Genomic DNA, 55,570 nt, shown 5'->3' with positions numbered 1-55,570 from the left:
TCATGAAGGAGTCCGTCAGTGCGGCACAAACCGTTGTGCGTGCCAGAGCCCAGGCATACGGTATCGACGCCGAGCGGTTCGAGAAAGAGGACCTGCATATTCACGTCCCAGAGGGTGCCACGCCCAAGGATGGGCCGAGTGCCGGGGTGGCCATGGTAACGGCGATTGTCTCTGCCTATACCCAGCGCCCGGTGAAGAGCCATGTGGCGATGACCGGTGAAGTCAACCTGCGTGGTGAAGTCATGCCGATTGGTGGGCTAAAGGAGAAATTGCTGGCAGCCCGTCGTGGTGGTATAAAGATAGTCCTGATTCCGGAAGAAAATCGTCGCGATCTCAAGGAGGTACCGGACAATATCAAGGATGCACTGGATATTCGTCCCGTACGCTGGATTGACGATGTACTTGCCGTGGCGTTGGCGGAGGAGCCTTTGGAAGGTGCGCCGCTACCTAAAGCGGATAAAGCGTTGGGTAACACTGCCGTCGCCAATACACATTAGCAACGTCGGCCAACTGCTAGCATTTTGTTTGTAGCATTGCCCGAGGCCTTTATGGCGGGCACATCCAGGCAAGGTCGCTTGACAGGCGTTTCAGGGCATTGCTATAAAACGCTGCTATGCCTTGATCGTCGATACCGTCGGTGACCATGTCTTTAGAACCATTTTTTTGAAACAGTCAAGGGGTGAAGTGTGAATAAGTCTGAGCTGATTGAAGCCATTGCCGCGTCTGCAGATATTCCGAAAGCAGCGGCAACCCGCGCATTGGATGCCATGGTGGAGTCTGTCACCGATAGCCTGAAAAATGGTGATAGTGTTTCACTGGTGGGCTTTGGCACCTTCGCGATTAAAGAGCGTGCAGCGCGAACCGGCCGTAACCCACAAACAGGTCAGCCGATCCAGATTAGTGCGGCAAAAGTCCCTAGCTTTAAAGCTGGTAAAGCATTGAAAGACGCCGTTAACTAAGTTGTAAGCGTTTGTAGTCATCTATGGGCGCATCGCAACCGCGATGCGCCCATGTTATTTTCTAGCTCACTTTTTAGGGGCGACCCGTTTAGCTGTGACGACCTGAGGGCAACATGCTGCAAAGTATTCGGAATGGATCCAGAAGCTGGGGAGCCAAGATCATTATCGGGGTCATGGTGGCCGCCATGGCGCTTTTCGGTGTGGAATCTTTATTTGGTCTGTTCGGTGACGACCCCAATCAAGAAATCAGCGTGAATGGCGAGCCCATCATGCGCCAACAGATTGAATTGGAAGTTCAGCGTGCTATGCGTTCAGGCCAGGTGCCGCCTGAGCAAGAGCGTCAACTGCGTAATGACATAAGGGATGAGCTGGTAACCCAAACACTGCTTACCCAATACGCTGAAGAAGGCGGCTTGTACGTATCCGAAGACCAGGTCGACCAGCTCATTGTGGGTATTCCTGAATTTCAGGATGAAGATGGGCGATTCTCGCCCGACATATTTCGCAACCGTTTGTCAGGAGCTGGCTATACGCCTCTTTCGTTCCGCGAGGAGCTTGAAGTGGACGTCAAGCGTCAACAGCTTCAGCAGGGCCTTGCGTTTAGCGATTTCACCCTGGACAACGAGCGCCAGCGCCTGGCAGAACTCCAGCGTCAGCAGCGCAGTTTTCGCTATGTGATGTTGGACGAAGATGATCTCGAAGGGGATATCGAGATCAGCGAAGACGAGCTGCAAAGCTACTATGAGGCCAATGCCGACCGTTTTGAGCGCCCCGAGCAGGTGCGCCTCGAATATGTCTTGATCGACCGGCGCGAAATGGCAAGGAACGCCGACGTGGATGAAGAAGCGCTACGCGAAGCCTGGCTAGAGCGTAACGCAGATGCAGACCGCCGCGTTTCGCACATCATGATTACATTCGGTGATGAGCGGGATCGCGAAGAAGCCCGGCAACGGGCGGAAGAGGCGCTACAAGCCCTTGAGAACGGCGAGTCTTTCGCCGATACAGCGCTTCGCTATTCCGATGATACGGCCAGTGCGGAGGAAGGCGGCGACCTGGGCACAATCAGCCGTGGCTTCTTCGGCGATGCCTTTGATGAGGCAGCATTTTCTCTGGATGAAGGGGAAACGTCATCGATCGTCGAAATGGACAGCGCCCTGCATATCATTCGAGTCACCGACATTGAGCGAGCGTCGTTTGAGGACCAGCGGGATTCACTGCGTGAAGATGTTGCAATGAACGAAGTGAGTGATGCGTTTAACGATAAGGTCCAGCAGCTTATCGACGAGAGCTTTGCAGCAGATGACCTGCAAAGCGTCGCTGAAGATCTGTCGCTACCCCTTCAAGAAAGCGACTGGCTGGCCCGGAATGATCAGGGCAGTGGCGTCCTGTTTGAGCCAGGTGTCCTGGAGCAGGCGTTCAGTAATGACGTCCTGGAGGAAGGCTATAACAGCGAAGTGATCGAGCTCGACGAAGACCGTCGGTTGGTCGTGCGCGTTGCGGATCATCGTGAACAGACCCAGTTACCGTTAGATGAAGTGCGCGATGAGGTGGAGGCAGCGGTACGCGCCCAACGGCAACAGGAGCGGCTTCAGGCGCAAGCCAAAGACATGGTGGCACGTCTGAAAGAAGGTGAGTCGATTGATAAGCAATGGCTGGAAGCCAACAATGTCCGCCGCCAGGATGAAGTCACGGCTTCTCAACTGATCGTGCAAGCTGCTTTCCGGATGCCGCATCCCGATGATGGAGAAAGCACCTATCAAACGACGGTATTGCCCACCGGCGTTGCGCTGCTTGCGCTTGACGAAGTAACGGCGGGAGATGCGGATGAAGAGCGCGAGCGTTTTGTCGCTCAGATGGCGCAGCAGTTGCGTGCACAGGCCATCATTCAGGGGCTCGTTGAAGACCTGCGCAGTGATGCCGAAATTGAGCGATAAGCCTTAGGCGTGATGCCAGTCCCATCGAAAAAGCCGATCCAAGGGATCGGCTTTTTTTATAGTGCTTCTATAGTGCTCGTCTTCAGGGAGACGGTGGATTGGTAAGGGGGAACTGGCGCAATCGTGGGGCCGTATGGTCTGATTTCTCGACCACGATATCCCAGCCGTGCCTGGCATCCCAGTCGCCAAGTACGAAGCGTTTGGCAGGGACATCTTCCACGGTTAAATCGTGCACTTTGGGGCGATGGGTATGACCATGAATCATGGTCGTGACGCCATGCTTTTCCATCAGCGCTACCACCTCATCGTGGGTCACATCCATGATGGCATCCGCCTTCTTGGCATTGGCATCTCCCGACTGCATGCGCAGGCTGCTGGCCAGTTCAAGGCGTTGCTCCAGCGGCATGGCAAGTATCTGGGCTTGCGATTCAGGGTCTCGGGATTGTTGGCGAAATGCCATATACGCTTCATCTTGGGTGCATAGACTATCGCCGTGCAAGATGATGGCAGGCATCCCCTGGAGCTCGATTTGCTCTACCTCGGAAAGCAGTGTTGCCTGGCAGGCATCGATAAAGCGTTGGCCCAGCAGGAAATCACGGTTGCCGTGAATAAAATATATCGCCGTTCCATCGCTGCTGAGGCGGTGCAATTGCTGAGTGACCTCTCGAGCGATAGCGCCCAGCGGGTGAGGCGTATCGAGAAGGTCGTCGCCGATCCAGGCATCAAACAGGTCACCCAGAATATACAGGGCATCCGCTCCTTGGGCGGTATGGGCTAAATAATCATGGAACCCCTGATTAATCTCAGGGGTGTCATGACTCAAGTGCATATCAGCAACTAGCAGGGTACGCATACAGCTCCCGGAGATTATTCGGCTTCCTTGAGATAGGCGCGTTCGATGATAACGTCCTCGGCGGGTACGTCGGCATGCATACCGCGACGGGTGGTGCTGACGTTTTTAATCGCGTTGACCACGTCCATGCCGTCGACCACCTCACCGAAAACGGCATAACCCCAACCCTGCAAATTCTTGCCGCTATGATTTAAAAAGCTGTTGTCGCCGACATTGATGAAAAACTGTGCGGTGGCGGAATGAGGGTCCTGAGTGCGTGCCATGGCCAGGGTGCCCTGGGTGTTTTTCAGCCCGTTATCCGCTTCGTTTTCGATTGGATCACGGGTGGGTTTTTGATTGAAATCCTGATCAAAACCACCGCCCTGGACCATAAAGCCATCAATGACGCGGTGAAAAAGGGTGCCGTCGTAAAACCCATCGCGAACGTATTGCTCGAAGTTGGCGGCGGTAACGGGGGCTTTTTCATGATTAAGCGCAATCGTGATGTCACCGTGGTTCGTCTGTAATACGATCATAGATAAATTCCTGTTCAATAAAGGCGTTCGCCTTGGCGCTGTGCATCGGCGTCACGTTATAATAACGGTTTTGCTTGGCACCGCGAAGCGCTATACCGTTAGAGTAGGCAGACGCAGCCAAGCACGCCATCCACCACGAGGTTATCAACACCACCATGACCAACGAGACCACCCCAGCGCCGAACTTCATTCGCAACCAAGTACGCGACGAAATCGAGGGCGGCCAGGTCACTAAGATTGTGACGCGCTTTCCCCCGGAGCCCAATGGCTTCCTGCACATCGGCCATGCAAAGTCGATCTGCCTGAATTTTGGGTTGGCGGAGCAGATGGGTGGTGAGTGTCATTTACGCTTTGACGACACCAACCCTGCCAAAGAAGAGCAGGCCTATATTGACGCGATTAAAGAGGACGTCAGTTGGCTGGGCTTCCAGTGGGCAGGGCCGGTGCGTTTCGCTTCTGACTACTTCGACCAGCTGTATGCCTGGGCGCAACACCTGATTCGTGAAGATAAAGCCTATGTTGATGACCTGACGCCTGACGAGATTCGCGAATACCGCGGCACGCTGACCGAGCCGGGTCAGCCGAGCCCTTACCGTGAGCGTAGCGCGGAGGAGAACCTTGACCTTCTCGAGCGCATGCGCCTGGGAGAGTTTGCTGAGGGTGAAAAGGTGCTGCGTGCCAAAATTGACATGGCATCGCCCAATATCAACCTGCGTGACCCGATCCTGTATCGCATCCGTCATGCCAGCCACCATCAGACCGGCGATAAGTGGAAAATCTACCCGTCTTACGATTTTACCCATGGTCAGTCTGATGCCATCGAGGGCGTGACGCATTCTATCTGCACGTTGGAGTTCGAAGACCATCGGCCGCTTTACGAGTGGTTCCTGAATCATCTGCCGGTGCCGACCAAGCCCCGTCAGATCGAGTTTGCCCGGTTAAATCTCAACTACACGCTGACCTCGAAGCGTAAGCTAAAGATGCTGGTGGACGAGCAGATCGTCGACGGCTGGGATGATCCGCGCATGCCAACCATTTCGGGCATGCGCCGTCGCGGCTATACGCCGGCCGCCATTCGCAAGTTCTGCGAGATGATTGGCGTCACCCGTGCCGATGGCGGGCTGGTGGATATCGCCATGCTGACTCACGCGATTCGTTCGGACCTGGAAGATAATGCGCCCCGCGCAATGTGTGTCTTGAAGCCGCTGAAAGTGGTGCTGACCAACGTGCCTGACGATCACGAAGAAGTTTATGAAGTGGCCGGTCATCCGGCGCGTGACGACATGCCAATGCGCAAAGTGCCGTTAACCCGCGAGATATACATCGACCAAGATGATTTCATGGAGGATGCACCCAAAAAGTTCTTCCGCCTGGCACCGGGCAAGGAAGTCCGTTTGCGCAATAGCTATGTCATCTGCTGCGATGAGGTCATCAAGGATGACGCCGGGGAGGTGACTGAACTGCGCTGCTCGGTTGATTTTTACACCCTGGGAAAAAATCCCGAGGGCCGCAAAGTGAAAGGGGTCATTCACTGGGTCAGCGTCGACCATGGTATCCCGTTGGAAGTGCGTCTCTATGATAATTTGTTCATGGTCGAACAGCCTGATCGGGATAAGGATGTCGACTTTCTGGATCATCTGAACCCTGAGTCACTGACGGTTTGCAACGCCATTGGCGAGCCCAGCCTGGCGGAGGCGGGCCCTGAAGCACGCTACCAGTTCGAGCGCGTGGGGTATTTCTGTGCTGATCGGCATGTATCGACGCCAGACCATCTGGTGTTCAATCGTACCGTAGGGCTCAAGGACAGCTGGGCGAAAATCAAGCAGAAAGGTTAAGGAATCGGCACATGCATATCTATAATACGCTGACACGTCGCAAAGAGCCTTTTACTCCGCTGGTGGCGGGCAAGGTGAGCATGTACGTCTGCGGCATGACGGTGTATGACTACTGCCACCTTGGCCATGCCCGCGTCATGGTGGCGTTCGATGTCATTACGCGCTACCTGCGGGAGCGTGGTTATGACGTCAATTATGTGCGCAATATCACCGATATTGACGACAAGATCCTCAAGCGTGCCGATGAAAACCAAGAAAGTATCTCGGCGCTGACCGAGCGCATGATTGCGGCGATGCATGAAGACGAGGCGCGCCTCAATGTTTTGCCGCCCAGCCATGAGCCCAGAGCGACCGGGCATGTCGACGATATCATCGCCATGATCGAGACGCTGATTGATAAAGGCTTTGCCTATCCGGCCGAAAACGGCGATGTGTATTACCGCGTTCGCCGATTCGCGGATTACGGCAAGCTGAATAATCGCCAGCTGGACGACATGCGCGCAGGCGCCCGCGTTGACGTAGACGTCCATAAGGAAGATCCACTGGATTTCGTGCTCTGGAAGGCGGCCAAACCCGGCGAGGCGAGCTGGCACTCCCCATGGGGAGACGGACGCCCCGGCTGGCATATTGAGTGCTCGGCAATGTCGACCTGCTGCCTGGGTGACACTTTCGATATTCATGGGGGGGGGCCGGACCTGACCTTCCCTCACCACGAAAATGAAATCGCGCAGTCTGAAGCGGCCACCGGCAAAACCTACGTAAACACCTGGATGCACGCAGGGGCCGTGCGTGTCGACCAGGAAAAGATGTCGAAGTCGCTGGGTAACTTCTTCACGATTCGTGAAGTGCTGGCTGAGCACGACCCGGAAGTGGTGCGTTATCTGCTGGTCGCTAGCCACTATCGCAGTGCGATTAACTACTCGTTGGATTCGCTTTCCGAAGCCAGAAAATCACTGACACGCTTTTATACGGCGCTGGATGGCGTGAATCTTGATGTCAGCACCGAGAGCGATGATCCAGCGGGCACCCATTATCGCGACCGCTTTACTGAAGCGATGGATGATGACTTCAATACCCCCGAAGCGTTGGCGGTTTTGTTTGACCTGGCGCGGGATGTCAATCGCGCCAAATCCGATGCGCCTGAGAAGGCGCGGGTCCTTGCAGCTGAATTGAAACAGCTGGGCGGTGTGCTGGGACTTCTGCAGCAATCGCCAGAGGCGTTTCTGAAAGGTTCGCAGCAGCAAAATCTTCCGCTGAGCGAGTCGGCCATCAACGAAAAGATCGCCCAGCGTCAGGCGGCCAAGGCCAACAAGGATTTTGCGCAAGCCGATGCCATCCGCGACGAGCTGGCGGATCTGGGGATCATTCTTAAAGATTCCCGAGAAGGCACCACCTGGGTCCTTGAGTCTGCTTCATGAGCAGGGCCAAACGATGGTGAGTGCGCGTTAGATAGCGCTTTGGATTCGACGTGAATCTGACTTCAACGCACGACGGGCATATACTCCTACAAAACTCAGCAAAAGGATGATGACAATGCGTTTTGCGACTAAATCGGCCATCGCCATCGGATGTTTTACTCTGCTACCGCTATCATCGGTCAATGCCAATGACCCGGTGGTGGTTTCGTCAAAAATCGACACGGAAGGGTCCGTGCTGGGTGAACTGATCATACAGACGCTGGAGCGCCATGATATTCCCACGGAGGATCGCCTGCAATTGGGGGGCACCAGTGTTGTACGCAGCGCCTTGCAAGCGGGAGAAATTGACCTTTATCCCGAATACACCGGCAACGGCGCCTTCTTCTTTGATATGAGCGACAGCGATGTATGGAACGACCCGGAACAGGCGTATGAAACCGTCCGGGAGCGCGATGCCGAGCAGGGACTGGTGTGGCTAACACCGGCCAGTGCCAACAATACCTGGGCCATGAGCGTGCGCAAGGATGTCGCAGAGGCAAATGGTCTGGAGACGCTCGATGACCTGGCGGCTTATCTGGAAGAAGGGGGCGAGTTCAAGTTTGCGGCAAGCGCCGAGTTTGTCGAATCCGAGCAGGCACTTCCCGCTTTTCAGCAGGCCTATGGGTTTGAACTCAGCGAAGATCAACTACTGGTGCTTTCCGGCGGCAACACAGCGGCCACCATGCGGGCAGCGGCCGAGCAGACCAGTGGCGTCAATGCCGCGATGACATACGGTACCGACGGTGGTTTGAATGCGCTGGGCCTCATGGTGCTTGAAGACTCAAGGGGCGTTCAGCCAATTTACCAGCCAGCTCCGGTAGTACGTGAAAGCGTGTTGGAAGCTTACCCTGATATCGCGCCGCTGCTTGAAGACGTATTCAGCACGCTGGATCTTGAAACGCTGCAGAAACTCAATGCTGACGTGGCGGTGAACGGCATGTCACCCGGTAATGTCGCAGGCGATTACCTCGATAGCCTGGATAACGACTGATAATGGCGTTACTGGATGCATTGCCAAGTCCGCAAATGGCTTGGCGACAATGGCGGCCCAATAGTGTTCTGGTCGTTCTCCTGAGTGTCATGCTGGCGGCTCTTTGGCTCTTCGATGTGGTCAGCGTGTCTCCCAACCGGATTGTCAGCGGCCAGGGGGCTGGTCTGGTTGAAGCCATGGGCTGGTTGGGGGCACTGCTGGTCAGCGGCGTCACTATCACCCTCATGCTGCTGTCCCTCCAGCCTGGCCGACAGAATTATCAGGTTGCCCTGGTAGGCGTCTGTCTATTGCTTCTTCTGATGCCGTTTGGCTTGATGGTGGCCAGCGACCGGCTGGTCAGTAATGATATGCCTCAGGCTCGCCTGAATATGGGCATGGCCTATTGGTTGATGCTGTCTCTATTGCTCTTGTGCTGGATCGAGCTGCGCTTGCGTTTAGCGCTGCCACGGCGTTGGACCGTCCTGATGCTTCTGGGCGTCGCACTCGTCTGGTGGTTGTGCGCCATGTGGGCGCTTGAAGCGCTGGCGTTGGGGCAGGAGTTTCGCGCCCGGAACGACGAATTTTGGCGCGCCCTGCGACAACATATAACGTTGGTCATTGTCTCCGTTGCCATCAGCATCGGACTGGGGCTGTCCCTCGCCATGCTGATGCGCCGCTATGCAAACTTTCAGAAAGTCGCCTTTGGGGTGCTCAATTTCCTGCAGACCATTCCGAGTATCGCCCTGTTCGGTTTGATGCTGGGCCCCTTAGCTTGGCTGGCGGCTCAGTGGCCGCTGCTGTCTCGACTGGGGGTGAGTGGCATTGGCTGGGCACCCGCTTTGCTGGCGCTGGTTGCCTACAGCCTGCTACCGATGGTGCGAAATACCTATATTGCCCTCGAGCAAGTCAGTCCTGAGACCCTTGAAGCGGCACGCGGGATGGGCATGCGCAATAGCCAACGCTTCTGGCAGGTGCGTTTGCCACTGGCCTTGCCGGTGCTGCTCGAGGGTATAAGAATCACGTCGGTTCAAGCCATCGGCCTCACGGCGGTTGCTGCCTTGATCGGTGCGGGTGGCCTGGGGGCTTTTATTTTTCAAGGGTTGGGGCAGGCGGCGATGGACATGGTATTACTGGGCGCGCTGCCCATTCTGATACTGGCGCTTATAGCAGACGCCGGCCTCGGGGCCTTGTCGGATATCCTCCGGCCAAAAAATACCGTGCGGCCTGGAGGCGCCCAATGATCGAACTCGCCCACGTTTCCAAACGTTTTGGCGATGCTGTTGCAGTGGATGACATTTCGTTGCACATCGCAAAAGGTAAGTTTTGTGCGCTGGTGGGTACCTCGGGCTGCGGCAAATCAACCACATTACGGATGATTAACCGCCTGATCGAGCACAGCGAGGGTGACATCCTACTGGATGGCCAGCCGATTGCCGCCTATGACCCGGTCAAGTTGCGGCGTCGCATCGGCTATGTGATTCAGCATACGGGGCTATTCCCGCATTGGACGGTGGCCCGCAATATCGGCCTTGTACCACGGCTGCTGAAATGGTCCGCCGCCGAAGTGCAGGCAAAAGTTGACGAACTGATGGGCCTGCTGGGTTTGCCGAAAGATGAATTCGCCCACAAATACCCTCATCAGCTGTCGGGGGGGCAGGCACAGCGTGTAGGCGTGGCGCGGGCACTGGCCGCTGACCCTGATATCTTGCTGATGGATGAACCCTTTGGTGCCCTGGACCCGATCACTCGCGAAAAGCTCCAGGATGAACTTGCCAGGCTTCAGGCGAAGATGCACAAAACGGTGGTGTTTGTTACCCATGACATGGATGAAGCGCTAAGGTTGGCGGATCACCTGGTGGTGATGCGTGAAGGCCGTATTGTCCAGCAGGGCACGCCACTGGCGTTGCTTCAACATCCTCAGGACTCTTTTGTCGAATCCTTGCTCGGCGGACTCGAGCGCGGTCTGAAGCAAGCTGCTCTGACCCGGGTCAAGGACCACATGGCCCCGATGGGACCCACCTTGCCCGCTCAATCGCGGATTCCCGCGACGTTTTCCCTGCGCCAGGGGCTTTCAATGATGTTGCGTGATCATACGGACCGCCTCACTGTCGTGGATCAACACGATGTCCCGGTAGGCGAGCTGACGCTGCGCAAGATCGTCAAGGAAGCCCAGCCGGAACAAGGAAAAGCGCGTGAGTCATGATGCCTTGAGCCGTTCACTGACGGCGCGCGGCGCTCACCAAGCGAAGTGGCCAGCTATCTGGCTGGTCCTTTTGATGGCGTGTGTTTGGGGATTTCCCTACGCTGACGGCCTGCTGCGTGCGATTGAGCCGGATGCCAATCAGGTTGTCTATCAACGCGCTAGCCTTGCATCACTGCTTGTTCAGCACCTTCTCGTGGTCAGCGCGGCCGCCGTGATTACCGTGGTGGGGGGCGTGTTGGCGGCGATTGTCGTGACACGGGAATGGGGGCGTAATTTTTTACCTCTGGTCGCGCAAGTCGCCTCACTGGGGCAGACCTTTCCACCGGTTGCCGTGCTGGCGCTGGCGGTGCCGGCATTAGGTTTTGGCACGCTGCCGATTATTGTTGCGCTGGTGCTGTATGGCACGCTACCCATCGTGCGAAATACGCTAGGCGGCCTACAGGACGTTGATAAAGAAGTGAAAAGTGCCTCCGTCGCGATGGGGATGACGAGTTGGCAAACCCTTCGCCAGGTGGAGTTGCCTTTGGCGGCCCCGGTCATACTGGCCGGCATTCGGACGTCCATCACCATCAATATTTCGACAGCCGCGATCGGCGCCACCGTCGGCGCGAGCAATCTGGGGGATCCCATCATTGCCGGTATCGTGAACGGGAATATGGCGTATATCGTCCAGGGGGCGCTGACGATTGCGCTGTTGGCACTAACCGTCGATAGCCTGTTCGAGCGACTTCAGGAACGGCTGCGTTCGCGCCTCTATACCGCTTAAGTCGAATCCCTAAAGTGTCTCAGCTGCGTTACTGTCGCAGGTGTTGCGTTGACCAATGTCAGATAAATCCACTGGCATAAAAGGTCATCACCGACAACACTGCCCTCAAAAGGGGTACGACAAGGACAATAATGATGACACAGCATGCACACCAGCCTGTTTTTCTGACAGGCGATGAATTTTCGATTCCCACCTTCAGTTTACTGAGCCCCGAGGGCGAGCTCTACAGCGAGGCTGATGCCCCCAGGCTTGAAAAAGACCATGCCCTGCGCATTTACCACGCGATGCTGGCAACGCGTATCCTCGACGAGCGTATGTTGGCGGCCCAGCGTCAGGGGCGGCTGTCTTTCTACATGCAATGCACGGGCGAAGAAGCCGCCGTGGTAGGCGCCACCGCGGCGCTCGACGATGCCGACATGATCATGGCGCAGTACCGAGAGCAGGGTGCCTTGATGTATCGCGGGTTTTCCATTGATGAATTCATGAATCAGCTGTTCGGCAACGAGCTGGACTACGGCAAAGGCCGCCAGATGCCGATTCACTATGGGTCGCGAAAGCTCCACTACATGACCATTTCCTCGCCGCTTGCCACCCAGATTCCCCAGGCCGCAGGCTATGCCTATGGGCAAAAAATGGCAGGTGATGGGCACTGTACCCTAACGTTCTTTGGGGAAGGCGCCGCGTCTGAAGGCGATTTTCATGCGGCGCTGAACATGGCGTCGGTCCACCAGGTCCCGGTGATCTTTTTCTGCCGCAACAATGGCTACGCGATTTCGACACCGGCAGCCGAGCAGTTTGCAGCCGACGGTATCGCCCCCCGGGCTTTTGGCTATCACATGCATGTGATCCGTGTGGACGGCAACGACATACTGGCAGTCTATGAAGCCACGCGCCAAGCGCGCGAACTCGCCGTTGAACGCAACCAACCGGTATTGATAGAGGCGATGACCTATCGTCTGGCCGCACATTCCTCTTCCGATGACCCGTCGGGCTATCGCTCCAAAAATGAAGAAGAAGCCTGGCGTGCCAAAGATCCGCTGCTGCGCATGCAGAAGTGGCTCTTGGCCAAGGGGTGGTGGAGCGAAGACGAGGAGGCCAGCAAGCAGGAAAGCCTGCGCCGTGAAGTACTGGACACCATGAAGCGTGCCGAAAAGCGCTCACCCCCGCCCCTGGATTCCCTGATCAGCGATGTCTATGCGGATGTCACCCCGGCGTTGCAGCAACAGTTCGACCAGCTCAAGCAGCATATCCGCCGTTACCCGGAAGCTTACCCGCGGGGAGCCAAGTCGTTGGACCTGAGTGTGAGTACGGATGCCGACTCCCAGGGGGGCGAATAACATGCCGACAATGAATATGCTTCAGGCGATCAATAACGCCCTCGACATCGCCATGGCGGAAGACGAAAAAGTCATCTGCTTTGGCGAGGATGTGGGAATTTTTGGCGGTGTTTTTCGTGCCACCAGCCACCTGCAGGAAAAATACGGCAAGGCCCGCTGTTTTAATACCCCCTTGGTCGAGCAGGGTATCATTGGCTTTGCCAACGGCCTGGCCGCTCAGGGATCGGTTCCGGTGGCGGAAATTCAGTTTGCCGATTATATTTTTCCCGCCTTTGATCAGATCGTCAACGAAACCGCCAAATTCCGCTATCGCTCGGGAGATCTGTTCAACGTCGGCGGCCTGACCATTCGCACACCCTACGGTGGCGGGATTTCCGGCGGGCTTTACCACTCGCAATCGCCCGAGGCTTACTTCACCCATACCCCTGGGTTAAAGGTCGTGGTGCCCCGCAACCCCTATCAGGCCAAAGGGCTATTACTGGCGTCCATTCGTGACCCGGACCCGGTGCTGTTTTTAGAACCCAAGCGGCTTTACCGCGCGGCGGTCGGCGAGGTGCCGGAAGATGATTACCAGCTTCCCATTGGTGAGGCCGAGATCACCAAGGAGGGCAGCGATATTACCCTGGTCGGCTGGGGCGCGCAGATGGAAGTGATTGGCAAGGCCGTGGAGTTGGCAGAGGAGCAGGGTATCAACTGCGAAGTCATCGACCTGCGCTCGCTGTTGCCGTGGGATGCAGATACGGTCGCCGAGTCCGTTCTCAAGACCGGTCGGTTGGTGGTCAGCCATGAAGCGCCGTTGACCGGCGGTTTCGCCGGTGAAATTGCCGCGACGATTCAGGCGCGTTGTTTTCTCTACCTGGAATCGCCCATTGCACGGGTGACCGGGCTGGATACGCCTTTCCCGCTGGTGCTGGAAAAAGAGTATCTACCCGACCATCTGAAAATCTTTGAAGCGATTCGTGAAAGCGTTAATTTTTGACGCCAGAGGAGAACAACAATGAGCGATTTTATGCTGCCGGACATCGGCGAGGGTATCGTCGAGTGTGAAGTGGTCGAATGGCGCGTCGCGGAAGGCGACCGGATTGAAGAAGATCAGCCGGTTGTCGAGGTCATGACCGACAAGGCGCTGGTGGAAATTACCGCCCATGAAGCAGGCGTTGTCACGAAGCTGTATGTCGATCAGGGGCAAATTGCCAAGGTTCATGCCCCGCTTTATGCCTACCAGGCTGACGGTGAAGACGCCGGTGAGGCAAAGGCATCGAATGACAGCTCAGAAGCGTCGTCGTCAAGTCAGCCCTCTGCTGCTGAAAAACAGGCGGGAACCCAGCCGTCACCCACAACACCAGCGGTTGTTACTCAGGGGAAAGTGCCTGCCAGCCCCGCCGTCAGGCGGCTGGTCAGAGAGCATCAGTTGCAGCTCACCGATATTGCGGGAAGCGGCAAGGACGGTCGCGTCCTCAAGGAAGACGTCCTGGCGCATCTAGACCAACCTGGCGAGGCCGCTTCGATGTCTTCTCAAGAGACGTCATCACGGGGGAGTGGCGACGTGAGCCGGGTCGAGCCACTGCGTGGCATGCGGGCGATGATGGCCAAGCGCATGGTGGAATCGGCCAGCACGATCCCGCATTTTCATTACGGTGAGGAAATCGACGTGACGCAGCTTCTCGCCATGCGGGAACGCTTGAAACCGTTGGCAGAAGCCCAGGGCGAGCGCTTGACGCTGATGCCGTTCTTCATGAAAGCGATGGCATTGGCGATTGCCGAATCGCCGATTATCAATGCCCAGCTCAATCAAGCAGGCGATGAGCTGCACTACTACGCCCAGTGCAATATCGGCATGGCCGTGGACAGCAAGGCCGGGTTGCTGGTGCCCAATGTCAAAGGTGTCGAGCGATTGACGCTGCTGGAGATTGCCAGGGAAGTCGGGCGTTTAACCCATGCGGCCAGAGAAGGGCGGGTGGATCAGGCGGATCTCAAAGGGGGGACCATCAGCATTTCCAACATCGGGGCGCTGGGCGGTACCTACGCGGCGCCGATCATTAATGCCCCGGAAGCCGCCATCGTGGCGATTGGTAAAACCCAGTGGCTGCCACGTTTTGATGACCACGGCGAGGTCCAGCGGCGTGCGATCATGACGGTTACCTGGGCGGGGGATCACCGCTTTATTGACGGGGGTACGATCGCGCGCTTCTGTAATACCTGGAAGGGCTTTCTGGAAGCCCCGGATAGCATGTTGTTGCATCTGGGATAACGCAGGCGACCATGGCTCAGGCACCCCTTCAGCAGTTTTATATACCCGAGGAACAGTCGGTATACCTGCTGAGTCACCACGATGCCCGCAAGCTCAAGGACTGGGTGGCGCTGTGCCAGGAGCAGCTCTCCCAGTTGGGCTACCGGGACATCGAGCTGATCGGTAAGGGAGCCTACGGTTTCGTTTTTGCCGGTAGTGCGCCGATCCAGGGAGCGACGGCGCACTACGTTTTCAAGTTCTCGCGTATTACCCTGCCCATTCACCTCCAGGAACGCCTTGAAGAAGAGGCGTTCATGCTGGAGCAGGTGTCGCACCCGCTCATTCCCAGGTTGATTACCTACCAGCGCGCGCGGGGGCAATCGATTCTGGTCATGGAGCGCGCGCCCGGCTTGAATCTCGAGCAGGTATCGCTCAGGGAAGGCCGACTGTCGCCCCGCCTTATCGTTCGCATCGCCGCACAGTTAGCCGATATCCTGATGGCGTTGCGTAGAGAGGCAGGCCCCAAGGCGCGGCCTGTCGTCCACGGTGATATCAAGCCTTCCAATCTGGTCTTTGATTCGACTGACGAGTCCATCGCGCTGATCGACTGGGGCTCATCCGTCTTTGCCCAACTCGATGCCCAACTGCAATTCGTCGGCAACAATGTAATGGAGTTGATGTCGGATAACCTGCAACAGACCAATGCCCGACTGGGCGATGTCTACTTCATTGGCGAGGAACAGTTGAACGGGGGCCTTTCGTCGCCACGTTTTGACGAGCAGGGCGTGGCGGGCACTTTGTATGCCCTGGCATCTGCGCAGTCGTGCCGCTTTGGTCATCGCGCGATTCCTGCCAGTTCGCTGGGGCTTCCCATGGAGTTTGCCCGAACGCTGGACGCTATGCTCGACCCCGATCCTCACCTGCGTCGCAAGGCGGGCGACTATTTCCTGCGCGCCATGCCGCGGATGGTCCGCGTGGTGATGCTCGATCTGCCGGGTAGCGTTCAATCACCGCTGGTACCGGTATGGGGGCGTCCGGCTGAACAGGAAATTGACACCGTGGTGTACAGTTCTCGCAAGGCATTTCTGCGTGAAGCCAATGCCCCTGAAACCCTCAACGACGTTAACGATGTACAGCTGGACCGCTATTACAAACAGTTCATGCAGGGGATGGGGGAAACCGAAAAAGCCTTTCTGGCCTCGGTGAGCCGCCTGGGCAAGTACCCTGTTGTAGGCGGCCTGGCGGTGCGCTGGGAGCGCGACGGTGTGTATATTGATTCGTCGTTGAACCTGCACGATCCGGCATTGAAGCCTGCGTTTATCGAAGCGGTCAATAACATGGTGCACCTGGCGCGGGCGATCCATCGCCAAGGGGTGTTCAAGAGCTGTCTGTTTAACGCCCGCCAAACATTGCACCTTGAGCGTGGTTCAGCGTCGGAGCCTTTTAATTGCGAACCCGGCATGGCGATCAGCTATGAAATGAGCGCCGTTCCGGAGCTTGAGGACCGCACGCGTCAGCATAGTTACTTCGAGGATGGTCCCGATCCCGAAGAGCTATTAGCATTGCCAGCGTCGATCATGCAGGTACTCAAACAGCTTAACGAGATTCATCACACCGGTATGATCATTTTTGAGGCGCTGCCCAAGCACCTCAAGATTCATAGCTACTATCGCCTTCTCGATCCTTCCAGGGAAGACGAATTTCGCGCATTGCTGGTGGAAATGCTCGCATCAGTCAGCGAAATTGAAGGCCTGGGAGTCTCTGGGTTCATGAAGATGCCCTACAAAGATACCCGCTACTTCACGCACCTTGAAAGCCAGCCCGAACGATACTACCCGCGTGACCCGCGGGAATATATCAGGAAACATGGCCAATAAAGGCAGACCATTTTTGCGATGTTACCGGGAGAACTCCCGCCATGCAGCGTAAGTACTGAGAAAGACGCGACCGGTGAGAGCCTCAAGAAAGTCACTTTTCTTGAGTTGATCCATCACGGGGCCTTTTACCTCCGCAAGGTGCAGCTTGACGCTTGAATCTTTTAGGCGGGCATTGATGGCGTCGAGGCTTTCCAGTGCCGAGGCATCAATCAGGTTAACGGCTGAGCAGATCAGTACCACGTGTTCCAGTTCGGGGCGGCTGGCCACCAGGTTATAGAGCGTATCTTCCAGATAGCGCGCATTGGCGAAGTACAGGCTTTCATCAATACGCAGGAGCGCCACACGGCTGACGGTTTCGACATCGTGACGGCTAATGTTGCGGAAGTGTTCGGTACCTGGAACGCGCCCGACAAGCGCGCTGTGCGGGCGACTGGTGCGGTATAGATAAAGCGCAATGGAAAGGGTCACGCCCCCCAGAATACCTGCCTCGATACCTTCGACAAGCGTCAGGAGGATGGTAAGCGCCATGGCCGAGAAATCACTGCGCGAATAACGCCACGTCTGGCGCAGCATGGGGATATCCACCAGGGTCAGGATAGACACGGTAATCGTTGCTGCCAGGGTGGCGATCGGCAGGTAGTAAAGCCAGCCCGTAAACGCCATCGTCACCAGGGCAATACCCAGCGCGGCAAAAGCCCCGGCAGCGGGTGTCTGAGCGCCCGCGTCGAAATTAATCACCGTACGCGACAGACCGCCTGTCACCGGCATGCCATGGGTGACGGCCGCCGCCAGGTTGGTTGCGCCCAGGCCAATCAATTCCTGATTGGGGGAAATGCGCTGGCGCCGTTTGGCCGCCAGCATCTGCCCCATCGACACCGACTCGACAAAGCCGACCAGGCTGATGAGCAAGGCCGGGATAAATAGCGCTTTCCATAACGAGGCATCAGCCCACGGCAGGCTGAAAGCGGGAAGCCCACCCGGTACGTCGCCGACGACATTGACGCCCTGATCAGCAAGCCCCCAATACCAGGTGGCAAGCGTGGTGGCAACCACGGCGATAACCGGCCCCGCCTTGGCGACCAGGTCGGCGACGCTATTGGGCAGCCCCAGATGCCTGAGTGCCGACTTCCCATGCCGACGAAGCCAGACTAAAAACACCAGCGTTCCTGTGCCCAAAAGGCAGGTGGGTAGGTTGAGGGCATCCAGGTTGGGGATCAGGGTCATCAAACGCTCCACCAGGGTAAACCCGCTGCTTTCGATCCCCAGCAGGCTGCCAAGCTGGCTGACCGCAATCAGAATCCCTGAGGCCGTTAAAAACCCTGAAATGACCGGGTGGCTCAAGAAATTGCTGAAAAAGCCCATTTTCAGCAGCCCCATGGCGACCAGCATGACCCCTGAGAGCATCGACAGCACCAAGGCGGCTTCCAGGTAGGCATCAGAGCCGGGGGTGGCAACCGACGAAAGGGCAGCCCCGGTCATCAGCGCAATAATCGCCACAGGGCCCACGGCCAGGGTGCGGCTGGTGCCAAACAGGGTATATACCAACTGCGGTAAAATACTGGCGTACAGGCCAACCACGGCCGGCAGCCCTGCCAGCAGGGCATAGGCAAGCGACTGCGGTATGACCATGACGGTGACAATCACGCCGGCCAGTAAATCCGCTCCCAGTAACCGTTTATGGTAGTAAGACAGCCAGGACAGAATGGGCAAGTAGCGCTTTAGCATGGGCTCCCGGGGCGATCCGCCTCAAATCTTCGATGGATAAGCTGCGTAACAGCTTAACGCGAATGTAGGTCATTATATTAACAAGTTATAAGTCAAATTACGGCACCCTGCGGGAATTTCATTCCCAGCGTTGCGTCCTGCCCCCAAAGTGTTACTTATTTAATCCTCGTTAATTAGTAAGCTTACAATAACCCTAATGAAAGACTTGGGGCCTCATAACCACATTAATAACAAGAGAACTGACTATGCGTATCATTCGATGGGCGGTTCCCATGGTGCTGTTGGCACTGGCGGTGTGGCTGGTGTCTTTCAGCACACTGGGGGGATATGTAGCGGTGGGGTTGGCGACCATCGCGGGGGCGCTGAGTGTTTTGATGGCCCTGGGTTCGCTATACCAGGCGGATCAGCAGTCGTTGGAGGGCAGGCGACCTGTCAATCGGTTAATGGCCGATTATGCGTCGCTACGCGCCATGGCGTTTCGCTTGATGAAGCGCGCCAGCAGCACGGCCATCGCCTCGGCAGAAGTTTCACACTACGCAGATTTGATGGATCAGCGTCTCAGTAAACAGGAGAGAATGGCGCGTGAGTCGTCAGCCAGCATGGGCGCGATCAACACGGCTATCATGCAGGTCAGCACCAGTGCTGCCCAGGTAGCCACGCTTGCTGAAAGCGCCCGCGAAGCCAGTCATCACAATCAGGCAGCACTGACCGACATCATCCAGGAAATGAGCAATGTGTCCGAACAGTCCCAGCAGGCGCTGGAGATGCTGACCTCGCTTAATGACAAGATCGAGCGTGTGCGCAACGTCACGTCAATGATTGAAGACATTGCCGAACAAACGCACCTATTATCCCTCAATGCCTCCATTGAGGCTGCACGGGCAGGCGAGCACGGCCGGGGGTTTGCTGTCGTGGCCGGCGAGGTTCGCAACCTGGCGCACAAGACCTCGACGGCCACCCAAAGCGTGGATGAGCTCGTCAAGGATATGCATCAAAGCGGGCAAAACGTGGTGTCATCCATGGGCAGTCTGATGAGCCGAATCAGCCACCGTTCGGCTGACATGCAGCACGTCGGCAGCAGTCTGGGCACCATTACCCATGAATTTGACCAGGTGCAAAGCGAGATCAGCAGCGTCGCACAAGCCATCGATAATACCCGTCAACATAGCCAGGCCGTGGCCGACACATTGTATGAGCTGGAAGCAGACGTCGATGAAGGCAACCGCGATATGCACGACCTGGCGAATCAGGCCCGTGCCTTGATGGAAGCGGCAGAAGGTGTCGATGGCGAGCTGGCTCAACAGCGGCTCAACGGTCGTCATCAGCAGGTTTTCCACGCGGCGCGGCAAGCCGCCGACCGGCTGGGCAAACTGTTTGAGAACGCTCTCAAACGCGGCGAATTAAGCGAGGCGGCGCTGTTCCAGCCCAGCTATCAGCAGATCCCCGATACCCGGCCACCGCTGTATCGTACGTCGTTCGATGACTTTACCGATAAATATCTGCCCGATATCCAGGAGCCGCTGCTGACCCAGCTTGACCTGAGCTACGCGATCACCTGCGATAAGAAGGGCTATGTGCCCACCCACAATCAGGCGGTGAGCCGCGCGCCCACTGGCGACTATGATCACGACTTAAAATTCTGTCGCAGCAAGCGTATTTTCGACGACCCCACCGGACGCCGGTGCGGTGCACACGAAAAGCCACTGCTACTGCAAACCTATAAGCGCGATACGGGCGAGATCATGCATGATCTGTCAGTACCCATCTACATCAATGGACGACACTGGGGCGGCTTCCGTATCGGCTATCAGCCAGAGCGCGAACCTGCTTCCCAGGGTCTGACCCATCAAGACGATGTGCCCGCGCTACCTGGCCGACAGCTGGCCGGGACGTGATTGCCAGGCAGACCAGGAGTAAAGGGCCAGCCCTGTCCAGATCATGATGAAGGTCACCAACTGGATTGAGCTGAGGGGTTCTTCAAAAACCGCCAGGGCGATTAAAAACTGGATACTGGGGTTGATGTACATCAGAAACCCCAGTGTCGCGAGGCGCAAACGCCTCGCAGCGCCCGCAAAGGCCATGAGCGGGAGGGCCGTAATGACGCCGCTGGCGATCAACAGGGCCGTTGTCTGGGTGTCGCCTAAAAAGTGCGATGTCCCTTGCCAGCTAAAGGCCGTCAATGCGATCAGCGCAATGGGGAACAGCAACAGCGTCTCGACAAAAAGCCCCGAAAGGCCATCAAGCGGGACCTGTTTGCGAAACAGACCATAACTTCCAAAACTCAGTGCCAGCAGTAGACTGATCCACGGCAACTCCCCCAGCATGAAAAACTGAATGGCAATCGCCAGGCTGGCCAAGCCCAGCGCCACCAGTTGCAACCGCGCCATCACTTCACGCAGTACCAGCATACCCAGCGCCACATTGACGAGAGGTGTTAAAAAATAACCTAAACTGGCTTGTAACACCTGGTGGGTTTCCACCGCATAAATATACATTCCCCAATTAAACCCAATCAGCAGGGCGCAGGCGAGAACGCGGCCGAGGCGCCTGGGCTCCACCAGGGCGGCAACGACGGGTGGCCAGCGACGCAGCAGGGTAATAAGGCCCACCAGGAAGAGGCATGACCACAGGATGCGATGAACCAGTATTTCGATGGCCGGAACGCCATCAAACAGCGCAAAAAAAAGCGGGAAGCATCCCCACATGGTATAGGCCGTCAAACCAAAGGTGACCCCTTTGACGGCTTCGGGATCGCGTGGTGGAGTGGGAAGCATAGCAGCCTCATTATTTAAAAATGCTAATCTAACACAAACGCGACAACGTGAGCGGCGTAAAGGAGTGATTCGATGAGCCAACTCAGAACCAGCCTGGTGCAGTGCGATCTGCGCTGGGAAAATCCGGAAGCCAACCATGCCCATCTTGAGCAACTCTTGGGTGACCTTGATCACCGGGAAACGGATCTGATCGTACTGCCCGAAATGTTTGCCACCGGGTTTACGATGAACTCCCGTGAGATGGCTCAACCCATGGATGAAAGCCAGAGCGTTGCCTGGATGAAGGATCAGGCACGGTCACGCCAGTGCGTCATGACCGGCAGTGTGGCTATCCAGCATGAGGGCGAGTACTACAACCGGCTAATCTGGGCCATGCCGGATGGTCAACTGACCTATTACGACAAGCGACACCTGTTCCGCATGGCCGGTGAACATGAGCGTTACGGCATGGGGGAGCGGCGTGTCATCGTTGAACTGAACGGTTTCAAGCTACTGCTGACGGTCTGCTACGACTTGAGATTTCCTGTTTGGCTTCGCCAGCAGCCGGCACAAGACGAACATTTCGAGTATGATGCGCTGCTGTGCGTCGCCAACTGGCCCGCACCTCGCCGTCAACCCTGGCGCACCTTGCTTCAGGCCCGGGCGATTGAAAACCTGACCTATGTGATTGGCGTCAATCGCGTGGGCGAAGACGCCAAAGGCCTGGCTTACAGTGGTGACTCAATGCTGGTTGATTTCAAAGGCGAGCCACTTATCGACCATTCAGCGCATACGCCGTTTGTAGAAACGGGATGCCTCAATAAAACGGATCTAGATGCTTTTCGTGAAAAATTTCCTGCCTGGCAAGACGCCGATCGCTTTTCCTTACTCCCAGGAGTCGGCCAATAATGCGTCTTGATCGCTTTTTAAGTGAAACGACCCCGTTAACGCGCAGCCTTGCCAAGCGCGCGCTAAAAAACGGTGAGGTTACCTTGAACGGCGGGCCGATCAAGCAGGCAGCAACGCACATCGATACGCAAGAAGACGTGGTGGTGCTTAACGGCGAGCGTCTGGCGCTGGTAGGGCTACGCTATATCATGCTGAACAAGCCTGCCGATGTGGAGTGTACCGCCAGGCGAGGGCTTTACCCGAGGGTGATTGACCTGATTGACCTTCCCAAGGCAGAGCGTTTACAACCGGTCGGGCGTCTTGATGTTGATACCACTGGCCTATTGCTGCTTACCGACGATGGCCAGTGGTCGCACCGCGTGACGTCACCGCGCCATCGCTGCGCCAAGGTGTATGTCGCCGAGCTTGCCGAACCCATGGAAGGCGATGTGGCCGAGTGGGCCATCAACCAGGTGGCCGAGGGCATTATGCTCGACGGCGAAGAAACGCCAACTCAGCCAGCCACGCTGCGGTTTTTAGCGCCGCATCAAGCGGAGCTGACCATTACGGAAGGGCGTTATCATCAGGTCAAGCGCATGTTTGTAGCGTTAGGCAATCACGTTGAAGCGCTGCATCGACGTTCAATTGGCGATATTGAGCTGACGGATTCCCTGGCCCCTGGCGAATGGCGTGAGCTGACTACGGAAGAAATCGCCAGCTTTTAATCGCCCATGACGCCCTGACCATGCTGACAATAGTTTGGCTCAGGCGTGTCTTAGATTAATTGCGAGTTTATACCGTTATCTTACTTCTATGCCCGAACTCTGAATTAAGCTTGGGAGAAGTATCAAGCAAGCAGAGGGGTCAGCCCGCGAAATCTTTTAGATAAGCCGCCGCTATAAGCGACTGCGTATAAGAATGCTGAGGAGAGGCGAGTACGTCCAGGCAAGGGCCTTGCTCGACGACCTCACCGTCTTTCAGGACCATAATACGGTGGGCCATGGCGCGTACCACGGCTAGATCATGGCTGATAAACAGATAACTTAGCTGGCGCCGTGCCTGAAGGTCCCGTAGCAGTGTCACCAGCTGTTTTTGAACGGTGCGGTCCAGTGCTGACGTCGGCTCGTCCAGCACCAGCAGCTCAGGCTCCAGGATAATGGCCCGGGCGACGGCGATCCGCTGGCGCTGACCGCCGGAAAATTCATGCGGATAGCGCGCCGCACAGCTTTCCGGCAGGTCGACTTCTCTCAACGTTTGATGGACGCGCTCAGTGACTTCCGTGGCAGACAGGTGAGGGTAGTGAAAGCGCAACCCTTCACTGACGATATCGAATACCGGCATACGCGGTGACAATGCCCCATAGGGATCCTGAAATACCATCTGTAACCGGTGCCGCTGACGGCGCAAGTCGTTACCCGTCAGCTTGCTCAAGGGGGCATCGCCAAGGGTGATATCGCCCTGGCTGGTCACCATCCGCATGATGGCCGAGGCGAGGGTGGTTTTGCCCGAACCTGACTCACCCACAATCCCCAGGGTTTCACCCGGCGCGACGGTCAGGTCGGTTGCCTTGACCGCTTCAAAGGCAGGCGGCTGACGCTTGAATAATCCGGGTTTGGGGCGTTTGAAGCTGACGCTCAACTGTTTGACGGTCAGTAACGGTGGACGCTCGCCAACAGGCGATGGTCGACCTTCCGGTTCGGCGGCGAGCAGACGCTGGGTATAATCACTTTGCGGTTGCTCAAACACCTGCTCGACGGGGCCAGACTCCTGAATTTTACCCTGGAACATGACACACACACGGTCTGCATGACGGCGCACCAGGTTAAGGTCGTGGCTGATCAACAGCAGGCCCATGCCGTGCTGGTCGCGCAGTTCTTTAAGCAGCGCCAGGATTTCCTGCTGAACGGTGACATCCAGCGCGGTGGTGGGCTCGTCGGCGATCAACAGCGATGGGTTATTGGCAATGGCCATGGCGATCATTACCCGTTGACGCTGCCCCCCGGATAGCTGGTGGGGCCATGCATCGAGCAGTTCCTCGGCGCGCGGCAGCTTCACTTGTTCGAGCAGATTTTTGGCCCTTGCTCGGGCGGCTTTTCCCCGCAGCCCCTGATGCAGGCGCAGGGATTCGCCAATCTGCTTGCCGACCCGGTGTAGCGGGTTGAGCGATGTCATGGGCTCCTGGAAGACAACCCCTACCGTATTGCCGCGCAGCCCGTTCCATTCGGCGTTGCCAAGTGTGTTGAGCCGCGTACCGTTAAGTCGTCGTTCGCCACTTACCTTGGCATTGCCTGGTAACAGGTTCATCAACCCCAGGGCCGATACCGATTTACCCGAACCAGATTCGCCGACAATGGCCAGCGTCTCGCCTGCGTGTAGCTCCAGACTCAGTGACTCGACGACGGTACTGCCATCAAAGGCGATGGTCAGGTTGTCGACGCAAAGTAGCGGCTCAGGCATGGGGCGTTTCCTTAGCGGGCGTTGTGGGCTGCTGGACATGGCGGGGGTCAAAAGCGTCACGCAGGCCTTCGCCGATAAACACCAGCAGCGAAAGCATAATGGCCAGTGTCATGAAGGCGGTGATGCCCAGCCAGGGCGCGTGCAGGTTGTTTTTGCCCTGGGCGGCAAGCTCACCCAGTGAAGGTGCGCCCGGTGGGAGTCCAAACCCCAGAAAATCCAACGCGGTCAAGGTGCCAATGGCCCCGGTGAAAAGGAAAGGGATGAAGGTCAGGGTGGCCACCATGGCGTTGGGAAGCACGTGGCGCCACATGATCAGTCGCGACGGCAACCCCATGGCCTTGGCCGCGCGAACGTACTCCAGGTTGCGTGCGCGGAGGAATTCGGCGCGCACAATGTCCACCAGTCCAAGCCAGGAAAACAGCAGCATGATACCCAGCAGCCACCAGAAGCCGGGTTGCACGAAACTGGCGAGGATGATCAGCAGAAACAGCACGGGGAGTCCTGACCATATTTCGGTAATGCGCTGACCCACAAGGTCCGTCTTGCCGCCAAAATAGCCCTGAACACCGCCTGCGAGTACGCCTATCACCAGCGACCCTGCCGTTAAGACCAGGGCAAATGCCACCGAAAGCCGAAAACCGTATATCACCCGCGCTAGCACATCCCGTCCCTGGTCATCGGTGCCCAACCAGTGGCGCCCATCGGGCGGGGCCGGGGACGGGCGGGTCATCTGCATATCCAGGGTCTGGTAAGAAAACGGAATCAGGGGCCATAACGCCCAGCCGTTGTTCTCGATCTGCTCCTGAACAAAGGGGTCCAGGTAATCGGTTCTCGTGGGCAAGAAGCCGTCAAATTCCGTTTCGGGGTAGTCGACCAGCAGTGGCACATACCACTGACCGTCGTATTGCATGATGATCGGCTTATCGTTGGCGATCAGTTCGGCAAAAAGGCTCAGCACAAACACGACACTAAACACCCATAGCGATACCCATGCGCGGCGATTCGACCTGAAAGCGGCAAAGCGGCGCCGGGTAATGGGCGAAAATCGAAACGTCGAAGCAGTCATGATCACGACTCCCGGGTGGCAAAGTCGATGCGCGGGTCAACCCACACATAGGTGAGATCCGACACCAGTTTCAGCAGTAACCCGATGACCGTGTAGAGAAACAGCGTGCCGAAAATGACCGGGTAGTCGCGCTGCATGACCGCTTCAAACCCCAGCAGGCCCAGCCCATCAAGGGAGAAGATCACCTCGATCAGTAACGAGCCGGTAAAGAAGATACCAATCAGGGCTGAGGGCAGACCGGCAATAATGATCAGCATGGCATTACGAAACACGTGGCCATAGAGAATGCGCTGTTCATCGGCACCCTTGGCGCGGGCTGTCAGGACATATTGCTTGTGGATCTCATCCAGAAAGCTGTTCTTGGTCAGCATGGTGAGGGTGGCAAAACTGCCAATCGCCGCAGCTATTACGGGAAGGGTGATATGCCAGAAATAATCCTTGACCTTACCCCAGGTGGAAAGCTGGTCGAAATAAGGGGAAGTGAGTCCCCTGAGGGGGAACCAGTCCAGGTAGGTACCCCCGGCAAACAGCACAATCAACAAGATGGCGAATAAAAACCCGGGGATTGCGTAGCCGACGATGACCAGCCCGGAGGTCCAGACGTCAAAGCGCGAGCCATGGCGCAGGGCCTTGCGTATGCCCAGCGGAATCGAGATGAGGTAGACCAGCAAGGTCGTCCAGAGCCCCAAGGAGATAGATACCGGCAAGCGCTCTATCATCAGATCGATTACCGGTCGGTCGCGAAAAAAGCTGGTGCCGAAATCGAAGGTGAGATAATCCGCCATCATGCCGATGAAACGTTCATGGGCCGGTTTATCAAAGCCAAACTGCTGTTCCAGTTGCTCAATAAAACGGGGGTCGATGCCCCTGGCGCCGCGGGACTCGTCGTTGACTTGAACATCAGCGCCACCCATATCCAGTCGCGTGCTGGCCATTGCATCGGCCCCTTCAAAGCGTGCCAGCATTTGATCGATCGGGCCACCAGGCGCGGCCTGCACGATAATGAAATTGAGCAGCATGATCCCGAAAAGCGTCGGAATCATCAGCAACAGTCGGCGTAGGGTGTAACGTGCCACAGAACTCTCCATGGTTCATCAAGAATAAGCCGAGGTCAGCGTCGTGACCGGCGCTGTAAAGCGGCTTCACGTTCGGGGACCACCCACCAGGCGTCTAAATCCATGGCGTATTCGGGGAAGGGGTCGGGATACCCGAATTTATCCCATATGGCGATCCGCGTCTCACCTGAATGGTAGTGGGGAATGACATAAAACCCCCAACGCAGGACACGATCCAGCGCCCGGGTAATGGTGTTGAGCTCTTCCCGGTCTTCTGCTCGGATCAGCTTTTCCACCAGATCATCTATCGCCGGATGCGCGAGGCCCATGCGATTACGACTCTGGGGTGAATCAGCTGCTTGGCTGGTCCAGAAGTCTCGCTGTTCATTGCCAGGGTTGTTCGACTGGGGAAAATGGCTGATTACCATATCAAAATCAAAATTGCGCTGGCGATTGAGGTACTGATTGATATCCACGATACGCATCGAGGTTTGTACACCCAGGCGGGCCATGTTGCGCAACATTGGCTGTACCACGCGCTCCAGTCCTGAATCGTAAAGCAATACTTCAAGGCTCAGCGGCTGCTGGGTATCCTGATGGACCAGGACGCCGTCTTCCACGCGATAACCCGCCTCGCGAAGCAGGTTCAGCGCCAGGCGAAGCCGTTCGCGGAGGTCGAGAGGATGGTCGATAGGCAGTGGTTCCGTGAACAGCCGTTCTGACTGGTGGGACTGCATCAACGCCTCGCGATGGGGTTCGAGTAGTGCAAGCTCTTCATCGCTTGGCAGGCCCCGGGCTTCCATTTCTGAGTTTTCAAAGAAGCTTCTCGTCCGCTGGTAGGTATCGTAAAAAATATTGGTGTTCAGCCAGGGAAAATCAAAGGTCAGGCTCAGCGCTTCACGTACGCGCGGATCCTGGAACTTCTCCTTGCGCAGGTTGAACACAAACGCCTGCATCATGGAGGGGTTTACGTCAGGTACCGTGATGCGCTTGACAAGCCCTTCCTCATAAGCGGGAAAGTCGTAGCCAATCGCCCAGGTGGCGGCGCGGGCGTCCGTGCGAAAGTCCGTCAACCCGGCCTTGAAGGCTTCCCAGGCAATATCCCGATCCCGGTAATAGTCATAAATCACCTGATCAATATTATAACGGCCCACGTTGACCGGCAGGTCCTTTGCCCAATACGTGTCGTCGCGCTGATAGACGATTCGTCGGCCAGGGTCCACTTCGCCGATTTTATACGGGCCAGACCCAGGGTGCGCCGCCAGGGTCGGCGCGGTAAAATCATGCTTTTCCCAGTAATGCTTGGGCAGAATAGGGAACTGGGCGACGATGAGTGGCAACTCCCGTGACTCGCTGTCGCTGAGAGTGAAGCGAACCAGATGGTCATCCAGGGCAATGGCTTGCTCAACCCCCGCATAGTAACTGCTATAGAAAGGATTACCTTCATCACGCAGCAGGTTCAGCGAAAAGACGACATCATCAGCCGTGACCGGCTCACCGTCCTGGAAGCGAGCTTCAGGACGGAGGTCGAATTCGATCCATTCGCGATCGGGGTCGAGACGCACACCCTCTGCCAGCAAACCATAAAGACTGAAAGGCTCGTTAGGGTTGCTTGCCATCAAGGTATCGTAGATCTGGAGTAGTCCCGCGGCTGGCGTGCCTCGAATAATGAAAGGGTTGGTCGAGTCAAAGCTGCTACCCACGGCCGTATGCTTGATACTTCCGCCTTTGGGCGCGTCGGGATTCACGTGGGAAAAGTGCGGAAAATCCTCAGGGAGGGCAGGCGAGTCATACAGCGACATGGCATGCTGGGTTTCGACAGGTGCCGAGCCATCCGTGGCGGTGGACTCTGTGACGCGGGCATCACTGCTGGCATGAGTGCTGGCCAGGAGTGATGCCGCAAGCAGCGCGTTACGGGCAAGGCATAAAACAGGACGCAGAATAACGCCACAGCGCATGGGGCAATTTCCCTATCAACAAGGCGATGAGTCTCAACGTCCTGAAAGTGTCAGGAGTTGACCTGCTTGTAAAGCTTCTGGGCGTTCAATCTCATTTAACCGCATCAGCTCTTGAGCGCTCAGATTATAGCGACTCGCGATCACAGACAGGCTATCGCCACTTTCAACGCGGTAAGTATCGGGTGTATTGGCGCTGGCTACGCTCTGGCGTTCATCTGTACCGTTTGATAGCTCTGCGAGAACGTCATGATCGACGTCTTCGGGGACCAGCAGCGTCTGAGCACTTGACGGGTTGAGCGCACCATTAAGGAGACCGGGGTTGAGCTCAGTCAACGCCGATTTATCCACCTGAAGCAACGCTGAGGCCTCAGACAGAGTAACCGAATGCTCAAGCTTCACCTTGGCGAAAGCCGGTTCTGTATGGATGTCCGGCAAGCTGACATTGTAGCGTTCCGGGTCATCGATAATCGTCGCGATAGCAAGCAACTTCGGCAGGTATTGCATGGTTTCCTGGGGCAGGCTCAGGTTCCAATAGTTGCCTTGCAAGCCTTGGCTTTCGGCGTGTTGTTTGGCTTTGTTGACGGTCCCGGCGCCCGCATTGTAGGCGGCAAGGGAAAGCTGCAGATCTCCCTTGTACCACTGGTCGGCCTGCATTTCGAGGTAGTCCAGCGCGGCGTTGGTCGAGGTGACAACGTCGAGCCTGCCGTCGTAATTACCGTTGCGTACAAGCCCTAGAGCGTCACCGGTGCCAGGCATGAATTGCCACAGACCGGCTGCCCCCCGATGACTTCGCGCACTCGGGTCAAAAGAGCTTTCCACGAACGGAATCAGGGCCAGTTCTCCCGGCAGGTTGCGCTCGCTTATCTGCTGAGTGATCCAGGCAAGCCAAGGACTGGCGCGTTCGGTAATTTCAGCAATATTCTCAGGACTTGAACGGTAGTGATCTATCCACTCATCGACACGTGCCTGCGCCTCGGCAGACAGCGACTGTTCACGCCATTGGAAGCTCTCGCGCAGTTTGCTCCAGGCATCCTGCGGCTCCAGCATCAGTTCTTCCCAGAAATGTACATGGGTACCCCCGGGGTGAGCGGGCGCAGAGGCATCATGCGTGTTCGAGGCCGACTGTGGAGAAGGGCCGTATTGGCTGGCTGAGGCCTGAGAATTGGCAGCAGCCGCCAGCAACAGGCTCATGATCACGGTACTGCCGGCGCCCAGCAAAAGACGTTGGCGAATCGTGCGATAGGTCATAGTGGTTTACGTCGTTGCGATAGCGTTTAGAAACGATTCTTCCACTCACGCAGAGTGGCGAACGTTGCGAGATCATTATCAATTGCGCCCTGCTTGCTTGCGGCGTTACGAACACTTTCCGTATCGACACGCAAGTAGGGGTTGATTTTCAGCTCGCGTCCTATCGTGCTGGGTAAGGTAGGGCGGTCTAGTGCCCGTGCTTTTTCACACTCCGTTAAGGCGTGTTTGACGTCTTCATTTTCCGGGTCTGCTTCGCTGGCAAAACGGAGGTTGGCCAGCGTGTATTCGTGAGCAGCAAACACAAAGGTTTCTTCCGGCAGGGCAGCAAAGCGTTTTAATGCCTTGTGCATCTGCTCAGGGGTCCCTTCGAAAAGACGACCGCAACCGGCGCAAAACAGGGTATCGCCGCAGAACAGTAATGGGGGAATCCCTGGTGTAAAATAACTGATATGGTCTAACGTATGCCCAGGCGTCTCGATGACCTCGAAAAGACGGCCCATGACGCGAATTTCATCGCCATCACTGACGCGCTCGTCGATCCCTTCGATGGAGGGATTGACCGGCCCTATGACCCGGGGAGCATAGCGTCTGATCAATTCCCCAAGCCCATCGGTATGGTCAGGGTGATGGTGAGTGATCAGAATAGTACCCAGTGACAGCGACTCGCGTTCAAGAAACTCGATAACCGGCAACGCTTCACCAGGATCCACCACGCACACCTCTTGACTGGTGTCCTGTCGGAGCAGCCAAATATAGTTGTCGCTTAAGGCGGGAATCGGTGTCACGCTCAGCATAGGCGAGATCCTTTAAAGATGGATTAGCGCTCATGATTAACAGCGCTTTTTATGATGCAAGACGTCAAAAAGCAGTTACTGTGGAGGGTTGAGCGGTACATGTCAAATTCAACGGCGGCAGACACACTCGCCCACACGCTATTGACCAGCCGCGCCTACTGGGAAACAGAGGCAGGCAAATCATTGTGGGACTCCCAGCGCGCCTGCCTTGGCCCTCTCGTTGATTCCCGTTGCGGTGGTCATAGCCTTGAAATGGGAATGGGGCCAGCAATGATGTCGATGTCCGGCATTGCCCATCGTCTGCAGTGGGCACCCACCCGCGCCAGCGCCCCCAGCGACCAGACGTTAATTTGCCCACCCGACAGGCTGGCATTGCCGGACAGCTGTCTGGATGTCGTCGTGCTCCACCATTGGCTTGAGCATCTGCAGGATGCCCATCATGCGCTGCAAGAAGCCGCGCGCGTTACCTCGGACAGTGGCCTGCTGGTGCTGTTCGGGTTTAATCCTCTGGGGGTGAGCGGTGTGGTCAAACAGTGGCGCAAACGCCATGGGCAATACCCCTGGAACGGGCAATGGCGAACGGCCAGCCGGATGGGTGACTGGCTGGCATTTGTCGACTTTGAGGTGGAACGAGTAGACTACTGCTGCTTTAGAAGCTGGCCGGGAGGGCGCTGTGTCGAGCACTGGGAGTCACTGGGTCGGCGTTATAATTGTCCTCTGGGGGAAAGCTACATGGTGCTGGCCAAGCGCCGCCAACGCCATGCACCCAAGCAACGCATTAAATTCGGTCTGAAGGCGCCGGTTGCCGCGAGTTCCCTGGGGGCGACGCGTACCAATAGCCGCTAACCGCTGTGATCCAGTCTACAGACCCCAAGCGCAACCATTATTGATTCAAGGACGCAGATAACGTGACTGACACTGGCCGGTTACCCCAGGTAACCGTATATACCGATGGCGCCTGCCGCGGGAATCCCGGTCCCGGCGGATGGGGCGTTGTGCTCTCAAGCGGCCAGCATGAGAAAACCCTGTACGGGTATGAAGCACAAACCACCAATAACCGAATGGAATTAATGGCGGCCATCATGGCGCTGCGTACCTTGAATACCCCTTGTCAGGTGGCCATCTGGACGGATTCCCAATACGTTCGTCAGGGTATCACGCAGTGGATTCATAACTGGCGTAAACGCCAGTGGAAAACCGCCGCTAAACAGCCTGTCAAAAATGCCGAGCTGTGGAAGCAGCTTGATGCCGAAGCCCAGCGCCATCAAATTGAGTGGCATTGGATAAAAGGGCATAGCGGCCATCCCGGTAACGAACGAGCCGATGCCCTTGCCAACCAGGCAATTGATGAAGCAGTACAAAACGCATAGGAGGCCATGATGCGCCAAGTCATCCTGGATACGGAAACCACAGGTATTGATCCCAGAGAAGGGCACCGGTTGGTGGAAATCGGTGCCGTGGAAATGGTCAATCGGCGTTTTACCGGCCGTACTTACCACCAATATATCAATCCAGAGCGTCACATCGATGCTGAGGTAGTCGCGGTTCACGGGATTGATGATGCCAAAGTCGCCAACGAACCCGTGTTTGCCCAGGTTGCCGACGAGTTCTGGGCTTTTATCGAAGGGGCCGAGCTGGTCATTCATAACGCGCCCTTCGATGTAGGGTTCATTGATCACGAATTGAAAATGCTGAAGAACCGTGATCAACCGTTGGGCCCTGTCGGTGATCATTGCCGCATTCTCGACACCCTGGTGATGGCCCGAAAGATGCACCCGGGCCAGCGCAACAGTCTTGATGCACTATGCAAGCGGTATGATATCGATAACGGTCATCGCGTACTGCACGGCGCCCTGCTGGACGCCGAGATACTGGCTGACGTTTATCTGGCCATGACCGGCGGGCAGACGGCGCTCACGCTGGATGCCGAGGTCAATCAAGAACAGCGTAGCGACACGCCGTCCGAGACAGGACTGTCGGTGCAGCGCATGTCGTTATCGCCCGGGCAGCTTCGGGTCATTGCGCCCAGCCAGGATGAACGGCAAGCGCACTTGGCGAAATGTGAAACGCATCAGCTACGCTGGTTCGAGGATACGCCGGGCAATGCTTAGACGAGAAATACCCCATGAAGCCCGGGAAGGGCGTGTTCTTTACCTTTCTCGCAGTCGTCTTGCGCCCGCTGAGTCGGCCTCAGATGACGAGGCATTGACCCCGCTCCATCCCTGGCAGCCGTGGACTCAGGATATGCAGCCGCTTTGCTACTGGGATGAGGAGCCTGTTGCGCTGCAATTAGCCCCATCGCCAGGCGAGGGATGGATAGACGGGCGGCAATGGATGGGTGAGTTACCGACACACTGGTATTCGCTGCTATCCACCGCTCTGCAAGTGGGGGCATGGCTGGAAAATCATCGTTTTTGCGGTCGCTGTGGCGCAGAAGCCACGAAGCTCACCACTGAATTTGCGATGCATTGCCACGCCTGCGGCCACCGTAACTACCCGCGCATTTCGCCCTGCATTATTACCCTGGTGACCAGTGGCGAGGCGATGCTGCTGGCCCGCAGTCCGCGTTTTCCACCTGGCCGCTACTCAACCCTGGCGGGTTTCATAGAGCCGGGTGAATCCGCTGAAGAGGCCGTACATCGGGAAATTTTTGAAGAGGTAGGTGTTCACGTCAGCCAGCTACGCTATTACCAGAGTCAGGCGTGGCCATTTCCGCATTCACTCATGCTGGGCTTTTTTGCCGAAGCGACCACGCGACGGATTCGCATTGACGGGGTGGAAATCAGTGATGCAGCGTGGTTCTCGCCCCGTCAACTGCCGACATTACCGCCGACCTATTCGATCTCGCGCGAGCTGATTGAAACCCATTTGAAACGCTGGCGGTGAAAAGGGCAGGGAGCTGTCGCTTTATTCGCCGGGAAAGAGGCTTGTCAACTTGGTGGCCAGCATCACGTTACCCGTCGCTTTGAGTTTGCCGGTCATGAACGCCGACATCCCATTGATATCACCATTCATGATGCCTTTCAGCGTATCCGTGCTCATGCTCAGGCTAACCGACGGGTCGTCATGCTCGCCCTCTTGTACATCGAGCTTGCCATCCTGGATATCCAGGTAGTGACTGCCCGCGTCAGAAAAATGAAACTGAAAAATCTCATGCATCCCCTGAGCGGCCTGAGGATCAAATCGGGCTTGCAACTTTTCGAGGGTGTTGGTTGACATAATGGCGTTCCGTTAAAAACGAGATGGAATGGAGTAGCGTGCAACCTGTAGCGTCATCGTACAATTAGCCGCCTTGGGGCGAAAGAGTATTTCAAACATATGTTTCATATCAAGCGGCGTTTTGGATACAGCGATCAACGATGGCTGCTTGATGCACATCAATCAAGGAGATGCATGTGAACGAATGGGTCGTAGAGATAGGTACGTTTATCGTACAAGCCTGCATTGTCGTTGCTGTCATCGGCATTGGCGTTTTGCTTGTCGCACGAGCCAAGTCGGGGGGCGAGCGCGATTTGACATTGCACGTAGAACCTTTGCACGAACAGCGCCGTAGCCGGGCGCGCCGCCTGCGCCTCGCCGCAACGCCTGCCGGCATCCGTAAAAAACTACTCAAGACCTTCCGCCGTGAGGACAAGCATCGGCGCAACGAAAAGGGTGAAACTGAAACACCCAATGTGTGGGTATTGACGTTCAAAGGCGATATGAAAGCGTCGGCCACCGAGCACTTTGCCCAGGAAATCTCCGCGCTTATCGAGGTCGCCAAGCCTGACGATGAAGTGGTGATTTGCCTTGAGTCACCCGGTGGGCTGGTTCACGCCTACGGCCTGGCCGCTGCCCAACTGGATCGCCTGAGAGAAGCAGGACTTACGACCACTGTGTGCGTGGACAAGGTGGCGGCGAGTGGCGGTTACCTGATGGCATGTACCGCCCATCACATCAAAGCGGCACCTTTTGCCGTGCTGGGTTCCATTGGTGTGGTCGCCCAGATTCCCAATATACATCGCTTGCTAAAGCGTCACGATGTCGATGTTGAAATGCTGACGGCGGGTAAATACAAACGCACGCTGACCATGCTGGGAGAGAATACCGACGAAGGGCGTGAAAAATTTCTCGAAGACCTTGAGAACACGCACCGACTGTTCAAGCAATATGTCAGCGAGCGCCGCCCCGACATGGATATCGATGCCTTGGCGACAGGCGAGATCTGGTATGGCAGCGAAGCTTTGGGTCTGAAACTGGTCGATAGTGTCGGCACCAGCGAAGCATATCTGATGGAACGTATCTCAAAAACCCGCGTTTATCGGGTGAAGCTGGAGCCCCCCAAGACTGTTGGCCGCAAGTTTGGCCTGGCGATTGCCAGCGGTGTCGAAAACGCCGTACTTAAAGGGCTAAGCATGCTGGAAGCCACTGGCTGGCAGCGTCGCTAAGCTCGCCTCGTTGCTGCATTTCAAGCAGCAAAATGATCTGCCAGGGTCGTGATAATGGCCTTGGCGCTATCACTGCTGAGCGAATAATAAATCGTTTGTGATTCCCGCCGAGTATTCACCAACTGGTCGCGACGCAAAATCGCCAGGTGTTGTGAAAGTGCAGACTGGCTGAGTGCCAGTTGCTGGTTGATCTGCGTTACCGAGAGTTCCTTACCCGCGAGCAGACACAGAATCTGCAGCCGTTTTTCATTGGCCAATGCTTTCAACAGGTTGGTTCCCGCTTCGATGGCGTGGCCGTTATGATTAAGCAAGCGCGCAGCACTCTTGGAAGCCGACATGGGTATCTCCTGGTCTACCTCTGGAAGGTAGCGTTGTTATAGGTTGTTGAAGGCATCGCCGCGTTGTAGGGACTAATTATTTAATGATCAGTAATTTAGTGAGGTTTGTCCAAGTTGCTGTTTAACGGTTTATCAATGGTAATAAACACACACTGTCGACAATAAAACCAGGCCGAGAACTGCATGTCGGCGGGTAGCCCATGGTCTTACAGAAAAGCGTTGACTTAGTGCATACAGTGTCAACAATCCTCAAAGCATTTTCCAATCACAAGAATGAAAGGTGTTTTCATGCGCCGCTACCCGCAGATTTACCAGCAATCCATTGAGCAGCCAGAACAGTTTTGGGCCGAACAGGCCAAGCGGATTCCCTGGATGATGCCGCCCAAGACGATACTGACCTACGATGATCAGCAGCATGCGCGGTGGTTTGCCGACGGTGAGATGAACCTTTGCCACGCGGCCCTGGACTATCATGTGGATCAGGGGCGAGGAGAGCAGGCCGCTATTTTGTGGGACTCGCCGGTGACGCAAACCCAGCAAACCATTACCTATCGTCAGTTACTGGAGCGGGTGGCGGCGTTTGCCGGTGGTCTCCAGCAGCTAGGTGTTGAAAAAGGCGACCGGGTGGTCATCTACATGCCGATGATTCCGGAAGCGGTGGTGGCCATGTACGCCTGCGCCCGGCTAGGGGCGATTCATTCGGTCGTATTTGGCGGCTTCGCTCCCCATGAACTGGCCGCGCGTATCGAAGACGCCGCGCCGAAAGTCGTCGTCGCGGCCTCCTGCGGTATCGAGGGAGGCAAGGTCGTGGCCTACAAGCCGATCATCGATGAGGCCCTGGCTTTAAGCCCGCATCGGCCTGATGCCTGCATTATCAAAGTCCGCGCGGAGTGTGACGTCGAGTTCAACGAACGGGAATACGACTGGGAAACCCTTGTCAGCCAGGCAACCCCGGCCGAGTGTGTGCCGGTAAAGGGCACCGATCCGCTTTATGTGCTCTATACGTCAGGCACAACGGGGAAGCCCAAAGGCATTGTGCGCGACACCGCTGGTTATGCGGTGGCCCTTGCCTACTCGATGGAGGCGATTTATGCCCTGGCACCTGGGGACGTGTTCTTTACCGCCTCAGACGTTGGCTGGGTCGTCGGCCATTCCTATATTGTTTATGGCCCATTATTACACGGTTGCAGCACGGTTCTTTACGAAGGCAAACCGGTCAAAACGCCCGATGCAGGGAGTTTTTGGCGCCTCATCGAGAAATATAACGTTACCAGTTTCTTCAGTGCGCCCACGGCCTTTCGCGCAATCAAAAAGGAAGATCCGGATGCCCAATGGCTTGCAAAGTACGACATCAGCAGTCTGAAGCACCTTTATGTGGCGGGCGAAAGGCTCGATCCGCCCACCTATCATTGGCTGGACGACCTGCTCGACGTGCCGGTTATCGACCACTGGTGGCAAACCGAAACCGGCTGGCCCATTGCGGCCAACCTGCCGGGTATCGAACCCATGCCCACCAAAGCCGGGTCGGCGACCGTGCCGGTACCGGGTTTTAATGTGCAGGTGCTGAACCGCGATGGCGAGCAAGCCGCCCCCATAGAACAGGGCAGTGTGGTTATCAAACAGCCGATGCCCCCGGGGTGTTTAACCGGGGTTTGGGGAGACCCTAAGCGTTTCCACTCTGCCTACATGGCAGCTTTCCCAGGCTACTACCTGACCGGAGACGGCGGCTTTTTTGATGAGCAGGGCTATCTGTTCATCATGGGGCGCACCGACGATGTGATTAATGTGGCAGGCCACCGGCTTTCTACCGGTGAAATGGAAGAAGTGGTGGGTGGACATCCGTCGGTCGCCGAATGCGCGGTCATTGGTGTCCATGATGATCTTAAAGGGCAGTTGCCTGTTGGCCTGGTGATTCCCAAGGATGGTTACACTGAAGGTGAAGAAGCACTCGAAGCAGCGTTGATTGCGCGGGTACGCGAGCAAATTGGCCCGGTGGCCTGCTTCAAGCAAGTCATTGTCGTCGACCGGCTGCCCAAGACACGCTCCGGAAAAATCTTGCGGAAGTTGTTGCGCAACCTGGCCGATGGCCAGGAGGTGGGCATTCCTTCCACTATCGATGACCCCACCAGCGTCGATGATGTGCATCGCGCCATGTGCGATCACCGGATCGGTCGCGCGAACGAAACACCACCTCACGCCTAGCCTTTGCTGACCGCCGCCCACTTTTATTGCGGTCGAGAAGGCGTATAATGCGCCTCTCGCCGCACTGGGTGCGCAATGCATTGAGGGTTCCCTAACCCCTCGTTATCACAAAAAGGCCAGCCGCATGTTTGTATTAAACGACGCTCAACACCGCCGTTGCCTCGCCGTCATGGTGGCATTTCACATTGGTATCATCGCCGCCAGTAACTATCTGGTTCAGCTTCCGTTCACTTTGTTTGGCTTCCATACCACCTGGGGGGCATTCAGCTTTCCGTTTATCTTTCTGGCCACTGACTTGACCGTCAGGCTGTTTGGCAAGGGACCCGCCCGAGCCATTGTTCTGCGCGTCATGCTGCCTGCTCTGGTCGTCTCGTATGTGGTCTCCGTGGTGTTTCCGCAGGGAAATTTCGCAGGCCTGGGGGCATTGAGTGAAGGCAATCTGTTTGTCGCGCGTATCGCGCTGGCAAGCTTTTTGGCCTACGTTATTGGTCAGCTACTGGACGTGCAGGTGTTTGACCGTTTGCGTCAGTGGGTATGGTGGGTCGCGCCGGTGTTTTCTACCGTGCTGGGCAACCTGGCCGATACCTTTGCGTTTTTCTCGGTCGCTTTTTACCAGAGCCCGGATCCCTTCATGGCGACCCACTGGGTGGAAATTGCTGCCGTTGATTACGCCATCAAGCTCGCCATCAGTCTGCTGTTTTTCCTGCCCCTGTATGGCCTGTTGTTGTCCTGGTTGACGCGTCGGCTGGTGGTCTGGACCGATCAGCCCGACATTGCGCCGCGCACTGCCTAATTTCCCATTAAGTGACGAGGAGCTCCGATGAGTGACGCCCTGCCAATAGATTTGCACTACCTGGACCAGCCCTCGGATGCGCACGCCGATGCGACCCCCATGGTGGTTATCCACGGGCTTCTCGGCAGCGCCGATAACTGGCGTTCACATCTCAAGGTATGGCAAACCTCGCGGCGGGTGATTGCGGTTGATTTGCGCAACCACGGCCGCTCCCCCCATGCCGAGGGAATGAGCTACGCCCAAATGAGCGCCGATGTCGTTGCATTGCTCGACAAGCTCGGACTCTCCCAGGTTCATCTGGTGGGGCATTCCATGGGCGGTAAAGTGGCGATCAGCCTGGCGCGCCAACACCCTGATCGCGTTGCCTCGCTGGTGGTGGCGGACATTGCACCAGTGGCCTACCAGCACGGCCATGATGATGTCTTTGCCGCGCTGGAACGGGTGAGGGAAGGTCAGCCCGCCAATCGCCGCGAAGCGGATGAACTGCTGGCGGAACACGTCGACTCCCGGCCAACGCGGCTGTTTCTTGCCACTAACCTGGTGCGGAGCGAGCAGGGCGGGCTCAAATTGCGCGTTGGGCTGGATTACATTCGCCAGGATTATGAGGCGATCATCGGCTTGCCGTCGGGAGAGGCACCTTACAACGGTCCGACGCTGGTGCTACGCGGCGATGAGTCTCCCTACGTGAGCGACGCCATGTTGCCCGCGCTGCGGGAGGTGCTCCCTACTGCGCGGGTCGTGACGCTAAAACAAGCCGGGCACTGGTTGCATGCCGACCAGCCCGAGGCCTTCCAGCAATCGGTTGACGCATTCTTGGCAGCGCAAACTTCCTAGGCCAGCTCATAGAGGCTTGATGGATAGGCCATGCTCATCAGGTTGACGCAAGAAACGCTGCAGGATGCGATAGCTGTCGATATCGAAGCTGGCCGACGCGGCATCCAGCTTTTTGGCAGCGGCTAGGGTTGCGGCACTTCCCAGGTAGCACCACTGATTTATCACGTGCCAGGCTGCTGCATCGCGCTCCGGGGTTGATTCCTTGATGGCAATACGCCCCGGCCACGGCCAGGTGTTGACCTGTAGGGGCTGCAACGCTGCCTGCGCCCGCTGCGTGTGATCACTGATCGTTTCGCTCCCGCAACAGGCGCCGCGACACTTACCTATCTGGCTGCCAAAACAACGGCCTTTACCCGCTTCCAGGCCCAGTACCTGGGGACAAAGCTGATGCGCCTCGGCAAGCTCACGCAAGGCCTCCTTGGCACTGGAGGCATTACGGTAAAGGCCGAAGAATCCTCCCTCTGTCGGTTGATTAAGCGCCGCGCCGCTGAGCAGCTGTGGTCGTGCCGCCCCCGCAGGCCAATGCCAGGTGGTCAGGTCGCGCTGTTTACGTAACTGACGGTTCATGATCGGTAGCAGCGACTTGACCAATTGGGCTTCACGTAGCTGGGCGCCAAGGTCCCCGGCTGTCTCTTCCCACTCTATATGCTGTATCTGCTCGACCATCCTCATTGCTTTATGGTCGTGGCGGGCCCGCCGAAAATGGTCCCGCACGCGGTCGCGCAGCCGGATACTCTTACCGACGTAAAGCGGTAGCCGGTTATGGCCATAGAAAAGGTACACCCCAGGACCAGGCGGTAGCTGGCTGAGCATGTCCGGATCAATCCGTGCCGGTCGTTGACGACGCTGGGTGTCATCCAATTGCGTTTGCCGTTTTCATCGGTGATTGACGCCCCTGACTAGAGGGCATGAGGGTCGATGGCGAGGCGCGACACTGGCAAGGGGGCCTCGCTGAGGCCTTGCTGTACAAGAAATTGTTCAAATGCCTGATAGCGGCGATTGTCCACCGCGCCAGGCGATAATGCGATCCGCCTGAGCAGGTCTTGCCAGTTTGCCGTATTGATGGGGTTATCCAGCACCGGTTCGGCACTGATCAGTAATTCCCAGGCGGCATCCGGGTTCTCCAATATCCAGTAATGCGCGTCTTCTATGGCCTTCACAATGTGGGACCAGGTCTTGGCACGGCGAATGGCACCGTCTCGGTTGGCCAACAGCACCAAGCCGTCGTAGCGGGGAATATTCAGGTCACTGTGGCGTATGACTTGCGTGTCGATACCTTCATTCGCCAGTTGTTCAGGCAATGAATGAAAAGGCGCATCGACGATGGCATCGACCTGTTCCTCGACGAAAGCCCGCCGAACGTCAAAATGCAGATTAACCGGGGGCGCGATATTGCCTGCCTGGGTGAGTGCCTTGGGGATCAAGTAAGGGATGAACAGATCAAGACCTTCGCGACTGGTATAGCCATAGCGCATTCTCGCAAGCTTCTCCTTGATGGGATCCTCAAGCTCACCTGCCACGACCACCGCCGTTAGCGGTGTCTCGATCAGCGTGGCAATGCGTACAATGGGGGCGCCGTCGTGCACATAGAGGTGCAGCGACGGCTGGCGGGTCAGGGCAAAGTCGATCTCGTCGGCGGCCAATAGTTTCAGTCCAACGCTTGGGTCTGCCGGTGTTTGAAGCTCAACCTCCATTCCCTGGGCGGTAAATAACCCGCGTTGCTGAGCCACGATCAACCCTGCGTGCTTGGGGCTCAAAAACCAGTCCAGCATGATGCTGACCTGTTCAAGGGGCGGCGGCTCAAGGGGAGGCGCTGGGGTGACGGCTTTCGTCGGCGCCTCCTGTTGAGGCTCATCTGGCTCGATATTGGGCGTCCACCAGGTGGGCGGCACCTCAACGCTGCTGTTGAGCTCGAGCTGGTTGTCACTGGTCGGGTTTTGAGCATCCGACTCATTTGCGTATGTCATTGAACTTACGAATAATAAAACGACTTTTATAGACAGCAAAACATACCAAGTGCGACACAAACGGGTCAGCATCATCAATCACTCCCAGTAACAGAAAGCAAAGTGTATCTGGCACGCTAATCATCTGACCAGCCTTCAATTACGCCTTGTCAGCCCATGAGGCGCAGTAAATTCAACGCTGGCATGCGATAATCAGCGAGCCTTGAGCAGAGACGGAGAGTCATGGACGCAATCTACACGTTTTTCCTGGTCGGCGGTTCCTTGATGGCGCTCAGCATTCTGGCGAGCCGTCTTTCCTCGATGATGGGGGTTCCGCTGCTCCTGATCTTTCTTGCGCTGGGTATGATCGCCGGTGAAGAAGGGCTCTTAGGGCTCCAGTTCGATGACTACTACATGGCTTTCACCATCGGCCATCTAGCCCTGGCGATGATTCTACTGGATGGTGGCCTGCGAACCCGCCTTAAAACCTTCCGCGTCGGCTTCAAACCGGCGCTTTCACTTGCCACCTTCGGGGTCTTTATCACCAGCGCCATTGTCGGTGGCATTGCCATGCTGGTGTTCGATCTATCGCTCGCTGAGGGGTTGCTGGTGGGGGCCATTGTCGGCTCCACCGACGCTGCCGCGGTGTTTTCAATGCTAAGCGGACGAGGCGTCAACCTTAACGAGCGGGTAGGGGCCACGCTTGAAATCGAGTCGGGCACCAACGACCCGATGGCGATTTTCCTGACCTTGATGTTGGTCGAGCTGCTGGTGGGTGACATCGGCGGCCCCGTCGATACGCTGCTGTTTTTCATTACCCAATTCGGTATCGGCCTAGTGGTGGGGCTTGGCGGCGGCTGGCTGAGTGCCAAGCTGTTACGCTGGCTGGACCTGGCGCCGGGCCTCTACGCCATGCTAGCCCTTGCCCTGGGCTTCAGTGTCTTTGGCCTTACCAGCGTACTGGGCGGCAGTGGCTTTTTGGCGATCTACCTGGCGGGCCTGATGATTGGCAATCAGCCGGGCCGCCACCTCAACTTTATCCTGCCCGTTCACGATGGCCTGGCATGGCTGAGCCAAATCGGTCTGTTCCTGGTGCTGGGGCTTCTGGTAACGCCCAGCGAGCTCTGGGACGTCGCGCTTCCCGCCGCTCTGGTGGCATTGGCTCTTATTTTCATTGCCCGCCCGCTGGCTGTGTTGATCACCATCAAGCCGTTTTTCAAGTTTCGCTGGCGGGAAACCTGGTTTATCGCCTGGGTAGGCCTGCGCGGCGCGGTGCCGATCGTGCTGGCCATTTTTCCCTTGATCGACGGCGTGGAGAACGCCTCGCTCTACTTCAATGTGGCCTTCGCGGTGGTGCTTATGTCGCTTTTGATCCAGGGCGGCTCGCTGACCGTTATGGCTCGCTGGCTCAAAGTGGAGGTGCCCATAGGGACTACCCCAGACCGACGTGGCCCGCTGGGTATATTGCCGGAAAACGACTACGAGATGTTTGTCTACTCGGTTGAAAACAAAGACCTCGAAGACGTTCCCATCCGGTTACTGCGTTTCCCCTCCGGCGCGCTTATCTCGGCGCTATTCCGCGAACACGCCATGCTGCACCCGAAAGGCAGCACCCGGCTCAAGCTGGGCGATGTCATTTGCGTGATCGGCCGTTCGGAAGACCTGAACGCGCTCAATCGACTGTTCAATGGTGATTCAAAGCTCAAGCGCGAGCGTGCCTTCTTCGGTACCTTTACGCTGGATGGCAGCGCCCAAATGCAGGACATTGCCCAGGCTTACGGCCTGACACTGAGCCCGGGTGAGAAAGACATGACCCTGGCCGAGTTTGTATCGCTCCGCGTAGGCGGTCACCCTGTGGTGGGTGACGATGTGGACTGGCATGGCATTCATTGGGTAGTCAGCGATATGCAAGGCGGAAAAATTACTCGGGTCGGGCTAAGGTTGTACTAAAGACGTTGACTTCCAAGGAAAAGCTGGTAGTATATGCAGCCGTAAGCCGGAGGGATGGCAGAGCGGTTGAATGCACCGGTCTTGAAAACCGGCAAAGGTTAATAGCCTTTCCAGGGTTCGAATCCCTGTCCCTCCGCCAATATTACATATTTATCAGCAACTTAGAGACGTTTTCTCACGTTGCCCAACAACCCGCCCAACATACCAAGAATGGTATCGAGGCGGGTTTTTTGGTGGGAGGTTTTGGACTTATGGCGACGAATGAAGAACTAGAAGAGAGAATCATAAGTCTGCATCAAGACCATGCTCGACTGTTTGGTATGACGCTGGAGCTGATTGAAGCAACGCTTGAGCTTTCTCAGGCTGCTCGTATGCAGAATGATGAACCTATGCGCAGCAAAGGCGAAGAGGCTTTCAAGGCTGTGAGTCGCGCCATTGACCAAATGAAGGCAGACAAAAATGGCTGATTCGGGCGATAAAATCCAGCAGCTACAGGAAATGCGTAGCGATGCAGAACGTGAAGCAGTGGAAAAGCGCTTCCGTGGCGGTGATAATGGGGGTAACGATGGAGGTGAACCGCCCATGAGTAACTTAGAGCACAGAGTCGGAAAGCTGGAGAGTGACGCTGGCGATATCAAAGTCACGCTCGCCAGGATGGAGGGCAAGTTCGACACAATGGATGCAAAGTTGAATAATTTTGTTACCTGGAAGTCTGCCTTTGCCGGACTGACCGTCATTACTCTTGGTCTACTAGCCGCCATCGGCACGACTATCGGCGCAGCGTGGTGGATGGCCCAACAGTATCTTGCTCCACTCTTGCAAGCCGCTGGAGCAAGCTAGCCAAGCATATGCAGCAGAGATAACCGAAGACCCGCCCTAGAGGCGGGTTTTTTGTGCTTATCTGAAAATTCATGCAGGCGTTGTGGGTTGTTGCGTTTTGTTGCACTAGAGGCGTCGCACTGCGCGTGTACTTGGGCCGGGAACGCCAATTTGGCGTTTTGGGGTGGCAGAATTGCCCACGCCTAGAAGTGACGCAGGTTCACATCTAAATGCGGGATAAAATCACAATTAGAAGTCGGGCAAGCTATTGAAAGGTAGTAATTACCGCAGGCTTCCGCGTTTGAAACGCGCAAAAAGCCGGAAATCCGGCTTTCACTTCCTCCATTTCAAATGGAACAAGTCCCGGCGTCGGCTAATTCATCAGGGTGGTTTTCTGGATTGATGGGCAGGAACATCGGCACGCTTCCAGGGTTAAGCAGCGGTAGAACGGCAGCCAGGTGTCTTTCCCGTAGGCTGTCGTCATCCTCGCCAGGCTCGCGCATCGTCATCACGTCATCGTCATTATGCCGCTGGAATCGCCAGCCAAGTGTTGGCAGTGGCTTGCCTGCACCTGGACCTGAGTTGTCCACGATGGTAATAAAAATGGCCTGAGTGCCGACTTCGTTGATAAATCTATCGCCTTCCAGCTTCTCTAAGCGCTTCAGCGTCTCTCGTTTCATCGGGTCATACCTATGTCGTCAAAGGCGAAGTACACGGCAGCTTTGGCAGTGCTGGGGTCGGCTCGGTGAAGATCCTTCATGCACTCGCGGGCGCGGTTGGCCAGGTCTTCGTCTGACTCGCCCGGCAGGCGGTGAACCTTCTTCGAGTCAACGCTGTTTTGCCCCATACACTCCCAACCAGCCAGGCCGCGCTCTGTTGGGGCTACCCATATCTCAGGAGCCCCATCTTTGGCCGCTTCCAGGGCCTCGATACGCTGTAGCACTTCACGTTTCATCGTCGCAGCCCTCCAAAATGGCCATAAGCTCGTTGTCGCCTCTGTGGCCACTGCCACCGGCTGCCTTGTCGCTCAGCTCGTCCATGATGGCGCTGATTTGCGCAACGACTTTGCTTTGCTCGCCAGCCTCGGCAGCATCGACGCGTTTAAGCACCTCACGCCTCATAAAGCACCACCTCGGCAGTACGCCAGCCTTGAAGGGTGCGCAGCTTCTCGGCGCGTTCTCTGGCCTTCTCTGCGGTGTGATCCCATAGGCGGGCGACTTCCTCGCCACGGTTGATGATGGCGGCGGCGTGCCGCTTACTGGCGGCTGCGTTGATCCAGCCGTTGTTATTGAACTGTCCCATTATCTTTATCCTCGATGGCATTCAATCGGCGCTCGATCTCGTCCAACTCCACGACACGCACCACGGCGGCCACTGCATCCACCAAGGCGCGGCCCTGGTCGGGCGGTAGCTGGCCACTGGCGACGGCGGCAAGTATCTGCCTCGCCTGGTCGGCAAGCGGTGCGTTTTCGTTGAGGTCGAATTGAACGGGGGCGTGGGCAGGGCGGACAGCAGGCAGCAGGCGCTCGAGTATCAAACGGCACGCCTGCATATCGCCCTTTTCAGCAGCGGAAAGCACCGCATCGGCAGCGCCGTCCATACCGCTCTCTAAGCGCCGTCTCAGCTCGTCAGCGGCCTTGGGGCGTCCGGTAGGGTTGCCGGACTTCCCCTTGGCGAAACGGCCTTTGGCGTCTCGGCTTGTCATTACAAATTCCGTAACACGTCGTCGTAGCGTTTCTGTGCTTCGGTTGCACGCTGAACGTCTGGGTCTGCCTTGCGGTTCACGTAGTGGCGGTTGATGTGATCCACAGCGTCGAAGTGCGCGGCTTCCAGCTTGTCGGCGCTTCGCTGCATGGATTCGAGTTCCTTCACTAGCTGCGGCGCGTGGCGGCGTGCGTAGTGGTCTTTAAACTTGGCCTTGTCCGCCTCGCTGATGCCGGTTAGGAAGCCTGGGCCATGGATAACGGCAGCCATCACGTGATGGTCGCCATCGGCGGCGGCCTGATGGATTGCATTGCGGCGGTCGTCGTCGCTCATACGTGACAGGCGTTCGCGGATCTCGCGGCCATGGTCGCTATCCATACTGATTTTCAGGGCATCATCCATCACTTTCTGATGGTTGCGAATAGCATCAGCGCTGCGTTGTAGGGTCTTCGGGATGCGGTCGGTAATGCGTTGGGCGGCCTGCTCAGCCTGCTTTGTCAGCTTCTCGGCGTGGGCAGCATCGGTCACACGCGGGTCGCGGGTCTTGTTCACGCTGTCGAGCATGTCGAGCGCGTTGGTAATGCTGAGATGGTCGCCTTTGGCACTGGTAAAGAAATGGTTGTCCGGGTGCGCTTCCATCGCGGTGTCATGCCACTTGGCTGAGCCGATGGTATCAATCCGGCGCGGTGTTTCAGGCTCTAGCTTTTTTACTTCCGGCTTTTCGCCAATCGTGGCTTCCATGGCGGTCGGGTTGCGGCTGTGTGCTGGGGTCATATCGTCGCGCTTTACAGGGGCGGCGTTTTCATCGGCAAAGCTCATTGGGCGGTTTCCTTCTTCTGTTGGTCGGTCAGGTCGAGTTGTAAAAGCCAGCCAGCGGCATTCGCATCGCCTTGGTCGGCCTTTGCCTGCAAAAGGCGGTAATAGCTGCGAACCGTCTCTTGGCTAGGTTTCAAATTACGTACCCCTTTGGGGCGTCCTGGCTGCTTGTTCATGGTTGCTCATCCAGTATGAATATATGAACAGTAATACCAATAAAACGGCAAAAAATCCATGATTTAAGTTGGGTAGATAGTTGGGTGATTCTCGTTTTTTCGGTATGAGCCCTAATGATAGAGCGATAATGTCGGACGGTATGTCCGCCACTTCGAGTGATGATCCTGTTTCGAGCCTGTACGCAGGTCATTTCCGGGGCTCATGTCTGGCGATGATCAGACCCATTTTCTGGACGATCCCCTCGAGCTGTGTGTCTCCAGTCTTGTCGCGGAGCTCTGCCAGCTCGGTCATCAGCTCTAGAAGCTGCCAATGGGTGCTGCTGTCCATCAGCGGTTCGCTCATCTGACTGGTGGCCGGGCTAGTCTTTGCGTTGAATGAGACGGCGGCAGCGTCGCCGTAATTGGTAAAGCACCGGCCACACCTCACCCGGTTGGTTAGATACTGGCCATTCTCGTCTTTCACCAGCGTGTGGGCGCCAGCATCAGGCTTGCCGCATATATCGCAGTTGCTGCAATGCCTGGGCTTTTTGAACTCGATTACGTTATCCATGCCGAGAACTCCACTTCGGTGTGCAGGCGAGGGCGGCGCGATGTTTTTGCACCTCGATTGCCCCATTCCCCCTTGAATACACTGACCCATAACCCTGTACCCCATTGGTAACTTAGTAAGGTGTCCATTATCTGGACGTGGTGAAGGTGAAAAATTGGGCCAACTGCTCCATTTTCTGGAGCATTGAAATGTCGAAACAGCGCCTTGACACCCAACTGCTCCATTTTCTGGCCCGTCTGAGTCCAATTTCTGGACACGGTAAAAATCGAATCATGATTTCCATCTCCTCGGCGGCACGTTCGTGTCGGCAACGTCTAGCTTTCCGTCACAATGGTCTATCGGCTGCCAGGTAATCGCGTACAAGGCACAGCGGGCTCCATCACGACCGATTAGAGCGTCCCTGGTCTTCAGCACTAGGCGTCGCTCTTGAAGCTCTCTGAGGGCTTTTGAAAGGGTGGTATGGGACATGCCTCCCCACTCTTTCATTGTCGTGCGAGTAGCAGAAAGATCGCCGTTGTTCTTCCCGTTGTACTTGCACGCCAGGGCCATCAGAACTTTGTGTGCCGATGCCGTTAACTGGCGGAAGTCTTCGTGGTCGGTGACCACTTTGGGCAGGGCGAGGTATCCACCCTGCCAAGTGGAAACAGACCTGTTTCGGCGTTTCGCCATACGGTCACCCGGCGCTCATGAGGTGATAGCGTTTGATCTTCTCTCCAAGCTTTCTCGGGTGCGGGTGCTCTTGGGTCACGATGGGGATACCGGCCCGACGAAGATCCCTCACGGCTGCGGGCGGGTGCGCAATGTCCAGCTCCCATATCAACTCGATGTTGCTCATGGGCTTTTCACGCAGCGCCGCTAGGACTTTGCCGGCGTGGGTGGTAGGATCAATCTTCGGTAGTATTTTGGAAGTGTCCCGGTCGCCCCCACGGCCGGGATTTTTCATGCTGGCTATCATGATTTGGCCTCCCTTGCGTAATCCTCGAACAGACGACGTAGATGCCGACGAGCCTGCTTTGCGCTTTCCTCGCCTGGCGATAGCACTAGCTCATCAAGGATGCTGGCTAGTGCCGGGCCCTGGTTGTCGTCGGATGCTGCCCAGCAAAGGGCAGGGTATAGGTCGAAGTTGCGGCGGCTGGGGATCATTACGCGATCCCCTGGCGGGAGGCTTCCCACGCTTCGATATCTTCAAGGCGCCAACGGGTGCAGTTCGGGCCTAACTTGATGGGCTTGGGGAAATCGCTAACACCATCTCGAGCCCAGCGCCAAATTGTCACCTCGGAGACCCCGAAGCGTTTTGCGGTTTGCTTTGCAGATGAGTACGTCATTGGTCATTGCCTTCTGTCATTGGGTACAAGGCAATGCTGGGGGGTACAAAGAGATAACTCTTGGAAACCAAAAAGCACGATTTGATTTCCAGAAATAAAGTTAAATAAAATCAGACACTAAGATAGAAGGCGGGCAAGTTGAACATGGTAAAGAATAGGGGAGTCAAGTCTTAAGTAAAGCTGCGCTAAGTTCTTTGGAATAGATGGAATCCATTAATCCAAGTCTATCGGCCTTGCTAAGTTGGTGACTTATGAATCCAACTGCGTCATCTATATCCGGCAATTCATGTTCGACGCCGAGACAAAACTCATGTGTCATATTCAGCAACCGAAAAGAGTCAGGTGTTCGGATAGTTGCCTGCCAGATTTTCTGTAGGCTTGAGACTGCTGGGCGGGGCACATCCGGCCAGCCATCACTTGGGTTTTCGGGCCACTCTGACGCAGCGTAGTGCCAAACTGTTGCTCCATCAGGGACGTTCTTCTCATCTTGCCAGCGGTCGTCCATGCCGCGGCCTATCCAATAGGCGACTCGGCCGCATAGATACCAGTCACGCTGATCCAAGAGGTGGCGCTCCCACGGGTGCTCTCTGCGCTCGAGGGGCTTCCCGGTACGTATCGCCTTGGCCATTTTTTTTCTGGCTTCTGGATAATGCTGCAAAGTCTCGTGAAGGTTGCCGGTATATCCAAGTTCTACCAACTCAGCTAAAGGCTCAGCGTTGCCGTTCACGAGTTCTCTCAGGGCATTTCGCAGGGTTAAGTCATAAGCCACCTAACACCACCTCCCAAGTTTTTTGGCTATCGCCACTATGAAGGCGGAGATATACTCCGCCGCAATTCCTTTAAAAACAGGGATCAAGGATCACTTGGCCCCGTTTCCCATCAATCAGCCCAACATAGATCAAGCCGACGCAATGCCAGCACCCCCTCTGGCCTCACCGTCAACTGCGTGAGTCACGCTATCCAAAGCAAACTGGAAAGCATCTTCATCGGTGCCGCGGCGAACTCGGCAGGTGATGGCTGTAGGTGAGTCGGGGTCGAAAGTGGCTTCGTAAGCACGTTCGCCGATTCGTTCGACTAAGCACGCATCATCGCGGCCAGTTTGGCGTGCAGCTTCACGCCAGTCGGTCGCTTCAATAGAATTTTCTTGGCCAGTGCGGGCAAAAACGATCTTGAATAGGCTCATGAGCGCGTCTCCTTTGCATTTTCCTGTTCAAGCTTGCCAATCTCTCCATAGCAGCTCTCGGCCACTATATCGATGGCTTCTACCAGCGAGCCGTAGTGGTAGTCAGTGAAGATAGGCTCCTCCCCTTCGTTGCCATCACGCATCCTGTCGATGTTGATCATGTTGGCCAGGGTGGCCATTAAGCCGATGCGGTTTTCAAGTGTTTCAAGCCTGCTAAGTGTTTCAAACCTGCGGCTTGCATTTTTGCCGAGCTGATCGATGTTGGTGGTATTATGTTCTTGCATGTCGGCTTCTCCTCAGTAGTTGCCGATTTGTCGGCCCTGGGGTGTGTCAGCACCCTGGGGCCACCTTGTTAGCCCTCTCGGGCTCGTATTGGCGTCACGCTCGCTTGCGCGGCGCCCTCTGCGCAGAATTGCGCCCAGTCCTTCATCAGTCGGCGACGCTTCTCCAGCAGGTCGCCTCGACGGTAAGCCGCCTCAGCCTTGTTCTTGATCGTGTGGGCCAGCGCCATCTCGCAGATATCGCCAGGGTAGGCAGTGCGCTCCCCAGCCCAATCCCTGAACGTTGAGCGGAAGCCGTGAGCGGTGACAATTCCGCCTGTGTTTGGATCCCGATAACCTTGCCCCTCGGGCATCGCCGCGTCCATCCGCTTAACAACGGCTGTCAGGGTGTTTTCAGAAAGCAGCTTGCCCTGAGCGGAGGGGAATACAAGGTCTGTGCCTTCGTGCTTCGGCAGGGCCTTTAATAGCGATAGGGCAGACCGTGAGAGCGGTACGCGGTGTTCTTTGCCTGCTTTCATGCGGCTGGCCGGTATCGTCCACAAGCGCGCCTCAAGGTCGATCTCGCTCCACTTGGCGCCCTTGGCCTCACTGGAGCGCGTAGCGGTCAAGATAGTGAGCTCCAGGCAGCGGGCGCCATTGCCGTCCATCTCAGTGAGGTGGCTCATGAATCGCGGCATGTCGTCTATTGGCAGGGCGGAATGATGGCCCTTCGTGGCTACCTTGTTGGGGTTGGGCAGGCGGGCGTCCAGATTGCCGCGCCAGCGGGCAGGGTTATCGCCGGTACGGTGCCCGCCAGCAGTGGCCCAATCCAGCACCTTCTCGACGCGTCCACGCAAACGCTTGGCCGTCTCGGTCTTTGCCAACCAAAGGTTATCTCGGGTCAGCAGTTCCTCGATATCAGCCAGGGCGATCTCGTCCACGCGCTTAGTGCCGATGATCGGTGAAGCGTAAGTGGCCAGCGTGCTCTCCCACTGCGCGGCATGCTTGGCGTTTTTGAACTCATGGCGCTTGAGGGCTAGAAACTTCTCTTTGGCTTCGTCAAAGGTGAGGCGCTTTGTTTGTGCTCTCAGGGCGAGGCGGGCGGTGCGCTTTTCTTCTACCGGGTCGATTCCAGCAATAACCTGGTCACGCAGCGCGCGGGCTTTCGCTCGGGCGTCTGCCAGCGGAACGTCAGGAAAGCCACCTAAGCCAATATCCCGGCGACGGTTGCCCACCTTGATGCGGAAAACCCACGAACGTCCGCCGGTCTTCGTCACTTGAAGTTGCAACCCAGCCACACCACCCACGGCGTATAGGCCGGGGTCAGTGAGTCGCCTTACCTCTGCGGCTGATAGTTCTCGGGCTTTCTTGGGCATTTCGTATCCTCCAACTTACTACCCCACATAGGGGAAGTAATTGGATGATAGGAGATGATGCTAGATAATACAAGTAATCCGGTAAATACGGGCCTTGTGGGCGGGTTATGATACTCGGTGACACTGCGTAAAGTGTGGAAGCGGCAGCCTGTCCCTCCGCCACCTTGCTTTAAAGGCCCCGTTTTGACGGGGCCTTTTGCGTTTCTAGGTCTTCCGTTTTCTGCTCAATAACCCTTCCGCTAAATGCACCGGTCTTTCACTGTGTCCAAATTGTGCCTGAGGCGTTTGGCAACCTCGCTTCTCGGGGCCTCTGAGCATCCTGCTGCAACCAGGAGCTATCGCAATGAGCTTGATTCAAAAACACGGAAAGAACATCGCGGGAAGGGACTTCATCGTCGGCGACCTTCATGGGCAGTACGACTTGCTGATCGAGGCCATGGCTCGCGTGGATTTCGATAAGATAAAGGACCGCCTGTTTTGCGTGGGTGACTTGATCGATCGGGGCGCTGATTCAATGAAATGCCTGTCGCTTCCATTCGAGCCTTGGTTTTTCGGCGTGCGCGGTAATCACGAAATGCTAGCGTTGGAGGCTCTGGAGAGGGGTGGAAACGCTGAAAGCCTCTGGATGATCAACGGCGGTACCTGGGCGAGCAAAGAGAATCGGACCGAAGTCCGCCAAATACTCTTCGAGGCGTTGGCGTATTTGCCCTATGCGCGCCAGGTTGAAGTGATGGGGCAGCAGGTAGGCATTGTTCATGCTGAGCCGCCCACTGACTGGTCAATGATTGAAGATGCAGGCCCTGCCGAAAAAGAACAAATTGTGTGGGGGCGTTCCCGTATCAAGCGTATGGACAAAGCGCCGGTGACCGGTATCGATGCCGTGGTGGTCGGGCATACGATCATTGAGCAGCCGACATGGCTGGGCAATGTTTTCTATATCGATACCGGCGCTTTCCAAACCGGGCGACTGACGCTGATCAATGCCCAGGAGGTGTTGGCTTGAACTGGTGCGAATGTCGGTCACCCATAAGGGCTTATACGTACAGTACTTTTTCGCGGGGATGATCGCTTTCGCACTGCTAGTTGAAGAGTATGATTATTCCCGCCAAATAAAGGCCGATTATTGCCATGCTTTCAAAGCCAATACGGCCCGGCCCTTGCTCTTGGCGATGCAGAAGGCCCAGCATGAGCACCCCCGTCATCAATACAGTAAGGGCCACCCATAGCATCACATGATTGGGAATGATGTGATAAATCGAGCCGCCCCGATAAGCCACATCTGATGCGGCGGCAAACAAGGTATCAAACGCATTGCCGCCGATTATCCCAGCCACTGCGAGCGTTAACGCTCCCCGTCGTACCGCTGCAATCGTCGTTACAAGCTCGGGTAACGATGTTACGACTGATGTGAGCAGGACGCCGACGGCGGCTTGGCTAAGCCCTGTTTCGGCAGCAATAATCGTCGCGCTACGTTCCAGCAACCAGCCGGTGAAGCCTATTGCCAGCGCGAGTCCCAGGAAAATGAGCCATAGCCGCTTGAGCGTAAGCTTTCCAGACGATTCATCGGGCTGGTCCTCACGCGTCTCGCGGGTTCTTGTCGGGGACCACATGGGGCGTGTGTGAGCATTTTTAATCAGCCTTAGACCAAATAGGTAGGCAATAAATAATAACGGTGTGATCGGATGTATCTGCCAGAAAGTCCACTCAGGCGCAAAACGCCCCACCAGCAATAGGCTGAGGAGACACAAAAGTAATGCCCCCTGAATCAGGTTGCCAAGCGAGGCTGCTGCGTGTTCCAGATTGGCGCGCCGATATACCATGTCGGCGATCGTTAAAAATAGCGTCTGGACGGCGATACCACCCAGGGCATTACTCATTGCCAGCTCGGGTTTATCGGTCCAGGCAGAAGAGACCGACACCACAATGCCTGATAGCGAGGTAGCCATTCCAAGCAAAACCGCTCCCGCAATAGCTTCGCCTAAGCCAGTGCGATCAGCTAGGTTATCAACCACTCGAGTGAGTCGGGTGCCAACGATACCAATGACAACTGCGCAAAAACTGAAGAGGGCAACAGCGGCTGGAAGCGACATATCATCGAGTAATATGAACATTTGGTTTCCCTTGTTTGGGCATATCGTTGTGTCATGCCGAGACGGTATAACACTGGCTCATTAGAAAGCCTGCGTTCAACATAAATGCATCACATGCGGTATTCAGGGTTGATGGAACCAACATCAAGGTGTGGGAACATGAGCTATTTTCTCAGCTAAAGATCGGCGAAGTCAGCTGCGCTGGTCAAAGTCTGAGGCAATCGCCGTTTTACTCGGGGAGTATGGGGTCTTGTCGTCACTAAAAACGCACTATCAGGTGCATTGGTTGACCGGTCAGTTCTGTGAAAGTGGAAGTGAGTCAATGTATCGCAGGTCCATTGCGTCTAGGGTGCGGTTTGAGTCCTGCCTTTACTTGACGGTGGCCGCGTTGATCTTTGGCATGTTTGCCATTTCGGATTACTACCTTCTCGGCATCACCCGAGAGTTTTATTTGCTGCTCGCTATGCGTATCGGGGTGGTGAGTCTTTGCCTTTTCCTGGCCTTCGCTATCGGGCGCTGGGGCGGCTATTCCAGCAAAGTCTGGTTGCATGCTTTGCCGCTATGGCTACTGGCGACAGGTATCATTTTGATTGTGCCGTTGCGCCCTGACAGCCTTCCCACACAGGTAACAGCGGTGGTGGTAGCCACTATGGCTTTTTATCTTTTGATTCCCAACCTGCTGACGGTGGCGGCGCTCGCCAGCCTCTATTTGAATATTGGGTTTCTGGCCTTTTCAGCGTTGTTTGCGGAGATTGGCCCAATGACAATACTGCGTATAGCGCTGCTGTTGATTATGGCCAACGTGGTGGGGTTCTGTGCCTTGCTACGCCTGGAGAGCCTACAACGCAAGCAGTTTGCGTTGCTTCACGAAGAGCGCGATCAAAATCAGCAGTTGCATGAGGAAATCGCGCACCGCAAATCACTGGAAACGCAGTTGCGCGTAGTGGCCGAGAGGGATGGCCTGACGGGACTCAATAATCGCGGTCATTTCATGAACTTGGCTGAAAAGCTGTTGCAACACTCGCAACGGGAAAAGGTGCCATTCGGTTTTTTCATGATTGATGTGGACCACTTTAAATCCATCAACGACACCTGGGGCCATCGTCGTGGGGATTGGGTTCTAACCAAGATTGCAGAGGTCTGTACGGAATGCCTTCGCCCCACGGATGTGATAGGGCGTTTTGGCGGTGAAGAATTTGTAGTGGCCCTTCCGAATATCAGCCCTGAAAACGCGAAAATGGTGGCAGAAAGACTGAAACAACAGGTCGCAGACCTGCCGTTACAGGAAGAAATGGAAACGCTATGTCCAAGCGTTACGATAGGTGTCGCTATTGCGCGCACCGGGGACATCGACCTCGAGACCCTGATCACGCGGGCAGATCAGATGCTTTACAGTGGCAAGCGTAAAGGCAGGAACCGAGTGGTAATGTACGACAAAGAGGCAGGGGAGGGATGATGGATGGAAGATGACGTGGCCCTGCCTTCCCGAGCAAACTTGATTGCAGGGTTGGCGTGATAATGATGATCTAGTTATTCAAACGGGCAGGTGCTCAATTTCTTTAAGAGTCATTGAGATTGTCAGCTTCTGGCGGTCAGGCTGAGCGCTGACTTCATCGCGGCCCATACAGATGGACCGCTGCCGCTCAAACGTTACTTACAACGTCTCTTCCAGGAGCAAGGCCAAGCGCTTGTGATGCAGCGCATTGGCGGTTGCGTTAAAGGAAGGGGCATCCTTGGCCGTGAAGCCGTGGGCAGCGCCTTTGTAGAGCTCGGTGGTGAAGTGCACGCCAGCGGCGGCTAACGCCGCGTCCATGCGCGCGATCTGCTCGGGGGGCAAAAGTTCGTCCTGGTCGGCATGACCGAAATAGACGCGCCCTTCAATGTCGCCGACTACATGGATG

Annotated in this window: 59 protein-coding genes and 1 tRNA gene (2 of these 60 running past the window's edge); 30 read left to right on the top strand and 30 right to left on the bottom strand. The window is 56.4% G+C overall.

What is annotated here, in order from left to right; translation table 11 throughout:
- The 3 genes from lon to NH395_RS03265 all read left to right on the top strand — a co-directional run.
- Positions 1–497: the 3' end of an endopeptidase La gene (lon, locus tag NH395_RS03275; RefSeq protein WP_253022376.1), read on the top strand. 1,915 nt of this gene lie to the left of the window's left edge; only the last 497 of its 2,412 coding nucleotides appear in the window; its start codon lies off the left edge, out of view; it ends in the stop codon at positions 495–497.
- A gap of 189 nt (positions 498–686) precedes the next feature.
- The gene (gene hupB / locus NH395_RS03270; protein WP_066317565.1) at positions 687–959 is read left to right on the top strand and encodes a nucleoid-associated protein HU-beta; all 273 of its coding nucleotides are present in this window, start codon (positions 687–689) and stop codon (positions 957–959) included.
- Between the two features lie 113 nt (positions 960–1,072).
- Positions 1,073–2,893: a SurA N-terminal domain-containing protein gene (locus tag NH395_RS03265; protein WP_253022375.1), complete on the top strand. Its 1,821-nt coding sequence runs from the start codon at positions 1,073–1,075 to the stop codon at positions 2,891–2,893.
- An 82-nt stretch (positions 2,894–2,975) separates the two neighbouring features.
- Here the strand turns inward: NH395_RS03265 and NH395_RS03260 are convergent, their stop codons facing one another.
- Positions 2,976–3,746 (bottom strand): UDP-2,3-diacylglucosamine diphosphatase, encoded by a 771-nt coding sequence (locus tag NH395_RS03260; RefSeq protein WP_253022374.1) that lies wholly within the window; start codon positions 3,744–3,746, stop codon positions 2,976–2,978.
- Between the two features lie 14 nt (positions 3,747–3,760).
- On the bottom strand, positions 3,761–4,261 hold the full coding sequence (locus tag NH395_RS03255) for a peptidylprolyl isomerase (protein ID WP_066317558.1): 501 nt from the start codon (positions 4,259–4,261) through the stop codon (positions 3,761–3,763).
- Between the two features lie 155 nt (positions 4,262–4,416).
- Between NH395_RS03255 and NH395_RS03250 the strand changes: the two genes are divergently transcribed.
- The 10 genes from NH395_RS03250 to NH395_RS03205 all read left to right on the top strand — a co-directional run bounded on the left by NH395_RS03250 (position 4,417) and on the right by NH395_RS03205 (position 16,936).
- Positions 4,417–6,096 carry a glutamine--tRNA ligase/YqeY domain fusion protein gene (locus NH395_RS03250; protein WP_253022373.1) on the top strand — a complete coding sequence of 560 codons (1,680 nt, stop codon included), beginning with the start codon at positions 4,417–4,419 and terminating at the stop codon, positions 6,094–6,096.
- Positions 6,097–6,107: 11 nt separating this feature from the next.
- Positions 6,108–7,514, top strand: a complete 1,407-nt coding sequence (gene cysS / locus NH395_RS03245; RefSeq protein ID WP_253022371.1) for a cysteine--tRNA ligase — start codon at positions 6,108–6,110, stop codon at positions 7,512–7,514.
- A 115-nt stretch (positions 7,515–7,629) separates the two neighbouring features.
- On the top strand, positions 7,630–8,544 hold the full coding sequence (locus tag NH395_RS03240; protein ID WP_253022369.1) for an ABC transporter substrate-binding protein: 915 nt from the start codon (positions 7,630–7,632) through the stop codon (positions 8,542–8,544).
- A 2-nt stretch (positions 8,545–8,546) separates the two neighbouring features.
- Positions 8,547–9,764: an ABC transporter permease gene (locus tag NH395_RS03235; RefSeq protein ID WP_253022367.1), complete on the top strand. Its 1,218-nt coding sequence runs from the start codon at positions 8,547–8,549 to the stop codon at positions 9,762–9,764.
- On the top strand, positions 9,761–10,726 hold the full coding sequence (locus NH395_RS03230) for an ABC transporter ATP-binding protein (RefSeq protein WP_253022365.1): 966 nt from the start codon (positions 9,761–9,763) through the stop codon (positions 10,724–10,726). The genes NH395_RS03235 and NH395_RS03230 overlap by 4 nt, the downstream gene beginning before the upstream one ends.
- Before the next feature lie 61 nt (positions 10,727–10,787).
- Positions 10,788–11,492 (top strand): ABC transporter permease, encoded by a 705-nt coding sequence (locus tag NH395_RS03225; RefSeq protein ID WP_290443692.1) that lies wholly within the window; start codon positions 10,788–10,790, stop codon positions 11,490–11,492.
- 134 nt (positions 11,493–11,626) lie between these two features.
- On the top strand, positions 11,627–12,829 hold the full coding sequence (locus NH395_RS03220) for a thiamine pyrophosphate-dependent dehydrogenase E1 component subunit alpha (RefSeq protein ID WP_253022363.1): 1,203 nt from the start codon (positions 11,627–11,629) through the stop codon (positions 12,827–12,829).
- 1 nt (position 12,830) lies between these two features.
- Positions 12,831–13,808: a transketolase C-terminal domain-containing protein gene (locus NH395_RS03215; protein ID WP_253022361.1), complete on the top strand. Its 978-nt coding sequence runs from the start codon at positions 12,831–12,833 to the stop codon at positions 13,806–13,808.
- An 18-nt stretch (positions 13,809–13,826) separates the two neighbouring features.
- Entirely contained in the window at positions 13,827–15,080 is a 1,254-nt protein-coding gene (locus tag NH395_RS03210; protein WP_253022360.1) for a 2-oxo acid dehydrogenase subunit E2, read from the top strand.
- 11 nt (positions 15,081–15,091) lie between these two features.
- Entirely contained in the window at positions 15,092–16,936 is a 1,845-nt protein-coding gene (locus NH395_RS03205; RefSeq protein ID WP_253022358.1) for a protein kinase, read from the top strand.
- A 21-nt stretch (positions 16,937–16,957) separates the two neighbouring features.
- Here the strand turns inward: NH395_RS03205 and sulP are convergent, their stop codons facing one another.
- Positions 16,958–18,661 (bottom strand): sulfate permease, encoded by a 1,704-nt coding sequence (gene sulP, locus NH395_RS03200; protein WP_253022356.1) that lies wholly within the window; start codon positions 18,659–18,661, stop codon positions 16,958–16,960.
- 245 nt (positions 18,662–18,906) lie between these two features.
- On the opposite strand from sulP, the gene NH395_RS03195 reads away from it, so the two are divergent.
- Positions 18,907–20,556 (top strand): methyl-accepting chemotaxis protein, encoded by a 1,650-nt coding sequence (locus NH395_RS03195; RefSeq protein WP_253022355.1) that lies wholly within the window; start codon positions 18,907–18,909, stop codon positions 20,554–20,556.
- On the opposite strand, the gene rarD is transcribed toward NH395_RS03195, so the two are convergent.
- A complete protein-coding gene (rarD, locus tag NH395_RS03190) occupies positions 20,527–21,435 on the bottom strand; it encodes an EamA family transporter RarD (protein WP_066317523.1) in 909 nt (302 codons plus the stop codon). The two genes, NH395_RS03195 and rarD, sit on opposite strands and share 30 nt — an antisense overlap.
- Positions 21,436–21,507: 72 nt before the next feature.
- Between rarD and NH395_RS03185 the strand changes: the two genes are divergently transcribed.
- Both NH395_RS03185 and NH395_RS03180 read left to right on the top strand, forming a co-directional pair.
- Positions 21,508–22,323 (top strand): amidohydrolase, encoded by an 816-nt coding sequence (locus NH395_RS03185; RefSeq protein ID WP_253022354.1) that lies wholly within the window; start codon positions 21,508–21,510, stop codon positions 22,321–22,323.
- Positions 22,323–23,027, top strand: a complete 705-nt coding sequence (locus tag NH395_RS03180) for a pseudouridine synthase (protein WP_253022353.1) — start codon at positions 22,323–22,325, stop codon at positions 23,025–23,027. Before NH395_RS03185 ends, NH395_RS03180 begins: the two co-directional genes overlap by 1 nt.
- 139 nt (positions 23,028–23,166) lie before the next feature.
- Here NH395_RS03180 and NH395_RS03175 read toward each other — a convergent pair whose 3' ends face one another.
- Genes NH395_RS03175 through gloB form a run of 6 tightly spaced genes read right to left on the bottom strand, consistent with a single transcriptional unit; the run spans position 23,167 to position 30,880 of the window.
- On the bottom strand, positions 23,167–24,759 hold the full coding sequence (locus NH395_RS03175) for a dipeptide ABC transporter ATP-binding protein (RefSeq protein WP_253022352.1): 1,593 nt from the start codon (positions 24,757–24,759) through the stop codon (positions 23,167–23,169).
- Complete coding sequence (locus NH395_RS03170) at positions 24,752–25,825, bottom strand: ABC transporter permease (protein ID WP_253022351.1); 1,074 nt, start codon at positions 25,823–25,825, stop codon at positions 24,752–24,754. The genes NH395_RS03175 and NH395_RS03170 overlap by 8 nt, the downstream gene beginning before the upstream one ends.
- Before the next feature lie 2 nt (positions 25,826–25,827).
- Positions 25,828–26,901, bottom strand: a complete 1,074-nt coding sequence (locus tag NH395_RS03165; protein ID WP_066317513.1) for a microcin C ABC transporter permease YejB — start codon at positions 26,899–26,901, stop codon at positions 25,828–25,830.
- A gap of 35 nt (positions 26,902–26,936) precedes the next feature.
- On the bottom strand, positions 26,937–28,838 hold the full coding sequence (locus tag NH395_RS03160; protein WP_253022350.1) for an extracellular solute-binding protein: 1,902 nt from the start codon (positions 28,836–28,838) through the stop codon (positions 26,937–26,939).
- 33 nt (positions 28,839–28,871) lie between these two features.
- Positions 28,872–30,086 carry a transglycosylase SLT domain-containing protein gene (locus NH395_RS03155; protein ID WP_253022349.1) on the bottom strand — a complete coding sequence of 405 codons (1,215 nt, stop codon included), beginning with the start codon at positions 30,084–30,086 and terminating at the stop codon, positions 28,872–28,874.
- 26 nt (positions 30,087–30,112) lie between these two features.
- Positions 30,113–30,880 carry a hydroxyacylglutathione hydrolase gene (gloB, locus tag NH395_RS03150; protein ID WP_066317506.1) on the bottom strand — a complete coding sequence of 256 codons (768 nt, stop codon included), beginning with the start codon at positions 30,878–30,880 and terminating at the stop codon, positions 30,113–30,115.
- 99 nt (positions 30,881–30,979) lie between these two features.
- On the opposite strand from gloB, the gene NH395_RS03145 reads away from it, so the two are divergent.
- The 4 genes from NH395_RS03145 to nudC all read left to right on the top strand — a co-directional run bounded on the left by NH395_RS03145 (position 30,980) and on the right by nudC (position 33,766).
- Positions 30,980–31,726, top strand: coding sequence for a methyltransferase domain-containing protein (locus NH395_RS03145; protein WP_253022348.1), 747 nt, complete (start codon positions 30,980–30,982; stop codon positions 31,724–31,726).
- Positions 31,727–31,788: 62 nt separating this feature from the next.
- The gene (rnhA, locus tag NH395_RS03140; protein ID WP_066317502.1) at positions 31,789–32,250 is read left to right on the top strand and encodes a ribonuclease HI; all 462 of its coding nucleotides are present in this window, start codon (positions 31,789–31,791) and stop codon (positions 32,248–32,250) included.
- Positions 32,251–32,259: 9 nt separating this feature from the next.
- Positions 32,260–32,991, top strand: coding sequence for a DNA polymerase III subunit epsilon (dnaQ, locus tag NH395_RS03135; protein WP_253022347.1), 732 nt, complete (start codon positions 32,260–32,262; stop codon positions 32,989–32,991).
- Complete coding sequence (nudC, locus tag NH395_RS03130; protein ID WP_253022346.1) at positions 32,984–33,766, top strand: NAD(+) diphosphatase; 783 nt, start codon at positions 32,984–32,986, stop codon at positions 33,764–33,766. Before dnaQ ends, nudC begins: the two co-directional genes overlap by 8 nt.
- A gap of 21 nt (positions 33,767–33,787) precedes the next feature.
- Here the strand turns inward: nudC and NH395_RS03125 are convergent, their stop codons facing one another.
- Entirely contained in the window at positions 33,788–34,099 is a 312-nt protein-coding gene (locus NH395_RS03125) for an SCP2 sterol-binding domain-containing protein (protein WP_092828528.1), read from the bottom strand.
- 176 nt (positions 34,100–34,275) lie between these two features.
- Here NH395_RS03125 and sohB point away from each other — a divergent pair, with 176 nt between their 5' ends.
- Positions 34,276–35,307, top strand: a complete 1,032-nt coding sequence (sohB, locus tag NH395_RS03120; RefSeq protein ID WP_253022345.1) for a protease SohB — start codon at positions 34,276–34,278, stop codon at positions 35,305–35,307.
- Between the two features lie 20 nt (positions 35,308–35,327).
- Here sohB and NH395_RS03115 read toward each other — a convergent pair whose 3' ends face one another.
- On the bottom strand, positions 35,328–35,645 hold the full coding sequence (locus tag NH395_RS03115) for a metalloregulator ArsR/SmtB family transcription factor (RefSeq protein ID WP_066317489.1): 318 nt from the start codon (positions 35,643–35,645) through the stop codon (positions 35,328–35,330).
- Positions 35,646–35,933: 288 nt separating this feature from the next.
- Between NH395_RS03115 and NH395_RS03110 the strand changes: the two genes are divergently transcribed.
- The 3 genes from NH395_RS03110 (at position 35,934) to NH395_RS03100 (ending at position 39,474) form a co-directional block, all read left to right on the top strand.
- Positions 35,934–37,847 (top strand): propionyl-CoA synthetase, encoded by a 1,914-nt coding sequence (locus tag NH395_RS03110; RefSeq protein WP_253022344.1) that lies wholly within the window; start codon positions 35,934–35,936, stop codon positions 37,845–37,847.
- Positions 37,848–37,971: 124 nt separating this feature from the next.
- Positions 37,972–38,640, top strand: coding sequence for a 7-cyano-7-deazaguanine/7-aminomethyl-7-deazaguanine transporter (locus tag NH395_RS03105; protein WP_253022343.1), 669 nt, complete (start codon positions 37,972–37,974; stop codon positions 38,638–38,640).
- Between the two features lie 27 nt (positions 38,641–38,667).
- The gene (locus NH395_RS03100) at positions 38,668–39,474 is read left to right on the top strand and encodes an alpha/beta fold hydrolase (protein WP_253022342.1); all 807 of its coding nucleotides are present in this window, start codon (positions 38,668–38,670) and stop codon (positions 39,472–39,474) included.
- 6 nt (positions 39,475–39,480) lie between these two features.
- Here the strand turns inward: NH395_RS03100 and NH395_RS03095 are convergent, their stop codons facing one another.
- Together NH395_RS03095 and NH395_RS03090 are read right to left on the bottom strand one after the other, a co-directional pair.
- Positions 39,481–40,335: a GIY-YIG nuclease family protein gene (locus tag NH395_RS03095; protein ID WP_253022341.1), complete on the bottom strand. Its 855-nt coding sequence runs from the start codon at positions 40,333–40,335 to the stop codon at positions 39,481–39,483.
- Positions 40,336–40,373: 38 nt separating this feature from the next.
- Positions 40,374–41,441: an ABC transporter substrate-binding protein gene (locus NH395_RS03090; protein WP_253022340.1), complete on the bottom strand. Its 1,068-nt coding sequence runs from the start codon at positions 41,439–41,441 to the stop codon at positions 40,374–40,376.
- A gap of 222 nt (positions 41,442–41,663) precedes the next feature.
- Between NH395_RS03090 and NH395_RS03085 the strand changes: the two genes are divergently transcribed.
- From NH395_RS03085 to NH395_RS03070, 4 genes are all read left to right on the top strand, one after another.
- Positions 41,664–43,370, top strand: a complete 1,707-nt coding sequence (locus NH395_RS03085) for a potassium/proton antiporter (protein ID WP_253022339.1) — start codon at positions 41,664–41,666, stop codon at positions 43,368–43,370.
- 48 nt (positions 43,371–43,418) lie between these two features.
- A tRNA-Ser gene (locus tag NH395_RS03080) sits at positions 43,419–43,509 on the top strand.
- Positions 43,510–43,621: 112 nt separating this feature from the next.
- Positions 43,622–43,837, top strand: coding sequence for a hypothetical protein (locus NH395_RS03075; RefSeq protein WP_253022338.1), 216 nt, complete (start codon positions 43,622–43,624; stop codon positions 43,835–43,837).
- Positions 43,830–44,210, top strand: a complete 381-nt coding sequence (locus NH395_RS03070; protein WP_253022337.1) for a hypothetical protein — start codon at positions 43,830–43,832, stop codon at positions 44,208–44,210. Before NH395_RS03075 ends, NH395_RS03070 begins: the two co-directional genes overlap by 8 nt.
- Before the next feature lie 326 nt (positions 44,211–44,536).
- On the opposite strand, the gene NH395_RS03065 is transcribed toward NH395_RS03070, so the two are convergent.
- The 14 genes from NH395_RS03065 to NH395_RS03000 all read right to left on the bottom strand — a co-directional run bounded on the left by NH395_RS03065 (position 44,537) and on the right by NH395_RS03000 (position 51,579).
- Positions 44,537–44,869, bottom strand: a complete 333-nt coding sequence (locus NH395_RS03065; RefSeq protein ID WP_253022336.1) for a hypothetical protein — start codon at positions 44,867–44,869, stop codon at positions 44,537–44,539.
- Positions 44,866–45,144: a hypothetical protein gene (locus NH395_RS03060; protein WP_253022335.1), complete on the bottom strand. Its 279-nt coding sequence runs from the start codon at positions 45,142–45,144 to the stop codon at positions 44,866–44,868. The genes NH395_RS03065 and NH395_RS03060 overlap by 4 nt, the downstream gene beginning before the upstream one ends.
- The gene (locus NH395_RS03055; protein ID WP_253022334.1) at positions 45,134–45,310 is read right to left on the bottom strand and encodes a hypothetical protein; all 177 of its coding nucleotides are present in this window, start codon (positions 45,308–45,310) and stop codon (positions 45,134–45,136) included. The genes NH395_RS03060 and NH395_RS03055 overlap by 11 nt, the downstream gene beginning before the upstream one ends.
- Positions 45,300–45,491 carry a hypothetical protein gene (locus NH395_RS03050; protein ID WP_253022333.1) on the bottom strand — a complete coding sequence of 64 codons (192 nt, stop codon included), beginning with the start codon at positions 45,489–45,491 and terminating at the stop codon, positions 45,300–45,302. The genes NH395_RS03055 and NH395_RS03050 overlap by 11 nt, the downstream gene beginning before the upstream one ends.
- Complete coding sequence (locus tag NH395_RS03045; RefSeq protein WP_253022332.1) at positions 45,475–45,894, bottom strand: DUF5681 domain-containing protein; 420 nt, start codon at positions 45,892–45,894, stop codon at positions 45,475–45,477. The genes NH395_RS03050 and NH395_RS03045 overlap by 17 nt, the downstream gene beginning before the upstream one ends.
- Positions 45,894–46,712, bottom strand: a complete 819-nt coding sequence (locus NH395_RS03040; RefSeq protein ID WP_253022331.1) for a hypothetical protein — start codon at positions 46,710–46,712, stop codon at positions 45,894–45,896. The genes NH395_RS03045 and NH395_RS03040 overlap by 1 nt, the downstream gene beginning before the upstream one ends.
- Positions 46,709–46,885, bottom strand: coding sequence for a hypothetical protein (locus NH395_RS03035; protein WP_253022330.1), 177 nt, complete (start codon positions 46,883–46,885; stop codon positions 46,709–46,711). The genes NH395_RS03040 and NH395_RS03035 overlap by 4 nt, the downstream gene beginning before the upstream one ends.
- A gap of 187 nt (positions 46,886–47,072) precedes the next feature.
- Positions 47,073–47,435 (bottom strand): hypothetical protein, encoded by a 363-nt coding sequence (locus tag NH395_RS03030; protein ID WP_253022328.1) that lies wholly within the window; start codon positions 47,433–47,435, stop codon positions 47,073–47,075.
- A 673-nt stretch (positions 47,436–48,108) separates the two neighbouring features.
- Positions 48,109–48,378 carry a helix-turn-helix domain-containing protein gene (locus NH395_RS03025; RefSeq protein WP_253022326.1) on the bottom strand — a complete coding sequence of 90 codons (270 nt, stop codon included), beginning with the start codon at positions 48,376–48,378 and terminating at the stop codon, positions 48,109–48,111.
- Positions 48,379–48,577: 199 nt separating this feature from the next.
- On the bottom strand, positions 48,578–48,760 hold the full coding sequence (locus NH395_RS03020; protein WP_253022324.1) for an AlpA family phage regulatory protein: 183 nt from the start codon (positions 48,758–48,760) through the stop codon (positions 48,578–48,580).
- A gap of 163 nt (positions 48,761–48,923) precedes the next feature.
- On the bottom strand, positions 48,924–49,529 hold the full coding sequence (locus tag NH395_RS03015) for a hypothetical protein (RefSeq protein WP_253022322.1): 606 nt from the start codon (positions 49,527–49,529) through the stop codon (positions 48,924–48,926).
- 129 nt (positions 49,530–49,658) lie between these two features.
- On the bottom strand, positions 49,659–49,943 hold the full coding sequence (locus NH395_RS03010; RefSeq protein WP_253022320.1) for a hypothetical protein: 285 nt from the start codon (positions 49,941–49,943) through the stop codon (positions 49,659–49,661).
- Positions 49,940–50,227: a hypothetical protein gene (locus tag NH395_RS03005; RefSeq protein WP_253022318.1), complete on the bottom strand. Its 288-nt coding sequence runs from the start codon at positions 50,225–50,227 to the stop codon at positions 49,940–49,942. The genes NH395_RS03010 and NH395_RS03005 overlap by 4 nt, the downstream gene beginning before the upstream one ends.
- Positions 50,228–50,295: 68 nt before the next feature.
- Complete coding sequence (locus NH395_RS03000) at positions 50,296–51,579, bottom strand: site-specific integrase (protein WP_253022316.1); 1,284 nt, start codon at positions 51,577–51,579, stop codon at positions 50,296–50,298.
- Between the two features lie 343 nt (positions 51,580–51,922).
- On the opposite strand from NH395_RS03000, the gene NH395_RS02995 reads away from it, so the two are divergent.
- Positions 51,923–52,582, top strand: a complete 660-nt coding sequence (locus tag NH395_RS02995; protein ID WP_253022314.1) for a metallophosphoesterase — start codon at positions 51,923–51,925, stop codon at positions 52,580–52,582.
- A gap of 76 nt (positions 52,583–52,658) precedes the next feature.
- Here the strand turns inward: NH395_RS02995 and NH395_RS02990 are convergent, their stop codons facing one another.
- Positions 52,659–53,690: a sodium:calcium antiporter gene (locus NH395_RS02990; RefSeq protein ID WP_253022312.1), complete on the bottom strand. Its 1,032-nt coding sequence runs from the start codon at positions 53,688–53,690 to the stop codon at positions 52,659–52,661.
- Positions 53,691–54,069: 379 nt separating this feature from the next.
- Here NH395_RS02990 and NH395_RS02985 point away from each other — a divergent pair, with 379 nt between their 5' ends.
- Positions 54,070–55,125, top strand: a complete 1,056-nt coding sequence (locus NH395_RS02985; RefSeq protein ID WP_253022311.1) for a GGDEF domain-containing protein — start codon at positions 54,070–54,072, stop codon at positions 55,123–55,125.
- Between the two features lie 198 nt (positions 55,126–55,323).
- Here the strand turns inward: NH395_RS02985 and NH395_RS02980 are convergent, their stop codons facing one another.
- A protein-coding gene (locus NH395_RS02980) for a dienelactone hydrolase family protein (protein WP_253022309.1) crosses the window boundary here: on the bottom strand, positions 55,324–55,570 show its final stretch. It continues 494 nt past the right edge of the window; only the last 247 of its 741 coding nucleotides appear in the window; the start codon falls outside the window, past its right edge; its stop codon occupies positions 55,324–55,326.

Origin of the sequence: Halomonas sp. Mc5H-6, assembly GCF_024124705.1 — a bacterium.
Taxonomy (GTDB): Bacteria; Pseudomonadota; Gammaproteobacteria; order Pseudomonadales; family Halomonadaceae; genus Vreelandella; species Vreelandella subterranea.
This window is presented reverse-complemented; position numbering and strand designations above follow the sequence as displayed.

What these genes read in the sequence shown, in the direction of transcription:
- NH395_RS03125 (WP_092828528.1), bottom strand. Translation starts at nt 34,099, where the DNA reads ATGTCAACCAACACCCTCGAAAAGTTGCAAGCCCGATTTGATCCTCAG.
- NH395_RS03075 (WP_253022338.1), top strand. Translation starts at nt 43,622, where the DNA reads ATGGCGACGAATGAAGAACTAGAAGAGAGAATCATAAGTCTGCATCAA.
- NH395_RS03175 (WP_253022352.1), bottom strand. Translation starts at nt 24,759, where the DNA reads ATGCCTGAGCCGCTACTTTGCGTCGACAACCTGACCATCGCCTTTGAT.
- NH395_RS03020 (WP_253022324.1), bottom strand. Translation starts at nt 48,760, where the DNA reads ATGACGTACTCATCTGCAAAGCAAACCGCAAAACGCTTCGGGGTCTCC.
- NH395_RS03090 (WP_253022340.1), bottom strand. Translation starts at nt 41,441, where the DNA reads ATGACATACGCAAATGAGTCGGATGCTCAAAACCCGACCAGTGACAAC.
- NH395_RS03115 (WP_066317489.1), bottom strand. Translation starts at nt 35,645, where the DNA reads ATGTCGGCTTCCAAGAGTGCTGCGCGCTTGCTTAATCATAACGGCCAC.
- rarD (WP_066317523.1), bottom strand. Translation starts at nt 21,435, where the DNA reads ATGCTTCCCACTCCACCACGCGATCCCGAAGCCGTCAAAGGGGTCACC.
- NH395_RS03035 (WP_253022330.1), bottom strand. Translation starts at nt 46,885, where the DNA reads ATGAACAAGCAGCCAGGACGCCCCAAAGGGGTACGTAATTTGAAACCT.
- NH395_RS03030 (WP_253022328.1), bottom strand. Translation starts at nt 47,435, where the DNA reads ATGGATAACGTAATCGAGTTCAAAAAGCCCAGGCATTGCAGCAACTGC.
- NH395_RS03215 (WP_253022361.1), top strand. Translation starts at nt 12,831, where the DNA reads ATGCCGACAATGAATATGCTTCAGGCGATCAATAACGCCCTCGACATC.
- NH395_RS03180 (WP_253022353.1), top strand. Translation starts at nt 22,323, where the DNA reads ATGCGTCTTGATCGCTTTTTAAGTGAAACGACCCCGTTAACGCGCAGC.
- NH395_RS03085 (WP_253022339.1), top strand. Translation starts at nt 41,664, where the DNA reads ATGGACGCAATCTACACGTTTTTCCTGGTCGGCGGTTCCTTGATGGCG.
- NH395_RS03185 (WP_253022354.1), top strand. Translation starts at nt 21,508, where the DNA reads ATGAGCCAACTCAGAACCAGCCTGGTGCAGTGCGATCTGCGCTGGGAA.
- NH395_RS02990 (WP_253022312.1), bottom strand. Translation starts at nt 53,690, where the DNA reads ATGTTCATATTACTCGATGATATGTCGCTTCCAGCCGCTGTTGCCCTC.
- NH395_RS03060 (WP_253022335.1), bottom strand. Translation starts at nt 45,144, where the DNA reads ATGAAACGTGAAGTGCTACAGCGTATCGAGGCCCTGGAAGCGGCCAAA.
- NH395_RS03220 (WP_253022363.1), top strand. Translation starts at nt 11,627, where the DNA reads ATGACACAGCATGCACACCAGCCTGTTTTTCTGACAGGCGATGAATTT.
- gloB (WP_066317506.1), bottom strand. Translation starts at nt 30,880, where the DNA reads ATGCTGAGCGTGACACCGATTCCCGCCTTAAGCGACAACTATATTTGG.
- NH395_RS03160 (WP_253022350.1), bottom strand. Translation starts at nt 28,838, where the DNA reads ATGCGCTGTGGCGTTATTCTGCGTCCTGTTTTATGCCTTGCCCGTAAC.
- NH395_RS03170 (WP_253022351.1), bottom strand. Translation starts at nt 25,825, where the DNA reads ATGACTGCTTCGACGTTTCGATTTTCGCCCATTACCCGGCGCCGCTTT.
- NH395_RS03100 (WP_253022342.1), top strand. Translation starts at nt 38,668, where the DNA reads ATGAGTGACGCCCTGCCAATAGATTTGCACTACCTGGACCAGCCCTCG.
- NH395_RS03145 (WP_253022348.1), top strand. Translation starts at nt 30,980, where the DNA reads ATGTCAAATTCAACGGCGGCAGACACACTCGCCCACACGCTATTGACC.
- NH395_RS03000 (WP_253022316.1), bottom strand. Translation starts at nt 51,579, where the DNA reads ATGCCCAAGAAAGCCCGAGAACTATCAGCCGCAGAGGTAAGGCGACTC.
- NH395_RS03055 (WP_253022334.1), bottom strand. Translation starts at nt 45,310, where the DNA reads ATGAGGCGTGAGGTGCTTAAACGCGTCGATGCTGCCGAGGCTGGCGAG.
- NH395_RS03255 (WP_066317558.1), bottom strand. Translation starts at nt 4,261, where the DNA reads ATGATCGTATTACAGACGAACCACGGTGACATCACGATTGCGCTTAAT.
- NH395_RS03230 (WP_253022365.1), top strand. Translation starts at nt 9,761, where the DNA reads ATGATCGAACTCGCCCACGTTTCCAAACGTTTTGGCGATGCTGTTGCA.
- NH395_RS03010 (WP_253022320.1), bottom strand. Translation starts at nt 49,943, where the DNA reads ATGAGCCTATTCAAGATCGTTTTTGCCCGCACTGGCCAAGAAAATTCT.
- NH395_RS03040 (WP_253022331.1), bottom strand. Translation starts at nt 46,712, where the DNA reads ATGAGCTTTGCCGATGAAAACGCCGCCCCTGTAAAGCGCGACGATATG.
- nudC (WP_253022346.1), top strand. Translation starts at nt 32,984, where the DNA reads ATGCTTAGACGAGAAATACCCCATGAAGCCCGGGAAGGGCGTGTTCTT.
- NH395_RS03105 (WP_253022343.1), top strand. Translation starts at nt 37,972, where the DNA reads ATGTTTGTATTAAACGACGCTCAACACCGCCGTTGCCTCGCCGTCATG.
- NH395_RS03250 (WP_253022373.1), top strand. Translation starts at nt 4,417, where the DNA reads ATGACCAACGAGACCACCCCAGCGCCGAACTTCATTCGCAACCAAGTA.
- NH395_RS03005 (WP_253022318.1), bottom strand. Translation starts at nt 50,227, where the DNA reads ATGCAAGAACATAATACCACCAACATCGATCAGCTCGGCAAAAATGCA.
- NH395_RS03025 (WP_253022326.1), bottom strand. Translation starts at nt 48,378, where the DNA reads ATGAAAAATCCCGGCCGTGGGGGCGACCGGGACACTTCCAAAATACTA.
- cysS (WP_253022371.1), top strand. Translation starts at nt 6,108, where the DNA reads ATGCATATCTATAATACGCTGACACGTCGCAAAGAGCCTTTTACTCCG.
- NH395_RS02985 (WP_253022311.1), top strand. Translation starts at nt 54,070, where the DNA reads ATGTTTGCCATTTCGGATTACTACCTTCTCGGCATCACCCGAGAGTTT.
- NH395_RS03235 (WP_253022367.1), top strand. Translation starts at nt 8,547, where the DNA reads ATGGCGTTACTGGATGCATTGCCAAGTCCGCAAATGGCTTGGCGACAA.
- NH395_RS03210 (WP_253022360.1), top strand. Translation starts at nt 13,827, where the DNA reads ATGAGCGATTTTATGCTGCCGGACATCGGCGAGGGTATCGTCGAGTGT.
- NH395_RS03240 (WP_253022369.1), top strand. Translation starts at nt 7,630, where the DNA reads ATGCGTTTTGCGACTAAATCGGCCATCGCCATCGGATGTTTTACTCTG.
- NH395_RS03195 (WP_253022355.1), top strand. Translation starts at nt 18,907, where the DNA reads ATGCGTATCATTCGATGGGCGGTTCCCATGGTGCTGTTGGCACTGGCG.
- NH395_RS03045 (WP_253022332.1), bottom strand. Translation starts at nt 45,894, where the DNA reads ATGACAAGCCGAGACGCCAAAGGCCGTTTCGCCAAGGGGAAGTCCGGC.
- sulP (WP_253022356.1), bottom strand. Translation starts at nt 18,661, where the DNA reads ATGCTAAAGCGCTACTTGCCCATTCTGTCCTGGCTGTCTTACTACCAT.
- NH395_RS03260 (WP_253022374.1), bottom strand. Translation starts at nt 3,746, where the DNA reads ATGCGTACCCTGCTAGTTGCTGATATGCACTTGAGTCATGACACCCCT.
- NH395_RS03110 (WP_253022344.1), top strand. Translation starts at nt 35,934, where the DNA reads ATGCGCCGCTACCCGCAGATTTACCAGCAATCCATTGAGCAGCCAGAA.
- dnaQ (WP_253022347.1), top strand. Translation starts at nt 32,260, where the DNA reads ATGCGCCAAGTCATCCTGGATACGGAAACCACAGGTATTGATCCCAGA.
- NH395_RS03065 (WP_253022336.1), bottom strand. Translation starts at nt 44,869, where the DNA reads ATGAAACGAGAGACGCTGAAGCGCTTAGAGAAGCTGGAAGGCGATAGA.
- NH395_RS03070 (WP_253022337.1), top strand. Translation starts at nt 43,830, where the DNA reads ATGGCTGATTCGGGCGATAAAATCCAGCAGCTACAGGAAATGCGTAGC.
- NH395_RS03155 (WP_253022349.1), bottom strand. Translation starts at nt 30,086, where the DNA reads ATGACCTATCGCACGATTCGCCAACGTCTTTTGCTGGGCGCCGGCAGT.
- NH395_RS03265 (WP_253022375.1), top strand. Translation starts at nt 1,073, where the DNA reads ATGCTGCAAAGTATTCGGAATGGATCCAGAAGCTGGGGAGCCAAGATC.
- NH395_RS03205 (WP_253022358.1), top strand. Translation starts at nt 15,092, where the DNA reads ATGGCTCAGGCACCCCTTCAGCAGTTTTATATACCCGAGGAACAGTCG.
- NH395_RS02995 (WP_253022314.1), top strand. Translation starts at nt 51,923, where the DNA reads ATGAGCTTGATTCAAAAACACGGAAAGAACATCGCGGGAAGGGACTTC.
- NH395_RS03050 (WP_253022333.1), bottom strand. Translation starts at nt 45,491, where the DNA reads ATGGGACAGTTCAATAACAACGGCTGGATCAACGCAGCCGCCAGTAAG.